The sequence below is a fragment of the Chryseobacterium herbae genome (assembly GCF_025154075.1).
In the GTDB taxonomy this organism is placed as follows: domain Bacteria; phylum Bacteroidota; class Bacteroidia; order Flavobacteriales; family Weeksellaceae; genus Chryseobacterium; species Chryseobacterium herbae.
In genome coordinates this window covers 1-57,671 of record NZ_JAOAMU010000007.1, presented here as the reverse complement: position 1 = coordinate 57,671, position 57,671 = coordinate 1, and the positions used below count along the sequence as shown (strand labels likewise).

Sequence of the window (57,671 nt, the reverse complement as noted above, 5' to 3'; positions counted from 1 at the left end):
TTTTCGAATTTGATTTCGGAAATGATGGTGGAACGACAAGCTGGCCCCACATCCAGGTCAATACACTTCGTAAATTAGAAGATATCCCTGAAGACCAAAGACGTGTGATAGAAGAGCAGTTCTTTGACTGTAAACCTACCACTGCAGGCGACGCTGTTGAAACAGCCAATGCGGCTTCGGGATGTCCTTATCATAAAGGATAGAATTACTTTAAAAATGAGGAGCAGATAGCTGCTTATCGTTTTATTAAAAAATTTCCACGGTGTTTTTAAATGCCGTGGATTTATATTTTGTAGCTATATTTATAAAAAATAGAATGCTTAATATGAAGCTATTATACGCTCAAATAGCTCCATATGACCAGCTTAAAATTTAACCTTTAGTGATGAAAGAAAAAGTATATAGCATTGATAATTACTGGGACATGACTGTTATTGAAGGCATGGCAGACTTTAATGGGAAACCCTGTTATTTTGTAAATATTTTCTCAGAAGATCAAAACGATTGGACAGATGAGTATCTTCTCACCTTATTACCTGAAAATATTTTGCTACTGGGTCAAGAAATCTGGATGTACTGGCTTTACTGGCTAGCAACAGCTAAAGAGACAAAAATCACCCACCCCTCTGAATATGCAGACCAGAGAAAAAATAAATCTTTTGAAAATTTATCAAGTATAGACCTAAATTCTGAAGAATGTACCAAAGCCGAACAGAATTACCAAAATCAGCTTGTTTTTAATGATTACTTAAGTGCTAATTCTCCAACGATGAAAGCAAAAGGTTCATTCAGAGGAAAAATCGATGGAACTGAAACATTTGTGGAATGGCTCTACGAATCACCATTGCTTTAAACAAATATTACAGATTCTCATACGTCTGATCCACCAAGAAAGATACCGCTTTCTTAATTTTCTCGCGACCCTCATCCGTACTGAGGTCTATCCCACAAAAAACACTGCCATTTAAAGCAGAATACATATTAAGATAATAAAGTCCTGAAATGACAATAGCCGTTATGGCACGGAAATCCTGGGTCTTTTCTCCAAAATGAGGCTCGATAATGAATTTAAAAAGACTTTCTCCGTTTTCCTCCTGTGCATTGGTCATGTTGTGTAATGCTTTTCTGGGTTCAGATAAGCGCCAAATTAACAGTTTCTGCAGTTCCTTATTTTTAAATACATAATCATACTGTTCCAGTAACATGGCTTCCGTAAATAATCTCCCTCCGCTTTCTAAATCAGGCATCATTTTTTCAGTCGTCACATTACTCCAATAATCCTGGGATCTGATGTATTCGTCAATCAGACCATTCATTCCGCCAAAATAGGTATAGATCATTTTTTTATCTACTCCGGCAACGGTGGCGATATCATTAACCTTGAGTCCCGCGTATCCTTTTGTTTTCAGGATTTTTCCAACCGCATCCAAAAATTTCTTTTTACTGCGTTCCTTGTTTCGGATACTGCCTGCTGCTGATTTTCTTTCCATGATTAAACATTCGATGATACAAGTTTATGAAATTTTTTATTATTTTAGACACTACGTAGTGTCTTATTTTGTATATTTGCACAAACTAAGCCATTCTATATATATTTTAAACACTTATTAAGTTGAAAAAACTAAAGACAATTCCGATCGCATTATTTGCGTAGGTCAGTACGAAACAGCCTTCAGGTGCAAGGAGAGCAAGATCCTTACTCCTGTCATTTATCCCTGGATAAATGTTTATGGAAAGTATAGCGGTTTCTTTTAAAGATTCCATCTTTTATTCCGGTTCCGAAGGTTGTACCCATGCTGATTACTAAAAAAATAACGATCTGAATTCCAAATTTCGAGCAGGATCAGTCAGTATCACTTTTACAGCATCAATCCCAACTGCTGCAAAGTGAATCAAGTAAAACTGAATGATCCTATCGTTAAATGGCACTCTCAGTTTAAGAATGCTTCATCCATGACCATTGAATGAAGCCATTGAGAAATGAGATTTTGAAATAGCGAAAATGTGGTTGTACCCGTAACATAAAGACAATTTCGAACCAATTTACTAAGGTAAAAACACGCAATGTAAGCAGCAGCATTAGAACCCTAATGGTGCTGTTTTTATTTTCCGGAATCTTTCTTTTAATACATGATCATATTTTTGAGGCATACGAAACACTTTTTTTCTAAAACGATCCGTTTATCCGGGTGAATATTTAGGTAAAAAAAATAAAGATGTTATTTTCTACTGACACCCTCTTGTCACACCTCCACCCTATTTTTGTTGAATAATTTAAAATATTCAAAAAATGAATTTAGTATCCATACGAATTATCACGGCCAATACCGAAAGCCTTGTGAAATTTTACGAGCAGATCACTGGCATTACCGCCATACAGTACACCCCCGATTTTGCTGAACTGAAAACATCAACCACAACCCTTGCGATCGGAAGCACAAGGACACTGCAGTTTTTTGGTGGGGAAAGTGTGGCACAGGCTGCTCAAAACCGTAGTGCGATTATAGAATTTTTAGTAGATGACGTAGATCAGGAATTTGACCGCTTAAAAAACGTCCTGTCTCCTTATATCGTACAGGAACCGACAACCATGCCGTGGGGTAACAAATCGATGCTGTTCAGGGATCCTGATGGCAACCTGGTCAATTTCTTTGCTCCCATCACAAAAGAATCGGTAGAAAAATTTGCAACGAAGCAGGAATAACGCAATCGACAGAGCAAAAAGTATCGTTTAAATAGAAGGCTTAGATTTTATAATCTGAGTCTTTTTTTTATTAATCTGTTTTTTTGACTGGGTTTTAAGCCTTTGTAAATATTTATTTTAACGCAAAGAAAAACAAATAATTGATTTTGATCACTTTAAAATAAGATAAACAAAGGCGTTTCACTTATTTCCGAAATACGATTTTTAGAATAAATTAAAGCCCTAAAATTTCTGATGTTTTATTTTACGTCGTTAATGAAACTCACCGATAAAACGACCGCTTCATCAAATCAGTGTGATTGATTCTCTCTTTGCTTAACTTTAAATACGCAGCATTAAGATCGAACTTTGCGATAAAAAATAAAGATTCCATTTCTCCAGATATCCAGATCTTTCGCTTTTTAGTACCACATTTCAATTCCACTTTCATATACATAAAAAGTTTAATCGGCCGAATTTGTAAAATAATTTGAATTATAGTGTACATTGGAACAGGATTGGAAAGTAATTTAAGCTTAGCTTGGATTAAAGAATCAGGATCAAGGAACTTGAAGCAGGAATTGACCTCAATAAGTTCCCTCTAGCAGCTTCCGACTTCCTTGCCTAAGAAATAAACACCCATAAAAACAATACAATGGAAAAAAAAATAATTTCGAAAAAAACCGGAAGAAGAAAGAGAGTCGTATTAATCATCATTGGGGCTTTGCTTGTTTTAGGGCTTATTTTTCCATTTGCTCTGAATGTGTATCTCAAGAATAAATTGCCGGAACTGGTGAATGAAAAAACACCGTATCAAATCCGTCTTAAAGATTTCAATCTTAATCTTTTTAAAGGTGATATTTCGGCGAACTCCATAAACATTACCACTAAACAGACAAAAGATCCTACTGTCACTCAGATTAACGGAAATATTAAAAGTCTCCGCATACAGAATGTTGGGATCTGGAAGGCCCTATTCAACAAATCTTATCATATTAAAGAAGTGCAGCTGATTGATCCTGATGTAAAAGTCGTGCTGGGAAAATCAAAGGAGAAAAAAAAATCACCCCAAAAGAAGATCAATTTTGGAATTGAAAATATTCTGGTGACCAACGGAAATATTTCTGTGAAGGACAATAACAAAAAAGATCTCGCTACAGGAAAAAATATAAATATTAATCTTACGGAAATTAAACTGAGCGAAAATGCATCAAAAATCCCCGTTGAGTTTAAAAATTTTAAGGTTGATGCCCATGATGTACTGATCACCGTAAACGATTTTTATCAGATCTCTGCCACAAAAATTGATGCAAAAAATAAGCAGCTTCATATTTCCGAATTCCATCTGAAACCTATTGAAAGTCCCGCACTCTACAACGCTAAAAATGTATTTGACCTGAAAATCAATCAGCTAGCAGCAGACAATTTCACGGTTAATAAAGATTCTCTGATTATTGAAAATGCAAAATTTGTAAAACCTCAACTGACCGTTACTTCAACCCATAAAAAAGAGGTCAAAGAAAATCCTAAAGAAATCAACCTGAAGATCGGTATCAAAAATCTTGATTTTGGGCAAGGTTCCGTTCTTATTCAGCAAAGGGATAAAACAAAAGTCGCTTCTGTGGATAATTTCCATCTGAATCTGAAGGATATTGTTTTCGATAAAAAAACAGTGAAAGAGAAAATTCCTTTTGCTTTTTCCACCCACAATATTGAGTTTGAAAACATCTATTTCAAAACCGATCCTCTGCAGGCGGTGAACATTAAAAAAATCACCTCAAATGATTCTAATATTTTCATTAATGATATCGCGTTTACAGCCCTTGGAAAAAGCGCTGTGAAAGACGTTTTCAACATTAAAACCGAGAAAGTTGAAATCCTGAATAACACCTCAAAATTTGCAGGACAGCAGCTTCAGCTCCAACTTGGAAAAATTAATGTGTATCGGCCCCATGTAGAAATCATTGCTGCCACTCATAAACCGAAGGTTACTAAAAAAAGCAATACTGCCGCACCGGATCTGCTGGCCAATCTGGGAGCGCTTCATATCATAGACGGTACTTTTGTTCAGAAAAAAGCGGGTCAGGATAAAATGAAGGTTGAGAATTTTAATGTACAGCTTCAATCAGTCACGACCAATAAGGACATCCTGAAAGAATCCATCCCTTTTCATAGTAAAAGCCAGCTTATTACAGCCAGAAAAATCGATGTTGATGCCGGAAAATACTATCATCTGAAAGTGGATCAGATCAAAAATACAGGAAAAGAGACAATTCTTAACAACTTTGCGTTCCTTCCTAAATATTCAAGATCCCAATTTAACCGTTTAATCGCCGTTGAAGAGGATCTGTATACGATAAAGGCAAAATCTGTGATGATCACTGATAAAAATTCAAAACTAGGATCAAAAACTAGTATAGACCTGGATCAGATTATTTTTGACGGCATCGACTGTAATATCTATCATGATCTTGCGCCGCCTGATGATATCGGTGTAAGATATATGTTCAGCAAAAAGCTTCGGGATGTGAAATTCCCACTTTATATCAGACAGATTGATATCAAAAACTCACACCTTACCTATGAAGAGGTTGCAGAAAAAGCAAAAATCCCCGGCAAGCTTACTTTTGCCCATTTTAATGCGAAAATCAGAGATGTAAACAGTGCGAAAATGACAGGGAAACCGACACTGGTGAAAGTAGATTCAAATTTTGACTTTTTTGGTGATGCCCCTACAGATGTGCACTGGCAGTTTGATGTGGCCAACAAAAATGATGATTACGCCATCAATGGAACCATTCAAAATCTTTCTGTACAAAATGCCAACTTATTTGTAAGACCCTATCTTAATGTAAGCCTCGATGGGCAGATTCATTATCTGAAATTTGATTATAAAGGGAGCAGCAAGGAAATCGGAGGTAACTTTTATTTTAAATATACCAATATGGAAGTTAACTTTTTAAATAAAAATACGGGTAAGGAGAGAAAACTGCTTAGTGCTGTTGCCAATATTTTTGTTAAAAATGATTCAAAAGGTGAACCCAATCATGTGGAAGTGGATGTAAAACGCGATCCCAATAAAAGTTTCTTTAATACGCTTTGGCAGGGAATTATGGAGGGACTGAAGAAGTATCTGATTTAGTTTCGAGTTTGAGAGTTTGAGAGTCGGAGGGTTTGAGGGTTTGAGAGTTTAGGGATGCGGGTTCTGGAATGTCGGATGTCTGAAATCTTGCATCCTGGTTCTCACTCACCATTCACTTGCGAAGCAAAACTCACCATTGACTCTCTCAAACCCAGCTTCTCTATTTTTTTGCTATAAAACCGATCGCTTCCTGAATATTTTTATCTGCCAGCAGGTCATTGAAATTGTCCTGTTTTGAAACGGTGATATCAGGAACGATATGTTCATAGTAATTGCCATTTCGGTCGCTGTCATAAGCTACACTTAAAATTAACACGGTATCAAACGGCAATCCGATATCAACATTAGATGTGGTCATTCCAAAGGTGGGCTCTCCAATCAAAATGGTATTGGGTCTGCCTTTAAATGCCAATGCCGTTACTTCTCCGGAACTGGCGGTTAACGGGCCTGTAATGACAGCTACTTTCGCTTTGTCAAGCAGTTCTCCTTTAGGGTTTATATAAGACGATTTTTTAGAGTTACTTAAATAATTCCCTTTTTCCAGTTTTACTTTAGAATTCTGTTTTTTATTACGGTCTACGGTCCCCCAAATATCATTATCACCCAACAAATCATATAAAGCGAGCAACATTGCAGCAGAATTTCCACCTGTATTAAAGCGTAAATCAAGAATCCAGCCTTCTGTTTTATTTTTGGTTTTAAAATCAGCAATCTGATCATACATAGGCTGAGCTATTTTATGAACATTTTCAGGACTGAAATCTAAGAATGTGATATTCGGCATTAAGATATATCCAATATTTCCGCTCAGAGATTTCACTTCGAAGCCAGGTTTGGTCGCAAATTTTTCTTTCCATTGCGAGCTTAAATTATCCGTTGATGCTTTTACAGTTGTTCCGTAAGGCTTATTTTTATAAAAAACCTTGCAGTGTGTGGCCCCTATTTTACCAAATAACACTTCTGTTTCCTTTAATGAACTTTTAAAATCACTGTACTTCGTTAAATTCTGATTCGTTTCAGCTCCTACAGTTTTCCAGTCTACATCTTTCCTCAGAAGATAATCAGACTTTAGCATGATCAGTAGTTTGTCATAGAATACTTTTATACTATCCTGTGAGGTCATTACTTTTTGTGCATTCAAATGGAATGATAGCCCACAAATACAAAGCAGCACTAATATTTTTTTCATATTTTATCCCGATAACTATTAATTATGTTACGGATCTAATATAATTAATTAAAAAATATTCCTGACCATCTATTTTAAATTTGATGGTGAGAAAAAGCATCTGTTACCTCGGATTTTAAGAAGCTCAACACGAACTTTCGGCTTATAACTTCCGATTTCAGGTCTTTAATCTTAATTTTTTCATTCTTGAGCATAAATTATTTACATAAAATTACCATTAATTTATACCGTTTCATTTTTTACGGACAACACAGAAAGAATATCCATTTCTAGCTGATGATCAGGATATTCCAAATGTGAAATATGAATCAGGCATCGAAAAAATGATATAAGATTTCAAAAAAAATAATAATAAATCTGAACAAAATAATTTCTTTTGCGCTTTAATCTTTATTTTCCTTTGATTTATTTTAGCTTATGGGTAAATTTGTATAAAAATAAAATTCATGAACTATACACTTGAGCTCAATACACAGGAACGTGGTTCCAATATTGTATTTAACACAATCGTATTTGATCCGTTCAAGGTTAATATAATTGAAAGATATGTGGGAAAGATGAATTTCCATCCTAAATTATCTTACGTCTTATTTAAAATCAGAACTCTGGATAATGAAATCATTAAAACAAGAGAGGGCAATGGAAGGGTAAAAATTAAAGGAGATCATTTTGAAACGTACCAGAGGCTGGTAAGAGTCCTGAATTCATATGATTATAAAAACAAGCTGATCAACCGAAAAGAGGCCGATCAGGATTATGTTCACTTCATTCTGAGCCTGGTGCTTACCAATTATCAGCTGACCTAACCGTTTTATTGATCACCCAACTTGATATTCGAAAGAAGGAAGCTAAGAGTCATCTTTCGGCCCATAAACTTAGGTTAATTATTCATTTCAAACAGAAAACAACAGATACCTTATGGATCATAAAACAATTTTGGGAAAGGCCAATGCTGCCATCGCGGAAGGTGATCACGAAACCTTCCTCGCGTATTGCACCGGGGATATAAAATGGACATTCGTAGGCGACACAGTACTTTCAGGAAAAGACGAAATACGTGGCTATATGGCTAATACCTACAAAAAACCTCCCCGATTTTATGTAGAACATATGATGGGTGAAGGTGATTATGTAACGGCAGTAGGTACCATAAGTCTGATGGATAAAGACGAGCAATGGATCGACTATGACTATTGTGACATCTGGAGATTTGAAAACGGCCAAATGGCTGAACTGAAAGCTTTTGTCATAGAAAAAAAGTAGCCCCTGAATGAAAGAAGACTGGAATCATTTTATTGTCTAAATCATTCAAAGTATTTTATTTTTTACTGAAAGCAATAGCATCCACTTCGATCAGCATATGATCCAGTGCTAATTTAGGCACCGGAATCAGAGTACTTGCCGGGAAGGTATGGTTGCCCCATGTTTTATGCATTTCTTCGGTCCATATTTTAAGTTTTTCCTGATCATGATCAACAATGAGTATCGTGATTTTAAGAACATCCTTAACTCCTAATCCATATTCCGCCAGGACTGTCTCCAAATTCTTCAGAGAATAGCTCACCTGCGTTCTGAAATCTGCAGAAAGACTATGTTTCAAATCTTCTCCACCGCTTTGCCCGGATATAAATACATATTTGCCATCTCCTTCATGGCTGGTCGCATGAGAAAAAGCAAACGGAGTGGGATCAAAAAGAGTTTTGGGATTTTTGCTGATGACAGATAATGTACCCGTTTGCTCTATGATTTTGTTTTGAACTTTGTTTTGTGAAAAGACAAGGCATCCTATGCAGAATGCCGACAGACTGAATACTATACGCTTCATAATATTTTTATATTGAATTAATAGAACAAATGTAGATTTCAACATCTTTAAAACCTTCAACATATGTTGACGTTTTTACTTTTTATTGACCATATATTTGTTTAATTTTTTCATGGTGATTACAAAAACGGAAATGAAGACCGGCCGATCTGGATGATGAAAATAAAAAAACCTCCAAATCAATTCGAAGGTTTCATTTTTTAGCGGAGCATGAAGGATCAGCCAAAACTGATTCACCACATTCTTTATCCCGCATTCTAAAAATATTCAGGAAAATATAAACCGTTAAATAACAGTTCCTCCTTTTGCCTGAAAGTCTTTCTTCATGCGTGCATATCTTTCTAAATCTATGGGCTTGGAAGCGCTTTCTATAATACTTGACTTAAAGCCTAAATCTAAGGCATCATTGGCTGTATAATACACACAATAATCGGCCGCTACTCCACAAACCGCTACCTCAGTAACTCCCCGTCCCTTAAGATAATCGGCCATACCTGTAGATTTCTTTCTGCCATTATCAAAAAAACCGCTGTAGCTGTCAATTTCTTTATCCATTCCTTTTCTAAAAATAGCTTCAACAGCATCCGTTAAAAGTTCCGGAACCAGCTCTGCTCCTTTTGTTCCCTGTATGCAGTGCTCCGGCCACAGCACCTGATTGAGTCCGTTTAATGATATTTCTTCAAACGGTTCTTTTCCCGGGTGAGACGTAACGAAACTTTTGTGACCTCTCGGGTGCCAGTCTTGCGTGGCTACCACCAGATCATATTTTGATTGTAAGTCGTTGATTGTTTGTACAATTTCATCGCCCTGATTAACGGCTAAAGAGCCTCCCGGCAAAAAATCATACTGTACATCGATAATAATTAAAGCATTCATAATAAAGGTTATCTGTTATTAGTTTATTGTGGACTGGGTATTTTACCCCTATCTCTTTTAATTCAATTTCATATTATTTTTTAATTTCTTTATTTAAGTCTTAAATTTTCACACACTAGTGATATTTAAAAAAAATAAAATTGTTCATACCGTGATCCGAAAAGGAATAACAAATCTAAAACCGCGGCCTGTATGGAACAAATTTAATTATTATTTCAATATATGGTGATTTTTTTAATAATAAATTACAAATACACTTTAAATATATCGTACTATATTTAAAATGACTTATAATTTTCCGTTTCAATCTAAAAATAAGACCGCACCACTAGAAATCTAATGGTGCGGTCTTATTTAAAATGTATTTTTTTTAGCCTTTCGCTTTTTCATCGGTGAACAACTGAAGGCCTTCTTTTCTATCAATAAGCTGTAACGGATATAGTTTTGGATTGTATTCCCCGTTTAGTACTTCGTTCAGGGCATGTTTTTTCGATTCCCCGAATGCAATAACCAGTATATTTTCAGCTTTATTAATCAGTGGTGAAGTCAGAGTAATTCTGAACATTTCCTGAGGTTTCAGGTAATAAGCAGACACCCACTTTTCATTTTCATCTAAAACAGCCTCACCCGGAAACAGAGAAGCCGTATGGCCGTCGTCTCCCATTCCCAAAAGGATAAAATCAAAAATCCCTTTATTTCCGAGAATATTTTTAATCTGTTGTTCGTATTCAGCAGCATAATCTTCCGGAAGTATTCCGTCTTCATACATTGGGAAAATCTGATCTTTATTGACAGGAACCTTGTTCAGAAGCGTCTCGAAGGTCATTTTTGCATTGCTTTTATCATCATCTAAAGGAACCCATCGTTCATCTACCCAGAAAAAGTACACTTTGTTCCATTCAATTTTACCAGCATATTCCTCAGTCGCCAGCAAATTAAAAATAGCTTTAGGAGAAGAACCTCCACTTAATGCCACTACAAAACGGTCATTTTTCTGAATCGATTTTTTGGAAAGATCCACAAACGTATCCGCTGCTTTTTTATATAGTTTATCCAGATCGTCAAATACTGTGATATTCATTTTTTGTCTAATTTAAATTTATATTTTACACCCAATTATGTCCCTGTCTTTCAACCAATGCAATACTTTCTTTCGGGCCCCAACTTCCTGCTTCATAGTTTGGAAATGATGCATCTTTATTGCTTGCCCAAGCTTCCTGAATGGTTTTTACAACATCCCAGGCTTCTTCCACCTGATCGGAACGCATAAATAAAGTAAGGTCTCCTATAAGTGCATCCAGCAATAATGTTTCGTAGGCTTCAGGTGTATCTTCCTGACAGGCGAAATTGTCAAAGATCATTTCAACAGGCTTTAAAACCAATGAAAGTCCCGGTTTTTTTGCCATAAACTGCAGTCGGATATCCATCAATGGCTGAATATTGATAATCAACCTGTTGGCTGATAAATGCTGTGAGCTTTCTGAAAATGTGGAATGCGGAAGCGGTTTAAACTGAATCGTTATGTACGAATGTTTTTCCTTCATTTTTTTCCCTGTACGAACGTAGAAAGGAACATCCTGCCATCTTTCATTATCCAGATAGAATTTTACAGCGGCAAAAGTCTCTGTATTGGAATCTCTGGCAATGCCATCTTCCTGACGGTAGCCTTTAGCCTCTACTCCATTCACGACACCTTTCCCGTACTGGCCTCTTACGGCATAATGATCAACCTGATCAGCAGAAATTCTGCGAATCGACTTCAGGACATCTACTTTACGGTCTCTGATCTCACCTGATTCCAGTGAAGCCGGTGGTTCCATAGCGACCATACACAGAATCTGCAACAAATGATTCTGAATCATATCCTTAAGCGCTCCCGTCTGCTCATAGAAAGCACCTCTGGTTTCAACACCTACCTCTTCGGCAACCGTAATTTGCACTGATTCTATATGTTTACAATCCCATAACGGCTCAAAAATAGAATTTCCAAATCTGAACGCCAATATATTCTGTACGGTTTCTTTCCCCAGATAATGATCGATACGGTAGATCTGTTCTTCTTCAAAAGTCTCGGCCAACAAACTGTTCAGCTCGATCGCCGACTGTTTATCATGACCGAATGGCTTCTCGATAATGATGCGGTCTTTTTTAGCATCAGAAGCCAATGATGAATTTTTGATATGATTGGAAATGGTGGAAACAAAATCAGGTCCGATTGATAGATAAAACAATCTGTTCCCTCTCGTTCCGTAAACTGCATCAAAATCCGCTAATTTCTGGTGCAGATTTTTGTAAGAATTTTCCTCATCCAGCTGATGCTGAAAATAGGTAATATGAGCCTGAAAACCTGCCCAATCTTCTGTAGTTATCTTCTTTCTTGAGAAATTTTCAAGATTTTCTTTGATGTAATTTTTAAAATATTCGTTGGTATTATCTGCTCTTCCCAGTGCCAGAATATTAAAGCCTTTAGGCATTCTGCCATCGATGTAGAGATTATAAAACGCCGGAAAAAGTTTTCTTTTCGCCAGATCTCCTGTAGCACCAAAAATAATAATTGTAGTTGGTTTCAGGACTTTATTTTCATTCATTTTTCCCAATTTTAATCGTTTGCAGTTTGCCATGACGTGTGAAAAACACCTTCCCGGTCCGTACGCTGATACGTATGTGCTCCGAAATAATCACGCTGAGCCTGAATCAGGTTAACCGGCAGAGATTCTGTAGTGTATGCATCAAAATACCCTAGAGCAGTTTGAATTCCTAAACTTGAAATTCCGTTTGAAGCAGCATAAGCGGCCGTTTTTCGCAATGATTTAATTTTTTCTTTAACGATGACAGAAATATCCTGATCCAGTAAAATATTGGACAGAAGAGGATCTTTGGTATATGCAGAATAAAACTTTTCCAACAGCACCGAACGGATAATACATCCTCCTCTCCAGATTTTTACCACATCTTTCAATGGAATCTGGAAATTATATTCTTCAGAAGCTTTTACCAGTAAAGCCAAACCTTGTGCATAGCTGATCAATGTTGCTAAATATAAAGCATCACCCACTTCTTTAATGAATAATTCTGTATTTTCCGGGCTTGCAATTTCTTTTTCAGCGTACAGTTGAGAAGCCTGAACTCTCTCTTCTTTATAGGCTGATAAAATTCTTGAAGTCACTGCAATATCAATAGTTGGGATAGAAACCCCAATTTCCATGGCCTGCTCAGAAGTCCATTTTCCGGTTCCTTTGGCTCCGGCTTTATCTAAAATCTGATCAACAAGATAACCGTCTGTCAGTGAATCTTTCTGCTGAAAAATATCTCTGGTAATCTCGATCAGGAATGAATTCATTTCGCCATTATTCCATTCTTTGAAAACGTTGTATAGCTGATCGTTGTTTAAATTCGCTCCTCTTTTCAACAAATCGTAAGCTTCGCTGATGAGCTGCATAATGGCATATTCAATTCCGTTGTGAACCATTTTCACATAGTTTCCTGCGGAATCTTTTCCCATATAAGCTGTACATGCTTCATTACCTACTTTAGCTGAAATAGCTTCCAGCATAGGCTGAATCAGATGGAAAGCTTCCAGATCTCCACCCGGCATGATACTTGGTCCTGTTCTGGCTCCCTTTTCACCTCCGGAAACTCCCATTCCCATAAAGTGAAGATTTTTTGAGGCTAGATCAGCAACCCGTCTGTTGGTATCTTTGAAATAAGAATTACCGGCATCAATGACGATATCTCCCTTGCTTAAAAGTGGCGTAATGCTTTCCAGAACCGCATCAACGGGTTTTCCTGCAGGAACCATAAGAATGATTTTCCTGGGAGTTTCCAATGCAGATACAAAATCTTCCATGGTACCCGTTCCTTTTACTTTCATTTCTGAAGTGGCGCCGTCCTGTAATTCTTTTACTTTCTCTCCATCAAGATCAAATCCGGCGATTGAAAAGCCGTTATCGGCAATATTATAAAGAAGATTGCGCCCCATTACTCCAAGGCCAATCATTCCGTAATCGTATCTTTCCATTTACTTTTTAATATGAATTCTGTTATACAGAGAATAAAATTACGTAAATGCCTATCAGGAAAAAAATAAAAGGGTAGAAAAAAGTTTCTCAAAATACAATAACGAAAATTCATGAATTAAAATCGCACTCTTTAAAGCTTGCAAAGCACTAAATATCAAATATTTAAAATAAAATAAACCTACACAAGTCACTATATGAGGATTTATAATTAATATCCTCTAAATTATCAAAAATCACTATTCATTCAACCCAAAAAACAGTAATGAAAGCTTCTTCATCAAAATCATGAGTAAAACAAAAGCCAAACAATGTGTTGTTTAGCTTTTTTATCTTTATAAATCGTTTTTTATTAGGATCGGAAAACATAAACCGATATATCAGTCATCATTTTTCTTAGCTGCATTCAGATTAAATACAATTTCAAAGAACTGATGATCAGTTTCCAAAATTGACGAAGTGCGGAATATCTGTTGTAAAACCGTTCATCGGCAGAATATTATTCCGGTTGCTGTTAAAATCAAAAACAGAGTTATTATCGAAAGGAACACGTGGATAATACGTAAAAGAAATCTGAATTCTGTTGAAAACCAAAAACGGATTATTGATCAATACACCCACGCCTATTTTTGTATTGGCTGTAGTTTTAAGCAGTCTGTCATCCGGCATTCCCAACCAGCCGACTGCGGCAGTTAAGTACGGGCTGAAGTGGAAGTTCTTCCATGTTTTATTGACAAAAAGCTGAAGCTGATATCTTAAAACCAATTTTTTAGTTCCGATAAAATCCGAATTGTAAACAGGAAATTCGTCAGCAGCAGAAATATTAATCCTGTCTTTGTAAGAATAATTATGCTGAGGATTTCCCAATGCTAAAGTCGGGGAAAAGAAATGTCTTGCTTTGGCAAATTTCCAGTCCATGAGATTGGTAAAATAGGTTCCATCCAAACGGAAAGATTCGCGATTTTGACTGTTTTCATTAAAAAACCGTCCAAACTCAGCTTTCACATTGAAATAACCGATTTTTATAAAATTACCATAAGATGCAGAAACGCCTACATAAGGCATCACGTCTTTACTTCTTGATAAAGCTCCGGCAGTCAAATTAACGGTATTTCCATACGCAATATCCTCCGGCAAATCATATTGAAAAATATTCTTCTGAACCGAGAAATTTCGGCGAATAAACCCTAAAGACATCAGAAAACTGCTGTACGAGCTGAAATACTGATACTGATCGATTCCGGGACTGTCTTTGTATTGATAATTCTGGAATCTTCCTATTAAGGCAATATTACTGTTGACTCTTTCCTTAGAATCAGCTGAAACTGGAATCTGATAACCACCCCACAAATCCTGACTGTACACCTTGATTTGAACTTCCGGAAATTTAGTATCCGTAGCGGTCGGAAGTGCTACATTTCGCATAAAATACTCGAAAGTAAAACCACCGGCCCATTTTGTCAGCGGTGAGAAGAAATCCCTTCTGACATTGAAATTGATTCTTTCATTTCTCAAAAAATCTCTTTCTCCCAGGACCTGAGCGTTGATATAAGACCCCCAAAGGTTATATGCAGTGTAACTTCCTAAAAGATAATCCTGCTTTTCTTTGGAATCGTTTCTATACAGCAAATTCAATTCGTGTCCTAATCCCAGCATATTTTCTTCGGTAACTCCCAAACCAATTTTACTTCCTGAATAACTAACTCTTGGCTTTAAACTCCAGGAGTCAAGGACTTTTACCACAACATCGATAGAATCCTTGCCGGATGTGCTGTCGGAAACACTGATATTTACTCTGTTAATAAAAGGCATTGTTCTCAGTAAACGCTCGGATTCGTAAAGTTTCTGGGCATTATATTCCTCACCTTCCTTAAAAAGCAAATAGTTATTAATGGTATTATCTCTTGTATTGGCATGAAGATGATTGGTAAACCAGTCGTACCATTTGGTTTTTTCTTTTTTCTCTTTCGAGCCGTATCCAAAGGGGTCAATGGTTTCTATCCGGATATTTCTGATGTATTTCCCGTTATGAGTTTCCTGCAACAATTTCTCAGTTGTTGTTCTAACAGATGCCGAATCCGCCTGTCTGCGAAATATGAACCGGTGAATGAACTTGGTGACTTTTGTTTTATCTGAAAAGTTCTCTATTTTATAATAAAGCGAATCCTTTTTCTCCTGCGCGTTCAGAAGGGAAAAGCCACTTAAAAAGAAAATTAAAATTACAGGCAGTTTATTTATCATAATCAAAGAATTCGATAAAGCTTGTGATATCAATTTACAAGCCAATAGAGGCGAAAAATGAGGTTTTAACGTAAAAAATAAACGAGGTACCACAAAAGAAATGATATTTTACTTAATTGAATTTTGAGTAAGGTGCTAAATATGAAAAAGGGAAAAGAAATCTAACTTTAAAAAGTATGACAAAATTTGCTGTAGCATTACAAATTCATCCAAAAGAGCTTTTTGATTTTGACGTAGAAAAATATAAAATTGATGAGTAAATCCTGACGAGAGTTGGTTTTTTTTTGTTTTAATGAGATTCCCGAAGCTTCAAATGAACTTCTTCAAAATGAGAGTCTTTGATAATACTTCCATCGCCTGCCCTCTTCAATCTCCTTTTCATTTGATAGTCAAATAATTTTAAAACAACCAACTTTGACATGATATTATTTTTGCGCAATATTAAAAATAAAGTTAATAAACAATGTTTATATTTCGATTATATACATTATCTTCACTTTATTAACACCAAATTATATATTTTTATGAAAAAATCACTTTTTACATTAATTTGTGCAATTACACTAGTTTTTACTAGTTGCTCAGACGATTCTCATCAAGAAAAGGAAGTTCAAGACCAGAATCAGGTGGTAACAGCGAAAAAGTCTGTAAGCAAAACTCAGCAAGAAATCGATAATCTTCTCAAACATTTTACAACAAACGATTATCATTCCTCTGTTTCCGGCTTAACTAAGGAGGAAGTGCAAAAAGATATGGCAATGAAATTACTGCCAAAATGCAAACAACTTCTTATAGAAAATGGATATACGGAAGATGCCATTAATAAATTTGGCGACGATTACAAAACTATTATACTTACAGCATTTAACTTAAAAAAATAATCATGAAAAAGATCCTTTTATCACTTGCGCTTGTATTTGGCGCAGTTAATTTTGCAACGGCAGTCCCAACCTTTTATTATAATTTTGGAAGTTACAACGTAGAAGGTTTATATGTTTATTATTCAAGTCCAGCTAATGGAATGGGTTGTTACGATGGAGACATGATTCCGTTGAAACTGACAAGTTCAAATGTTCTTACAATTATGAATACCGGCGTTGTAGTTCCAGCTAACCAACTTACACACGCCTATGTATGTGGTGCATCTCCAACTCCGGTATGCAGTACTACAACGGATGTAATATTTAGAGGCATGAGATTTTATACTACAGTAAGTAATTTTGCCGGGATGGCAGGAACAAGTTGTACAAATTTTACTCAGGTTCCAACACCTAACGGATGGAAAATAACAATGCCAGGTTTACAAAGTCTAACATTTATAGACATGGGGTTCATGACACAATATATTTACCAATAAGAAAAACTTAAATTTTTAATAAAACAAATCCCCGAATAATATCGGGGATTTTTACTCTACTTACTTTTTATTTTCCTCTAAGAAATAAGGCTTACTTTTTCGTTTCTCCAAACTCTCACGATTTTTCTGAAAGCCATGAAGACCAGTTAAAGTCCTTTGGATAACTGTTGCAAAAACAATAAGTGTAACCAACAAAACAATTACCACAACCCACAACAAATCGCTACCCGGAAGTGAGGGGGAATGTTTAATATTTGTGTTTGTCAATTATTTTCACTATATTGATGTATGAAAAAAAGTGAAAATCAAGGCAGTATAACACATGCCGGTAAAATGAACGAACGAACAAGAGCTATGGAAGTTCTTGAAAAAGCTAAGCAAACACAAGGAAAAATCACATTCCTAAGACAAGGCGCCGGAAGAAACTTTAAGCCAAAAAATGAAGAGTCCTAAGTTGAAATTGATTTAATTTACATATTCAACGGGTAGGAGCTTTATACCATGGACAGAGAAGAACTGGAAAACCGGATACAGCCTCTAACAGCAAAACTTATGAAACATAATCCTTCAGGATTATGGAATTTGTAATTGACGACCCATCAATTATTCTTTGAGAAAGATAACCCTTTGACATAATTGTGCAGTAGTGAGGGGCATCGCTGTATAGAAGAGAAGGCAAAAAACAAAACAACCTGCTGTAAAAAACAGCAGGTTATTTATTTAAAACTGTGACCGCAGAGGTACATTTTTCGAACACTTTTGTAGAAGATTTGAATAAGCTTGCGTCACTACACATCTTATAGATTATGATTTTTATTTTAAAAACCTTGTAATTTTAGATATTTAGAATATTTTTTACAAAATCGATAACACAGCCTTTACAATATCATCATAAACTTGTTTATCATTTTCCCCACTGCGAGCCAAAACTCTGATTCCGGAATAATTAACTACTATTGTGACAAATTTTTTTTACTACCATATCATTGGACAGCATGAAACACTGTGTATAATAATATTCTGAGAGCTATTATAGGCGATATATTAATTTTTTGAACATATCAAAATAATGATCTGTAAAAAAACGTATCGCTACAGACTTTACCTACTTAAATTGCGTGGGTATTGTTATGAGTTGTCACGGATTACAAATCCGCGACATCGGGATTTCTCCAAAAGTAGCAAAGCTTTTTATTGATGATTACAAAAAAACTTTCAAAGACATCTTAAAAACTAGGTATTTTAGATTTTTCTTTCAAGAGTTCCGAGGAAAACCAATGAAAAAATTTCCCTATATTGTTTTCTATACCATAGATGAAAACTTGAAAATCATCTTTATTAAAGCGGTTTTCAACACTTCGCAAGACGACCAAAAATACAATGATATATAAAAAGCCAACTCCTAAAAAGTTGGCTTTTGTGTTGTTCTTCTTCTAAATTTCATGAGAAAAAAGAAAAGAGCCAGAAATTAGGAAGTTGACACTAACATAGAATCTTCTATTTCCCAATAATTATCATGCAATATTAGTTCAAATACAAAGGCTCTATGCAGATAATTTTTTAAATAATGTTCAACAAATACTAATGCTCTTTTTTTAGAAGGATCAAATACAATCTCTGAAAAATATACTACTCCTATCTCACATTCATTTGTATGTTTATCATACTCTGCCAGATCTAGGACTTTTGCGGTACACAAATTAAATTGATTTGCTTTTATAGAACTTCGTATGCTTAAATTTTTAATATCTGGACTATTAGAAAAGTCTTTAAAAGAATCCTTCGTTCTTTTTATGCGTTTTAAATAAACTTCGGTATTATCTGTCCAGAAATATATATTTTTATTTTTAGTAGAATCTATATACAAATTGCAAAATTTTTCAGGATTATTAAAAAGGTTGTTATGAGCTTTTGTCCTCTCTTCGCCATATTTATCATCACTATTTTTAAGCCAAGCTACTCTTAAACTATCAAAATATTTTTTTTCACCTAAATAATTATCTCCAAAATAATAAAATATCAACTGATCTGTTAAATCATTATATAGTTTTACATTAGTATCGGTAGATTGGCTTACACATTTTTTCAATTCCTCCTTACAATTCGTAAGTAATAAAGAGGATAATAAAATCATAACTATTTTAGTTTTAAAATTCATATTATTTAGGGATTTTGGGTTAATAACATGGTCTTACTCGCAAATTATCTTTTGGTTTTTTATAAATATCTAAAATAGATGGCTTTTTTTGTGATTTCAAGTCCCCGATTTCACGTTGTTGCCTAAAATCTTTTGCAGCATTATTCCTCCTAATTCCATCAAACTTTTCACTAATTATATCACGATCAGAAGCAGAAAATTGAGTATCTGTTCCAAAATAAACAGCTTCCCAATTATCTCCTGCATCTCCAATACCACTTTTTGATTTAAAACTCGTCTTAAAAAGTGGTTCAGATTCCTTGGAAGCATGGTCAATTGTATAGTCTGCCCAATGACCACCTTCATGAATTATTATTTCTGCTAAATTATCAATATACTTTTTATTTCCTATATTTTTTGAAACCGTATTTACTACGCCAGAATCTATTGTAATAACATCGGGATTCTCTCGATCAAATTGCGCCAAATGTTGTATACTTTTATTCATTATAACAGTGGGCCCATCTCCATCTCTGAGCATTTTCCGTATCATTTTATCATCGGCAACAATACATTTTAATGTTCCAAGAGAATCTTAGTAATTTGTAAGAGGTATCATTACTAAAAATTATTAGTTTTTATTTCGAACCTAAATTTACTAAAAAACTAAAAAAGATTAATCTGGATTATTCTGGAATCAAAAACAAAAAAAATGGCTCAATTTGGATTAAATTAGAGCCATTTGGGCGTTTGTGACCACGGAGGGATTCGAACCCCCAACCCTCAGAGCCGAAATCTGATATTCTATCCAGTTGAACTACGCAGCCTTTTGTATGAGTAATTGGTAATCAATTGTGTAAACATTACCGATTACCAATCACTCATTACTTGTATTAGAATGTAATTTTCACTCCTCCCACAACCTGCGCGCCTAAGACTTTATAGCCTTTATACGTTTGGTAGTTTGAGTTCAGAAGATTATTTCCGAGTGCGAAAATACTGAAATTTTTGTAAAATTTGTACTCTGCGGAAAGATTTAAATCTGCATAGCCCCCAACTTTATCATTTTTGTTCTCTGTAGACTGGTAAACCATGTTCGGATTGGCCACTCCTTCGATCGCGAAAGAGTTTGTGGTTCTGTCACTTGCGAAGATTCCTTTGAATCCTAACAATAGCTTTTTATCAAGCATGGTATATTTTGCTCCGATGCTTGCATTCACTAAAGGAACGTTATAAATATCTGCATAATTCTTCAGATCATACTTTGTAAACCTTACTTCTCCGTCTAAAATCAGATTTTCAAGTGGGAAATACTGTACACTCCCCTTGATATCACTTACATTTCCGTCATCATATACGGCCGAGAATGTGTTCGCAAAATTGTAGGCAGAACGGTTCAGGCTATAGGCATTATCCAAAATACTATTCCCCTGGAAGAACATAATATTCCTCATTTTTCCGTACCCTGCAGAGAAGTCATATTTAAATGTTTCGTCGATGTCTCCACGTAAACCTACATAAAAATGATATTGTGTCTCTGTTGGCTTCAAAAACTGGTCAGAAAGCACGAATGGATTCGCTTGCAGAAGATCCCCGTAGGTATTCAGCTTCAATCCGCCGTCTACCCCACCGTAGAATTTAAATTCTTTAGCAGCAGCCACCTGGAACTCAGCCTGTGGAAACCAGTACGTTTTATTATTTTTCACTTCTCCTCCAAGGGCATCATTTGAATTCTTAGCATTCAGGAAAGAGAATCCGGAACCTAGCATTAAGTAGGAATCTCCTTTTCTGAAGGTTACTTTCGGGGTAAGGCTTGTTTTAAAGAAATTGGATGAATTTTTGTTGACAATCCCAAAATCTGCTTTCACAGCTTCTAGCCCAACGCCTAAGTCAGCATTTAAAACAATTCCCGACTTACCGATCTCCACCGCATGCTTGGAAAGATTCGCCAAAATGGAAACCTGGTTTTCCTGTGCATCAAAATGATCTTTCAGGAAAGAAGATTTTACCCTTACATCATTTAAGATTTCATTAGAATAAAAATCATAATATCCGTTCACCTTAAACTGACTTACCCTTTGCTTCAGATCAACGTCTGCAGAAGGCTCCATGGCATAAATTCCGTAATATCTGTTATTATCCAGTCCATACTCAGCATTCAGATTGAATTTTCCTTTTTCACCGTATGAATTTAAATACGCCCCAATCGCCGTAGAACTCTGCTTGGAATCCCAGGCATATTCTTTTTTCAGACCCAAAGTGGAAAGAAAATGGAAATCCGCCCCTACTTCCAGTTTATTGTCAAGGGTTTTGGAAATATTGGCATCACCCAAAATCTTCCCAAAATTCCCCATTCCAAACTGCACATAGTTGTTCTGAGCTGTTCCTTCAAATTTCGGAGTGACATCCTGCCCCTGAATGGTAGATGTTTTAAAATCCGAAACCGCAGGCACATCTGTGATGGTATATTTCACAGGGTTTTGGGATTTCTCTTCCGGCGGATAATTTTTGATGGTCTCCACAGAGGTTTTCTTCTTCTCGATCTTCTTCACCTCCGGCTCCCGCTTCTTATTAAGAATCAGTTTTTCCTCCTTGATCTGGGAAAACGCAAACTGCGAAAACCCTAAAAATAATATGGATAATAATTGAATTTTTCTGTTCATTGCTCAATATTTGTATTAATGTATAATGTCGGATGTATAATGTATCTATCGAATTGTACTTTGTACATTTTACTTTTTACATTATACTTTATACACTTTACTTTTTAATCTGCTTTTTAACCTCTTTTGCTTCTGCTACGATCTCCGGGAAATCTTTATAATTCTCGATGATCTGGTCGCAGGTATAACTTGCCTGGTAATTGTCTTTCAGTCCTACATAGTTTTTAGCCATCAGGACCAAAGCTTTTGCACCCCAATAATCTTCTGATGCATAATTGTTGGCCAGTTTAAAGATCGTCTCATTGGAAGATTTGAATGCCTTTCCTTTATTCTGATAGTAAGCTTTTGCATAAATAGCTTCCGCCGCCACCGATGTATTGGATGATTTTTCAAGAGAAGTGTACGCTGACTGTGCATCTTTATCTTTCCCTGAATTCATAAGGCTTCTCGCTTTGATCACTTTCGCTGTTTCAATAACCGCTGCCGAGTTTTTCGTATTCGCGATCACTGCATCAGCCAGTTTTTCCGCCTGAGAGAAGTTTTTCTCGCTGGCATATACCTTCATCAACTCAACATTCGCATAGTTTTTAATACTGATGTCTGAAGAGTTTTTGATATTCTCAAGATATTTTTTGGCTTCTGCCGTATTCCCCTGAGCCACAAAAATCTGTGCCAGACGGGTCTGTGCATCATCCTGATAGTCGTTCTGTACCGAGGCTACTTCCTGAAGAACAAGAAGCGCTTTCGTCGCGTTATTAGTTTGATAGTAGCTTTCTCCCAGCTCGTATTTAGCCTGATAAAGGCCTTCTCCGGTAGGATTCTGTGTTAAATATTTTTCGTAGTAAGAAATAGCATTTTTATAGTCTTTCTTGGTGAAATACTGTTTCCCGGTAGAAAGGTTGATCTCATCGATCTCAGAAGCATCTACATTTACCCCGATATTTTTCGCAAAAGTTTCATATCCGGAAACGTCACCGTTTTTCGTGAAAATAGGTTTTGCTGCCTGAACGATCTTCTCAGCGTACGCCGTATTTTTATACTGCTCGCCTAAAGATTTAAGTTCAGAAAGTGCTTTATCGCTCTGGTTCTGGTCAATATAATTCTGTGCTCTGTAAATAGATGCATTGGCAATAAGATCTTTATCCGAAGAGGTCTTGATCACTTTCGCAAAATAATCATTGGAATTCGCAAAATCATCCTGTGCGGAATACGCTGTTCCCATTTCATACTGGGCATCGTCATAATATTCAGAATCCGGGTATTTGGATAGAAGATTTTTCAGATTGGTGATCTTCGCCTGTGTATCACCTTTAAATCCTAAAGCCATCGCTTTCTGGTATAAAGTATAGTCGGTGGCATCTTCATTTTTATCATAAATCGCAATCGCCTCATTCAGATCATTGTTGGCATAATGAATATCTGCCAAACGAAGTTCTGCATCATTTTTAAATTCAGGCTTCGGATTGCTCAGATACTGTTTGAAATAGGTCTGTGCCTGATCGAATTTTTTAGCTTTAAAATAAGCATATCCTAAGTCATATGGCAGCTGTTGCTTTTCAGGGAAGGTTTCAGTAAGAAGCTTCTCGTAACGGGCAATGGCAGACGGATAATTCCCTTTCTGGTAATACACCTGTCCCAACCAATACAATGCTCTGTTGTAAAATTCTTTATTGATATTGAATCCTAAGCTTCTCAGGAAATACCTTTCTGCTTCGTCATAATTTCCTTTGTTGAATTCCTCTGTTCCCAATAAATAAGAAACCTCCTGGTCTACTTTATTGATCTCTGGTGTAGAATTCTGAAGTCTGTCAATCGCGTTCAGCGTTTCTTTATAGTTTCCGGAATACAGATATGATTTCACAAGAAGTGATCTCATTTCAGGCGCATTCGCATCATTCTGATTATCGTTGATATAGCTTTGGATCACCGCAGAAGGGCTTTCAAACGGATTTCCGATATCGTAACTTAATTTCGCGTACTGCTCGTGGGCTAATTTTTTAACCTTAGCATCGTAATTCATCTGATAAGAAGAACGGAATGCCGAAAGGGCTTCCTGCTTTTTATCTACTGCCAGATAGGCATTTCCTAACTGATAGTAAGCATTCTGTGCCAATGCTGAATTGCTGTTGACAAGCTGGTTGTAATAAGAAACCGCTTCATCATATTTTTTAAGCTGAGCGGCCACAAATCCCATTTCATAAAGGTCATTTTCAGACGGATTCTGCTGTACACTCAGATAATCTTTAAGGTGCGGATACGCCGAAGTATAATCATTTTTCATGAAATAACTCTCCCCGATGATCTTATGAACCTCTGCTTTATAAGCATCCGAAATACTTTCGCTCAATAAAGCTGTTCCTTCAGAAATTGCCTGATCATAGTTCTTATCATTGTAGTACATCTGTACATAATAAGGACGAACCAGCTTAGAGAATTTAGGCTGATCTTTTACAGAATCGAAGTACTGGAAAGCTTTATCATTCTGTCCACCCGAATAATACAGGTGTCCCAGCATATAAGCGATATCTCCTTTTTGAGATTCATCAGCTGTTTTATAGGCTTCTTCCAATGCATCGGTGGCTCCTTTGGTATCACCAGTCATGAATTTAGCATAGCCCAGTTTCAGAATATACTGTGTATTTTCTTCTTTTGAAAGCTGATACTGGTTTACTTTTTTCAGGGTCTCCAGGGCTTTGTCAAAATCTTTTTTAGCCAGATAATAATCTGCCAGCGGAAGATTGGCCTGAGCAAAATACGCAGAATTCGGATATTCTTTCATAAAGGCGGTCAGTCCTTCCTCTGCATGGTTTTTCTGTAGGATCACGCCGATCACATTATCAAAAAACTGCGCTGCTTCTTTTCTCGATCTGGACAAATTCTGATTATAGAAATATTGCCTAGCATATTCGAATTGAGAAGCATTGTATATTTTGGTCTGATAAAGATTTTCTGCGAGATTGAACCTGTAATTTTCTTTCTGGGTAAAGTACTGTGACTGTTGTGCTCCGGAAATTCCGAAATAAAACACGGCAGCTGAGAGAAGTATTTTTTTTGAATTCATTCTTTTTCTGAATAAAAAGATTAGCTATATAAGTTAACGAAAATATTAAAAACTTATTGTTTAAGCAAGTTTTAAAGGTTTTATAACATAAATTAACAATTGATTACATTTCACTATTTGATGATAAAAAATGATTACTTTAGTATCGTAAAAACAAAATGGATATCAATTCGGAACCTTCAAAAAAAATTTCTGATGGAATCCTCAATCTACACCAGCTAAAAACATACCATTACATGAAAATTAAAATACTTTTAGCATTAATATTTGTCAACCTTCTGCAGGCTCAAAAATTTTATTTTCCGAAAACAGCCATCACTGACAGTGTTATTTTGGAAAAACAAATGCCCCAGTTGGCATCAAAACTAATGACTCAGGCTCCACTTCTGAAGCTTAAACAAACCAATAAACTGGCTTATCTGGATATTCTCCTGCGTTTAGAATTGCTTGCTAAAGATTACAAAAAATCCAATGCCACTTTAGCAGATTACCGCAAGGAATTTGCAGATCATGACATGGTAGGGAATAAATATATTGCCTACGAATTTTACAGCATGGCAAAAATAATCGAGGCAAAAGAAAAAATTTCTTTCCCGAATGCCTTCCAAAAAGCATTCGACACAAAATATGCAAGCCTCCCTGATAAACTGATCACGAAACTAAGTATTGCAGTAGATGGTGATGTCATGGTCGCACGAAAAGTCCTCAAAGAAACGCTGGACAAACAAAAAGATAAAGACAGTATAGATTACGGATCGGCTGTGGCTTTATGCAGAAGTTATCTGAATTATAAAACTTTCTCCATCACTAAACCTCAGATCATGCAATTGGTTACCTCAAAAGACGAGGAAAAGTTCATTACCGAAACTAAGGATATTAAAACAAAAAACGGAAGTACCCTGACGATCACGATTGTCAGAAAAAAAACAAATACCTCGCCTCTTCCTGTTGTTCTCAGCAATAATATTTATGCAGGACCGATCGATGCTTATTTCGGAAAAAGAGCTGCCGTTTATGACTATGTAGGTGCTGTTGTGAATACCCGTGGCAAAAGAAACAGCAATGACGTGAACAATCCTTTCGAACACGAATCTCAGGATATTTACGAAGTGATCGACTGGATCAGCAAGCAGCCCTGGTGTAACGGTAAAGTCGGAATGATCGGTGGAAGTTATCTGGGCTTCAGCCAATGGGCCGCTGTTAAAAAATTACACCCTGCATTAAAAACAATTGTTCCACAGGTTGCGGTAGGAATCGGAATAGACTATCCTGCCCAAAATAATATTTTCATGAGTTATATGCTGCAATGGATCCAGTATGTGACGAATAATAAGCTTACGGATGAAGCAGATTTCAACAATGCTAAAAAATGGGATTCTATTAATACGGCCTGGTACAAAAGCGGAAAATCATTCAGAGCTCTGGATACAATCAGCGGTAAGCCAAGCAAGATATTTCAAAGATGGCTGGATCATCCCGGTTACGACCAATATTATCAGAAAATGGTGCCTTACAAAGAGGATTTCGCCAAAATCAATATTCCTATTCTGACGACGACAGGCTATTATGACGATGATCAGATCGGAGCGCTATACTATTTTAAAGAACATCATCAGTATAACAAAAATGCTAATCATTATATCGTGATTGGTCCTTATGATCATGGCGGAGCACAAAGCTTTGGATATACTCACGTCGGCGGAAATCCGATAGATCCTGTAGCCAGAATAAGTATTGACGACCTTGCTTTTTCCTGGTTTGATTATATCATGAAAGACGGTAAAAAACCAGAGATTCTAAAAGACAGGATTAATTTTCAGGTGATGAATACCAATACATGGAAACACGCTCCTACTCTGGATAAGATGCATACTTCAACGCTTAAATTTTATCTTCAGGATCGTAAAGGTACCGCATCGGTTTTCACTCAGCCCGCAGAGAAAAGCTTCGTTAAACAAACGGTTGATTTCAAGAATCGGGATCAAAAGGACACTTATCACGCGGTAAGTAAGATTGACAGTGTGAAAACTACGAACTCCGTGTATTTCGAGAGTGAAGTTTTAGACAAAGACCTTATCTTCAGTGGAAATCCGGCTGGATTCTTCAATGTTTCCATTAATAAAAAAGATTTTGATACGGATATGTACCTGTATCAGATCAAGCCTGATGGAAAGACCTTTTTATTATCCACTCATATGGTAAGAGCGAGCTATGCAAAAAACAATGCTATGCGTCAGCTCCTTAAACCGGGTAAAGAAGAACAGATCCCTATAAAAAACTCAATATTTATGAGTAAAAAATTAGAAAAGGGAAGCAAATTGGTTCTACTGGTGGGCGTCAATAAAAACCCAAGCTGGCAGATTAATTACGGATCCGGAAAAGATGTAAGTGATGAAACGATCAAAGATTCCGGCGAACCGCTGGAAATAAAGTGGTATAACGACAGCTATGTGGAAATACCTATTTACCAAGAATAAAGGAGTTTAGCCGTGAGAACCTCAGCCTTTTTAACGAAATATTATGATTACAGCCAACACCAAAATAAAAAATGATTACATTTGCTTTTTTTCAAACTCAAATATAAATATTGAATGAATCAACTTTTCAGAAGGAAAAACTATTCAGAAACAGATACATCTACCAGTCTTTTAAGGGTTTTAGGTGTTTGGGATATCGTTTTTTTTGGTATTGCGGCCATTATAGGAGCAGGAAGTTTCAGCAGCTTAGGTGAAGCAGTTTTCAGAGGTGGCCCCGGAGTTATTCTACTATATTTAATTTGTGGTTTTGCCTGTGGATTTACTGCCTTGTGTTATGCTGAATTTGCCAGCAGAATTCCTACAGCCGGTTCCGCATATACTTATGCTTACGCCAGTTTTGGGGAATTGATTGCCTGGGTGATCGGATGGGCATTGATCATGGAATATTCTTTCGGGAATATTTATGTGGCTTTTTCCTGGTCCGACTATTTCACCAGCTTCTTAGAGCGTCTGGGCATGCATATTCCCGACTACCTTACCTGCAGCTACACCGAAGCCCGAAAAGCTTTCCAGAACGGTTCTGAGAATAAGGAGCTGTTAAGTGCATGGAATACAGCCCCGCTGATCGGTAATTTAAAATTCATTCTAGACCTTCCTGCACTGGTCATCAATGGCCTTATCACATGGCTTTGTTATGTAGGAGTGAAAGAAAGTAAGAACTTTAATAATTCTCTGGTTATTTTAAAACTGGCTGTCATTGTTTTAGTAATTTTGGTAGGCTTTTCTTACATCAATACAGAAAACTGGACCCCTGTCAATCCGGAAACACACGTCGCTTCCTTCATGCCCAACGGTTTTGCCGGAGTCATGAGTGCGGTGTCGGGCGTTTTCTTTGCCTATATCGGTTTTGATGCATTAAGCGTTCTTTCCGAAGAGACCAAAGATCCTCAGAAAACACTTCCGAAAGGGATGATCATCTCTCTGGTGCTTTGTACAGTAATTTATATTGCTTTAACACTAGTACTGACAGGAATGGTTGATTACAGGAAGTTCGACGGTATCGGAGATCCGCTTTCATTCATATTCGAAAAATCTAACGCCAATGTAGCCTGGATGGAACTTGTGGTTTCTTTCGTAGCTATTGTCGCCATCACCACGGTATTATTGGTATTCCAAATGGGACAACCGAGAATCTGGTATGCGATGAGCCGTGACGGACTGATGCCTGAAAAATTCAAGACGGTACATCCAAAATATAAAACCCCTTCATTTGCTACCATTATTACAGGTATTGCCGTAGGAATTCCTATCCTGTTTACGGATAAAACATTCATCCTGGATTTTACAAGTATTGGGACCATTTTCGCTTTCGTACTGGTATGCGCCGGAGTTTTAATGCTTCCAGCGAAAGAAAAGATCAAAGGCAGATTCCACCTTCCTTATATTAATGGTAAGATCATATTCCCGGTTATCATTATCGGAGGATTAATAGGTTTCTATATCTGGCAACCGGAATTTTTCACTGATTTGATGGACTGGAGTGATCCTAAAGAAGGGGAATTCAGAGCATCCATTTTCGTTTTCATTCTGATCAATCTGGTACTTTGTGTTTTTACCTTTATTAAGAATTTCTCTTTAATTCCTTTGATCGGTTTAAGCTCATGTTTATACCTTCTTACGGGAATGAGCCATGAGAACTGGTTCTGGTTCGGCCTTTGGTTTGCGCTGGGTCTGGTGATCTATTTCTGCTACGGTTATAAACACAGTAAGCTTAGAAAAGAAACAGTTTAAAATACTGATTTACAAATTATAAAATATAATAAAAGGCAAATTTGCATACCAGCAGATTTGCCTTTTTTCTTTTTTCACATTTGGTCTTTTTCATTAAATCGGCAGAATTATTGCATAGATTCCCACACAAACTATAAACTAATTGGCCATGTCAGACAGAATAAAAACGTACGGAGAATTTTATCAGTTCTATCTTACCGAGCACAGTAAAACGGGAACCAGAATCTTTCATTTTATCGGAACACTTCTGGTATTTCTTGTGATCTGGTATGTCATCAGTTCAGGGAAAGAAAGGTTTCTATGGTACATTCCGATCTTTGGATATGGCTTCGCATGGTTCAGCCATGCCGTTATTGAGAGAAATAAACCTGCTACTTTTAAATATCCTATCTGGTCACTGGTCTCGGATTTCAGGTTGTTTTTTGAGCTGCTGATCGGTAAGCAGAAATTCAGAGGGATAGCTCCCAAACCGAAGAACACTGATACTTCTGAGGATTTGCATTAATTTTTTTTACCACAAAAGACACAAAAGTTTTTTAAACACTTTAGTTTTAAAATCTTGCTATGCTGAAAACAAATAGACCACATAAGCAGAAAATCCAAGATTTTCATAAAACTTAAGTGTACTTTATATATGCAGTATACTTAACTCTAAAATAACTTAAGTGTTTAAAAGAATTTTATGACTTCATATGCTTGTACTTTTGTTTCCTAGAGATTATCATTGTGTGCTTTTTAAAACATTAAGATCAATGAAGACGATAAGATGAGTTAAGAAAAAATCATTTGATTTTTTTAGCAGCGTTTCTTAGAGGGAAAATTGGCTTACTATTCTTAAACACTTAATGCTCTTAATGGTTCAAATATTCTCGTCTAATCATAATCATAGACAAAGATTTTTTTAAACACTTAAGTTTTATAAGCTTACTGTTTGGGGATCAGAAATGCACTTAAGTTTTTAAAAATCTAAGATTTTTATGGTTTGTTTTTATAGAAAGTGAATTCTTTTGAAGGTTCTATTCATCTTAATATGGAGGATATAGAGTTTTAGATTTCGGCGGCCTCCGGCCGCCGAAATCTAAAACCCCCATCTTGAATTTAAACTTTAAATATTTTACACAAAAAACTGAATATCAGATTAATTTAAATACTTTATTAAAGTTAAACTTAATCATATTCATTAAACCCAATTCTATTATATCAATACCTAATCTGAAGTTGCTATCGGCTAAAGTATAATGATCTTCTCTGAAGTCTGCGAACTGATCTTATGAAATTTCCAGATTCATGAGAGGATTGTATTCTATGGGATACAGTCCTCTTTATTTTCCTCCAAGACAATCTGGAAAGCGGAAGCCCACTCCAGATTTCCCGGCTCACTCAGATTGTGGTCATACGGACATATTCGCTGTTTTCTTTATTCCTGGTATAATATTTTTGTCCAGATAATATCGGTAATCTCTTCCTTCATCAATCTGTTTTGTGGCCAATTCAGAATTTTTTATTTTGTTACTCAGCTATTCATACGTGATATTTCCTGTCTACGTTTCATACTTTTGAATTTTGTAATTTTCAATCTGAATCGGATTATTCATAGTATAATGTGGTATTTGTGTTCTTTGGTTAAATTTTTATAAGCGCTCAAATTAAATAATTATAAACTAAAAAAAAATAGAAAAACTGCGGCAAAAACTTCGGCACAGTAATTGCCAACTAAGGTTTAAAATAAAGTTTATGAAAATTATAGCAACCATTCTAAAAGGAGCTCTTCCTGCAGCAGCACTATTCGCAATGACACAATGTACCACTACGGCCAATACTGCCGGAGCTAACGAAAAAACGTTCATCGTAGGACCTGAAACTGCAGACTGTACCGGAGTAGCGCCTATGAAGTGTTTGCAGGTAAAAGAAAAAGCTTCAGAAAGCTGGACCAATTTCTATACAAACATTGAAGGATTTACGTATGAGCCAGGGTATGAATATGTTTTGAAAGTAAAAACGGAAAAGATTGCCAATCCGCCAGCTGACGGATCATCTATAAAATACACACTGATCAAAGAGGTTTCCAAAACCAAAAAATAAGACCAAAAACTCCCGAAAATTTCGGGAGTTTTTATTTTCTACTCCTTCATATCTACAGAGTCTGTGTTCTTAAAGATATTTCATGCCTTTCAAATCAGACGCAAAATTTGAACTGAGCAAAAATAATATGCTCTCGCAGATAGTACGGATAAAGCAGATTAAAAAAAGGGAAAATCTGCATCATCTGATTAATTCGCGAGAAATATTTAACTCATTACATATCTATTCCCTTCATCAGAATCAATGAAATTGATTCCATCTTTGCTTCCCTTTGTAAATAGTATAATTATTTTCTTTGCGTTAGAAAAGTAAACCTGATCAGCTCCGCAAGTTTACCACGTGATCCAATCTTTCGAAATTTCTCATTCCTGACACTCGCAATTTTCTTCCTTCAAAATTCCACTCAAACTTATTCTTTTAAAGCTTTTTAAATAAAGTTCAACATCCAATTACCCACAATCTTCAGATTTAATTGAAGAAATAAACGCTGTGTACTGTTATTTTTTATAAATTGCAACACAATTGCATTAGTAACATTGTTGCGATTTAAAAATTTATACTAAACCACAACCCAACGTAGGATGAATGACAATGGAGAATAAAGTACTGAGACTAATTTCCTCTTATTTTAAAGGAAAACATTACCCTTTTTTCCGGCAGCTGGACACTATGGACTGCGGACCGACCTGCCTAAAAATGATTACCTCCTATCACGGAAAAGAACTGTCACTAAATCATCTGCGGGATCTTTGCGATGTACGAAGCCAGGGAACTTCCGTCTCCGGGATCACCCATGCGACAGAACAGCTTGGACTCAAAACATTAGCTGCTGAACTCAATCTGGAGATCTTATCTGAAAAAGCACCTTTGCCCTGCATTCTGCACTGGGATCATAATCATTTCGTAGTGCTGTGGTATCTTACTGAGAAATATGCTTACGTCGGAAATCCTGCACTGGGAAAGAATATGCGTTACACCATCCATGATTTTATGGAGCACTGGATTGGTCCCGGACAGGAAAATAAAGGCATCGCTATCTTTGTGGAACAGACAGAAGCCTTTAACCAAATTAAAGAACAGCCGGATCCATCGGTCAGCCTGTTTTCACTTTTGAAAAAGATAGATGACCACAGGAGCATTTCTTATGTGATCGCCGCACTTTTGGCAGCTACTCTTTTGACACTCGCGATTCCATTGTTAACCCAGGCTGTGGTAGATCAGGCTGTTTCTAAAAAAGACATCGGAATATTATCTCTGATCTGTGCAGGACAGCTTCTCTTGTTTACTGGAAGAATTTTAACTGATTTCTTTCGGAGCCGGATTCTTTTTAAGTTGGGCATGAATATCAGTATCAAACTTATCTATGAATTCGTAGACAAATTGATGCAGCTTAAGCTTTCTTTCTTTGAATACAGAAGCAGCGGAGATAATTTGCAGCGGATCTACGATAACCAGCGTGTAGAGGAATTTCTGACCAAAAACTGTGTCAGTGCAGGACTTTCCATTATCATTCTTATCGTGAATGGCGCTTTGCTGTGTTATTATAACTATAAACTTTTCATCCTTTTTCTGGTGGCCAGTACGATAAGCGTGCTTTGGACGAATCTCTTTGAAGAAAAAAGAAGACGTCTGGATCAGCGGACTTTCAGCCTTCTTGCCAACGCTCAGCGCCATCAGATAGAAACCTTCGAAGCAATGACAGAAATAAGGCTAACCGGAGCAGAGCAGGAAAAAAACCAGTTATGGAAAACCATGCAGGAAGAAACCTACAAAGTCAAAATGGAAAACCTTAAACTGGATCAGCGGATACAGGGTGTAGCTCTTTTCATCAACGAAACTACAGGTGTATTAACCACTTTTTTAACCGCTTCCCTGGTCATTAATGGAAGTCTGACGCTGGGAGCCATGCTTGCCATCACCTATATGTACGGTTCATTGAATGGTACGGTCAATCAGCTTTCAGATTTTATACGTTCCATGCAAACCGCAAAATTCAGTCTGCAGCGTATTTCAGAAGTGGAATATGAAGAGACCGAAGATGCCCATTCTACCTTGGATTTACCTAAAGGAAATTCAGGCTCCATTGAGTTAATGGATGTCAGTTTCCGATATGGGAAATTATCCCCCGATGTACTGCAAAACGTATCATTAACGATTCCTGCCGGAAAGGTAACCGCTATTGTAGGAATGAGCGGAAGTGGAAAAACAACCTTGTTGAAACTGCTTCTTAAATTTTTTCATACCACACAGGGAATCATCACTTTCTGTGGACAGGATCTCAAAATCATTAATGCCAGAAGTTTGCGGAGGCAATGTGGAGCCGTCATGCAGGATTCTTTCCTCTTTACAGATACCATAGCCGGAAATATCTGGGTGGGAAGTCCGGAAAAAGATTTGATCAAGGTAAAAAATGCTTGTAAAATGGTCAATATGCAAGAATTTATTGAAAGCCTTCCCTTTTCCTACGAAACCCAGATCGGAAGTGAAGGAACCGGACTTAGTGAAGGCCAGAAACAGCGGCTCCTTATCGCACGCCTCATTTATCGCCAGCCGGACTATATATTCATGGATGAAGCCACCAATTCTCTTGATGCCAATAATGAAAGACTGATTGTTGAAAACCTGAACCTTTTTTTTCAGGGCAAAACAGTCGTGATTGTTGCCCACAGACTAAGTACGGTAGTTCATGCAGACAATATCATCGTGCTGGATAAAGGACATATTGTTGAGCAGGGCACGCATGAAACCTTAACAAAATCAAAAGGAGCTTACTATCATTTAGTTAAAAATCAACTTGAACTCGGAAAATAAATTTTGAACATGAGCCTGACTATTTTACCCCATATTTTTACACGGTATGCCGCTTTACCCGTACAAAGCTTGAATGCACTGAAAATCCCGGAAATCAAAGATCAATGGCAGCAATGGCAAACGGCTCTTGAGCATGATCAACATTACAATGAAAAGCTGTGTGACGAAATGTATACGATTATTCAACAGTCATATGATGATCAGGAACGAAAGCTGCTCCTCAATCTGAAACGGTCGGTGTACAACAGACGGTCCAATGCAAATGCTTTACTACAGAAAATACCAACAGAAACTTTTAACGCTTTCAAAGGGAGCTGGGAAGAATGGCTGAATGCAGGTGAAAAAATCAGAGAATTCGAACAATATTGGGATAAAAGGTTCAATAATTATCGATGGACTCACAGGCAAAATATTCAAAAGCTGACTGAAGAATGTGCGTTCAGAAACGGAGTTTTGCTTTCGAGCAAAGATCTGTATGAGCAGCTGGATAGTTTTACCAATGCAGATGTAAAATCACTCAATAAAGATACTGAACGCATTGAATTCAGTGTGCTGCGTTATCTTACCCGGATGGCCTATAAAACGTCTCCATTCAGCACATTTACGTATTTAGGCCTTACCAAAATGGTTCCGGATGATCAAACACCTATTTCATCAGCTCCGGACATTGTAAATTGTAAAATAAGACTGAACAATAAACTGTTAAAACGCATCAAAAAGCTCATGGAAAGACATCCCGATCTTCAGGACTTATTGTTTGTGAATACCAACAGCAGCATTACAGAACATGACGGCCGTTTCAGCTTTCTGATGAATTGTGCTAATATTGAGGTTTTCCAGGAAATTCAGGCGACACCTGTCAATCAGTATATCAAAGATCTGATCCATCATTCAGAAGAAAATATCTCTCTGTCGTCATTCATCGAACTTCTTTCCAATCAAATTGAAGCGGATGTTTCAGAACTACGGCATTATATCTTAAAACTGATTGATTCAGGATTTCTGGAACTGACTTTGGAATGTTCCGAGATTGATCCGGACTGGGATAATCATCTTTTAACATTTCTTAAGCAGCACAAAAAAACAAATGAAGCAGCAGCACAGGTTTACGAGCTTGTCAGCACTCTTCAACAGGCAAAAAATAAATTTGAGACCGCGGATCTTTTTTTGCGTGAGATCCTTTTGAACAATACCTCAAATATTTTTGAACGGACCATTTCAGAGCTTGAAACTCAGGCCGGAATTGTCAAACTTCCAAAAGAGGAAATCAAAAATGTACTTGACGATATTCTTGAAAAATACAGAAACGGAGAAGGTTTTGAAAAGCTTCCCTACATCCCGGTCGATTATCGGCAGGAAGGTTTTATTTACGAAGACGCTTACACAGATCAAATCAACACGGTCGATGAAAGTACAGTCCATGAATTGGGCCAATTATTATCTGATCTGACCAGCCGTTTAACTGCTTTCGACATCCGGGGTACGGAAAAAAAGAACGTTAAAGAATTCTTTCTCTCAACCTACAGCAAAGATCAGCAGGTTCCTCTGGTGACTTTTTATCATGAATATTATCGCTATAAAAATGAATATGAAACGGAAGACAGCCCAAAGCAGGAAAACATATGGTCTGAACTTTTCTGCAAAGATCTCCGATTGGAAGAACAGCAGTCTGACGAAATACAGATTAAAAGGAAAAATTTAGAACAGCTTTCTTTATCCAACAACTCTGCTCCGACAGGCTCAGGATTTCTTCAGTTTTTTGATCAACAGTCTGAAACAGGAACTAAAGCTGTAGTGAACGGACTGATGCAGGGAATGGGCAAGATGAGTGGTCGTTTTCTTCATTTATTTGATTCTGAAATTTCCGAAACACATAGAAATTACAACAATCAATCATTTCCAGATCAGTTGCTTATCGAACTGAATGATGATTCCAGTTTTAATGCCAATATCCATCCGTCGTTACTTGATCATGAAGTGAAAATGCCGGCTTCCAATACACAGATGAAAAAGTCTCAGCAGATTCCTTTGGACAGGATAACTGTTGGGTATAATGCAGATCATGATTCGATTTTTCTGATGGATACTGTTCTAAAAAAAGAAATCTACGCATTTGATCTGTGCCTGGAAACCATCACCAACAGATCCAATCTTTATCAGCTGATGTCTCTGTTCAATCCCTGTACCTATGTGAGCTTTTTTCCATTGATCAAAACAATTGATAATCATTATTCCAAACAGTTTAAAAGTCAGGATATTCAGATATTTCCGCGAATTGTCTTTGAGGAGAAGCTTATACTCCGGCGTAAGGGATGGCTGATCAATCTCAATAGCATTCCCCATCAAAGCAAAGATGAACCTCATAGCATCTATTTTTTACGTTTTCATCAATGGCTTTCGCAAAACAATCTGCCTTCCTCTGTATTTCTTTATTTGCAGTCCTCCTACATCCCTGAAGATCAATCACCGGAAAAAGCTACGGGAACAAGAGATGATTACAAACCTCAGTGTATCGATTTTGAACAGCCTTTGCTGTTTCATCTGTTCATCAAGCTTCTAAACAGAGCCGGATCCCATATTTATATGGAAGAATCCCTGCCCTCTGTCAATGGGTCCCAGGAAAGAGTCGCTGAACATTTAATCCAATGGTATAATTTTTAGAATAATGCAAAAACACTGGAATACCTATTACATCTATCATACCGGTAATGCAGATGATCTCCTGAAGGATATCGTACACCTGTCTGTTTTGGATATCAACAAAAAAGTAGGTAAAGGAGTCAAGTTTTTCTTTATCCGATATTTTGAAAACGGGTATCATATCCGCTTACGATTGCTTTTAAATACTGAAGAATCAACGATGTTTTTTCCGGTTTTAAAGAAACACATTTCAGTCTATGAACATCTTAACCAAGTACATCTGAAATTGAAACAGGCAGAATATATTCCGGAAACAGAAAGATATGGCAATTCCAATACCATCACACATGCTGAAGATCAGTTCTGGGCGTCATCAAGGTTTGTTCTGCATCATTTGGTACAAAACGATCCATTAACAGTCTCAGAAAGATATCTTCTCGCCCTGAAAACGCACTTCGCATTTTTTAAAGGCATGGGATTGTCGCGAAACGATAGCCAACAGCTCTGTGACAAATTTGTTCAAAGCTGGCTTCCAGTACCTTTTTCCGACGATCCGGATGAACAGAAGCAAAACCGAAAGACGGTGTTATCTGCTTTTCAACAACAGTTTGAATCTTACCAAACTCTATTACAGGATAGTATTGAGGAATTCTGGAATTCTCTGAATACCACCACCGATCCTTTTCTACAGCAGTTTCTGGAAATGAATGAAAAGGTTTGGAAAAACTATACTGAGGCTCAATTATCTTCTGAAGCCTTAGATGAAGCGCTTCTCAGTTTTATTCATATGACCAATAACCGGTTGGGGATTGTCAATGCTGAAGAATCCTATCTACTTTTTTTAATCTTGCAAACCATCCCTCTAATAAAAGACTATGATCAGCAACCAAGAACTTAATGACCTGCAATCCGGACTGGATGAAATCAGTGAATTCCTTCTGTCAAAAATGAAACAGGACAAAGAGGGCTTCTATTGGGAAACAATCTCCCGAGATTCTAAAACAGCGGCACTTTCTTTCACTTTCAATCCCTCTTTATGGAATGGAACCGGTGGTATTGCCTGGTTTTTTCTGGCACTTTATGAACATACCAAAAATGAAAACCATCTGGAAACGGCAGAAAAAGCTTTTTCAAAAGTATACAGTTGTTCTACGCATCAAGTTTTGTTAAACCCCAGTCTTTACGATGGAATAAGCGGGATTATTTACTTAGGTTTAGAACTATTCAGAGTGACTGGAAAAGAACTGTATCTCCAGCAAACTTTGAATCTGTATGAAATGTACAGACAGAAAATACTGACAGAACAGTCTGAAGATATGCTGATTGGGATTTCAGGGATCTTAATGATGATGGTTAGTCTTTATCATTATACAAAGGATCAGAAATTAGTTAACGATATTGAAGCATTGATCACTACCCTTTTGGAAAAATCACTTGTTGCAGAAGCTGGAATTAAATGGGGAAACAATCTTCTTTCAATGGATTCTCTGTGCGGTTTTTCGCATGGTAATTCAGGGATCGCATTCTGTCTGCTCCAGCTTGGAAAATATTTCAATAATGAGGAATTCATTTGGCTGGCCAAACAGGCATTTCATTACGAAGACTTGTACTATAATCCTTCCCAAAACAACTGGATGGATTTAAGGTGGGAAGAATCCAAAAATCATCTTCCCGATCTGTTTGATTGGAATAAAAACACTTTTCTTCAGGAAGATTTTGATCTCAATGCATGGGCGCACGGGGCGTGTGGAATTGGAAACGCGAGGATTCGGGCATTCACAATTACTGCTGATCCTGTATACAAAGAAGACTGTAAAAAAGTATTTGAACGATGTAAGCATGACATAAGGACAAGATCTAAACGGAATCATATCCTGTTCAGTGGCTATGGCGGACTTTCCGATTTTCTGCTACAGTATAACGAAGTATTTGACTACAAAGAAGCTTCGGAACTTGCTACAGAAATTGTTCTGGAAGGGTTACAGAAAAGCAGATTGCACAATCATTCCGAATGGGGAATTCAAAACAGTGAAGACCTCGGACTGATGACCGGTACAGCAGGAATCGGACTTTCTGTATTGGCAATCATTAAGGGTAAATCTTTGAATTCTATTCTTCATCCTGAACTTCCTGTCAATGAAACTAAGAATAATACGGTTCTGAAAAATTTTAAACTTAAAAAAGCATTTTTTGAACGGTTTTATCCTAAAACACTTGAGATTTTAAAGGCTTTTGTTCCACTTAATGAATCCCTCCATCATTCTCAGACCATTGAAGAATTTGGAAATAACTTAACAAATATCATCGGCCGCTTACCGGAAGAAGATATTATTTATATTTCAGACATCCATCAATTGGAAACCAAACAAATCAACATCCGGAAAAGGCAGAAAGGAGCTTTGTGTTTTCAAACCCGACTGATGATTCTAAAAGAAGAATTGGCAGAATTTCTGAAAAATGATGAAACAGAACTTCCGAAAAAACGTTTCGTTCATAATCCTTTTATCGATGTGCATGAAACCCAATGGAACTGGAAGGAAGATAATAACAAAACGTCCAAAGCTGGAAAATATAACAATGTTTTCTACAGTACGGATCAGGAAATGTTTCATCTTTTGGTAGAACCTTTTCCTGCTGTGGTTCTTCAGCTATTGGAAAACCCATTAAGTATTGATGAATTGGTGGAATGTTTTCAGTATTCAGAGGGTGAAAAGGAGGTGATGAAGAAAAAGTTATCGGAGCAGATTGTGGAGTTGCTGAAGAGCTTTTTTATAAGAATAGTTTAAACACGAATAGCACGAATATTTTACACTAATGACACGAATTTTCATGCTATGATAGTGATATTTGTGAATGTATTAGTAGCATTTGTGGTTAAAAATCTAAACACGGAATTTCACAAGCACAAAGTTTTTTTTTCTAAATGTCCTTTTGTCTTGAAACAAAAGAACGAAAAGTTCAAGGCTGGAATCTTCCGCTAAAAATAAATTTTGTTCTCTAAAAATTCTAAACTTGCGCGAATTCAATATGAGTTATTCGATTCGAGGATAGTCTCGCGCTTCAAACAGAAGAATTTTTTTAACGTTCACAATATTTATTTTTTTAACGCTACAGCTTCCGAGGCCGGACACCCCCACCCAACTAGCCCGGCACGCATTTATCCGGCAGCTTCATCGAATCAATCAAAGATTGATTCTCTCCTTTGCATTCCTTAGACTATCCGCTATGAAAATAAATCTTTGCGTTTTAAAAAACGAATAGCTCCAATTTTTTGCACTAATGACACGAATATCTTTGTCATTATAGTGATATTCGTGAATCTATTTGTGGCATTTGTGTTTAAAAAAAAATTTAAACATTCAAAGATTTAAGCATTTAAAGATTCCTGTAAAATAAAAAAGGGCTGCTTTACGGATAAAGCAGCCCTGAAATTGTTTTTCGCTCAAATTAGCACTGAACAGTTCCACAAACGTGAAGTCTGTCCTGAGTTTTAATCGTATGAGTCGGGTGATCATGATCTCCTGCAGGAGCAATTCCTAAACCACCTTGTAATTTTTTAGACAGATCTTTGTCCAAAGCTGTTACGAAGCTTTCGATCTTAAGATCGTCGATGTTTAGCTTCATCTTTTTGTTGTTTTCCATAATAAAACATTTTTTTAATTTGGCCTACTCTTTAAAGGGTTTCGGCTTTCCCTTGTTGTAAAGATACTCATTTTATTGCAACATAGTTGCGTTTAAATGTTAAAATTTCACCCCAAACTGTAATTTAAAATTGAACGGATTACTTTCCTTATACATCCATGCCTCTCCTACCACAGCAGTCCAGTCGGAATTGTATCTTGGCTGTACATTTCCGTCGGTGATGTATCTTTTATTCAGTAGGTTATCCAATATTCCGCGGACAAACCATTTTTTATACTGATACATAATACTGGCATCCAGTTTTATAAAATCAGGAATACGGACTCCCGGTACATCGGTTTCACGAACCAATGCAGCGGTTTCACCCAACGCTAAAGAAAGCCCGTGAAGTTTTCCTTTCTGGAATTTGTACATCACCCAGGTATTGATCTGATGTCTCGGTACACTTGAAAATCTCTTTCCAACCAGTTCTGAAGCATACGGATCTTTTGAATACACGGAATTAATGTATGAGTAGTTCGCTGTCAGCGTAATATTGGGATAAATGGAACCGATCACATCGATCTCGATTCCTTTATTCCTTACCTGATTAAGCTGAGTCATGATTCCGGTAGCCGGATTTTGAGAGAATGAATTGTTCCTGATAATTCTGTAAGCACTCACAGAAGTGGACAAGAGACCATCAAACCAATCCTTTTTTAATCCGATTTCAGTATTATAACTTTCCAGAGGTTTCCACTCTTTTCCCTGTGGATCTGTCCCTGCCATCGGGTCAAAACTCTGATCATAAGAGAAGAAAGCGGCAAAATTCTTTTGAATCATATACGTCACGCCAACTCGTGGATTGAATGCATGATGTCTAAAGGTTTTGCTTTCCCCATCCAAAGTATAAGGCCCTTTAATATAGCGGTCCCTTGTATTTTTACTGTATCGGAATCCTGCATCTACAAATAACTTATCCCAGAATTTAAAAGTATTGTACACATAACCACCCACTGTTTTGTCTTTGGATGTGGTGTAATCAATCTGATCATCTGCTTCAGGCTGTGTCAGCAGATCACGGTCTATCCCATAATTCAGAAGGTTTCGGTTAAAAATAAATTCATTAGCGCCCTGAATATGTTCCGTATTGCTTTTACTGCTGTTAAAATCAACACCGGCAAGTACGGTATGAACGATATTCGGACTGATATTGTAGCTGCCGCTTACAAATAGCTGCGTATTATAAGTCAGGTATTTCTGTTTATTTCTGAAGCTGGAACGAAGTGCATTTCCTTCATCATCAAACATCGGCGGCGTGTAGCTGGCTGTTCCTCCCAGAAGGCTCCACTGATCCAACGGTGTACTTTTAATAGAAGATTGAGAAACTATTTTCCACTTATCACTAAAATTATGATTGAATACCAATCTTCCGTAATGTTCATCAAGTTTTGAGGTTGGTAAATTCGGATCACCCTGATAATTGGCTTTCCATGGATGCTTTTGAACCGTTTTCTCTGTTTCATACTGAATAAAATTGCTCGATTCCAAAGCTCTTCCCTGAATCATATTCCATTCGGCAATAAAGAATGTATTTTTACTGATATTGTACTGAACGACAGGTGCCACAACGAATTTTCGTCGTTTTGCATATTCTGCATAATAGCCCTGAGACTCATAAGCCGCATTAAACCGAAAAGAAAATCCTTTTTCCTTTACAGCACTTCCCAGATCCACTGCAGCCCGGTAGAAGCCAAAACTGCCGGCAGCGATATTGGCCTCCCCGATCCTGTTCGCTCGCGGAGCTTTGGTATTGATATTTAAAGAACCTCCTCCGGTCCCCATTGAATTGACAAAACCGGCAGGTCCTTTAATCACATCCACCTGCTCTATTAAGGACACATCTTCCTGCGAAAGCCCTCCAGCGAAAGAAGGAAGTCCGTTCCTGAAAGTGCTCACAGGACTGAAACCCCGTAACTGGGCATTGTACGTTCCGGCAAAAACATTTCCCGCTCCGGTAGCATCACCAATATAGATTCCGCTCACATTTCTAAGCGCGTCCTGCACATCAAAGGCGCCCTGAAGATTCAACAGGTTGCTTTTGATACTCACAATATTCTGTGGGATTTCCAGCAGCCTGTCATTTCGTTTCAGAGTTCCTGAAAGACTGTCTGTTTTAATCTGCTTCATAGCCGTTAATACTACTTCATCGATGTTCTTTGCAGACAGGGAATCTTTCTTTTCCTGCGCACATACTAAAGAAAACGTCCCCAAAAGGGCAGCTGTCAATAGGACGTTATTTTTCTTCATTTCGTCAATATTTATTGTTTAAATTTTCTGATCATGATCAATCCTCCGATAAAGCAAACCAGACTTATGATCCATAAAAACAGTGTTCCTGATATGAATTCTGATATGCTTACCTCGTGATGTTTTATTTTAAAAGTGGGTAGCTTCTTAAGTTCTTCAGGTGTGAACTTAGATATGGTCCGTATTCCGTCTTTCATGGAGAAAACCCTGTCATAGAAGTAGGTTTGCCATTCATGTTGGAAGTCTTTGACATCCTGTTTATATCCCTGATAATCTGCCCGGCTTGTTCTGGCTAAAAGGGTAAAAAGATGCTCCGTACTCTGAACAGGATTATATCTGATTAATTTATAGGCGGTCTGATTCGCCTTTTGATCTCCTTCCCATAAAGAATCAATGATTGCCTTCATACGGTTTTGCTTGATATAATAATAGCCTGCGAAAAAGGCATCATTTTGATTGTCAATAGTATCCGAAGGAATATAAGCCGAAGCATACCTCGGAAAGTTTTTGTAAAAGCTATCGACCACCATCTTAGGCTTCATGGCCCAGACTTCATCACTGATCTGCCTGTCTTTCTCTTCAAGATCAAGAAGTTTCAGATCGGAAGGATGTTGCATTTGTGCGGTCTTATTGATCGCCAGAGGCAGCAAAAACATCAGGAAAACCCAGAGTGCAATACAGGTGAACAGGTTGAACACACTGTTTCCATCCAGAGCAATAATGACAAAACATAGGGATATCCAGAGTACACAATAGGAAAACAGTAAAAAGATCCAGAGAAAAGCATCCTTAACCGACGGAAACCCCGATGGTGAGAGCAACATTCCTAAAATATTCACCATGAAAGCAGCTAAAAAAACAATGATGAAACGGGTCAGAAGTTTCCCGAATAATACCCTTTTTAAGGTTCCACCCTGAACAATCAGAAGATTACTGATTCCCTTTTCTTTTTCGGAAGAGATGACATTGTACACCAAGACAATGATCAGAAGCGGAATTAAATACAGATTGACATACAAAAGATCCAGTCGTCCTTCGAAAAGTATAGAAGGATTGATCATTTCCCGGTCAACAGCAGCATAATCCGTGTAATAATTCACCTTTTCAGTAACCGGAGTAATATCTTTTATTCCCGAAGCTAAACCCGCCAGCGGATAAGGTTGATCAAAAGTAATACGTGGATATCTGTAATCGATCACATAAGGATTTCCAGCATTTTCCGCCTGTTGTTTTTTCTCAATGCTGGCTGTATCTGTAAAGGCCAGGAGTGTATTATGATAGTCTTTAACAGATTCTTTTTTCGCTTCTTCAATGGCTGACAATTTGTTTTTGGTCAAAATATTCCCTGAATAAATCGCATAACCAGCAATGACAAAGAAGAAAAAGAACAGTATCCATACAGCAGACTGTCGGGCAATGTGTTTCCACTCGTATAACAGCAACATGATCTTATCCTTCATAGTTTACAAAATAATTTAGTTTAATAATGAGTCCGAAGGAAACGATCAATACTAAGCTCCAAAACAGCAAGGACCAAACCGCCGTCATATGATGTGAGATCACAGACCCGACAGACGGATATTCATATTGAAAATCCGGAAGACTGCTGTAGAAATCCCTGTTATTTTTTTGATTTTTCTCAGAGATGGCAAGCTGCAGCTCTCTTCTGTTGAGCCTGTCCATCATGTCATTTCTGTAATGTTCAGCTTTATTGAAAAAATCAATGTGATGGTAGACATCTGTTCCGGCAAGGCCCATGGATAATTGGCGTACCGCAATAAAGGGATTGATGAGTCCCATATTGTCCATAAAATTTTGTTGCTGTTCAAATTGATCTTCCACCTTTTTTGAATAAAACCTGTTCACTTTATTTTCATAGGCTTCGGCCTGTATAAGATCGAGGGCAAAACGAATTTTCTCCGGTAATTGACTGATATTATTTACATTAAACTGATTGAGATGTTGTTTCAGATTAGCTTCAGATCTTTCGGTATAAGGACCATCTTGACCAAGCCCTTTATCAAATCCTGTTTTTATATTATGCTCAAATTCGTGGTAAGAAGGAAGCGGATATTGACCGTCAGCTGCCGAACTGCTGAATTTTGGAATAAGCAGAACACAAAGGATCCAAAGCGTAATACTGGTCATCAATGAAGACCATGAAGACCGGCTGAATGCGGAGATCAGCAGAACAACACCGGAAATCAGAAAGAAATAAACCGTATATAAACCGAACCAGCAAAACGCTCTTACCAAATGACTGAAAGGTTCGTTTTCAAAAAACAGGCCTGCTACAATGACGGCAAACGGAGGAACGGTAAATAACAGAACTGCCAGATAAAGGGCCATGAATTTTCCGGTAGCCAGATGTCCAAACGTAGCGCCCTGCACAGACAGAAGTTTTAAAAAACCTTTCTCACGTTCGGAGGAGATGCACGAAAATCCCAAACCAATAACAAATAACGGCATCAGCCACTGAAAAAAAAACGCAGAATTAAGATCCGGTATTCTCATAAAGGCCTCCAGATCCGGCAGTCTGTTAGAATGTATCTGTGGGCGTTTGTGCGCCTCAACTCTATAATAATTTTCAGAATAAACAGCCGTCCCCGATTCCAAAAGGGACAAATAACTTACAGGCTTAAAAAGGAAAGTTCCCCAATGCGCCGCGCTGTGATTGCTGCGGTCCTGATCCTTCCATTCGCTGTCTATAACTTCTTTAGCTTCCTTATTTTTAAGAGAAGTGGCACTGAGTTGCGTATAATTGCTTCCCCAAACCCCAAGCAAAATCAAAATATAAAACAATACAAATATTTTCAGTCCATTTTCCTGAAATACCCTAAACTCATGTTTAGCCACTAAAAATGTTATCTTTAAATCCGTCATTCATTTATATTTGACTGTTTCACCTTTGAGTAATCTCTGATATGAAACTTCTGAAACAATTTCATTTGCAATACCTAATTAGAATCAATCGGTTTCACTAAACCACTATTGCAACATTGTAGCAAAAGTAACAATTAATTTCAATAATGCACTATTGTTGCAATAAATTATTCGGCAAAATTTTTAATCCTTAATTTAAATATGGAATTTGCCTGTGAATCTGGCAGAAGTATTAATTACGATCAATCTGAATTATCTCTGCATATAATCCATGTATATTTCCTCCAGTCCATTGGCGGTGACTCCTGAGGTTTTCATTTCTTTAACCAGTACTCCACTTTTAAGAATTCCAATACGGCTGCATGTTTCTCTTACCCGGAAAATATCATGAGAAGCCATGAGTATCGCAGCTCCTTCATCAGCCAGTTTTTTAAGCAAAGCAGAAAGTTCATTACTAGCCAGCGGATCCAGACCACTAGCCGGTTCATCCAGTAAATAAACCTTAGCTTTTTTCGCATAAGCAATGGCAATACCTACTTTCTGCCTCATCCCTTTGGAATAGGCTCCTGTTTTTTTGTTGTGCGAATCCCTTTGCAGTCCACATGATGTCAAAATACCGGAAAGTTCTTCCGTACTGTAATTCTTTCCAGCCAGTTTGCAGAAATAGTACAGATTTTCAATACCTGTTAAATACGGATAGAGATTGACATTTTCAGGAATATACCCAATGATTGCTCTCGCCTCTTTTGCAGATGTACTTGTGTCAATCCCATTAAGAAGTGTAGTCCCGGAATCGGGTTTTAAAAATCCCAACAACATATTCAAGGTGGTAGATTTTCCGGCACCATTCGGACCCAGTAAACCATAGATTTCTCCTTCTGCTACGGATAAAGAAAGTCCTTTTACCGCTTCTTTTCCATTGTATGATTTCCTTGTATTTTCAATCCTGATCATAATCTATATTGTGTTTGATTTAAATGCTCTATCGTCATCTTTAATGCAATAATGTTTCAAAAATAAAGATTATATTTGTTACTGCAACAATATGGCATTAATTATATTGAAATTTATTCAGAAATCATGAAACAGTCTAGAAATACAATAGCAAGAAAAGAAATCACAAGGCTCATCCACGAATCCGGAGTCGCTTTGTCCCATGCGGAATTGCAGGGTCTATTGGATGGACTCTGCGATCGTGTAACTACTTACAGAGTACTGGAAAGATTAATGGATGAAGGCATCATCCATAAAGTGGTGGATATTGACGGTACCATCAAGTACGCGGAATGTCATACCTGTACAACGGAAATTCATCATCACGATCATCTGCATTTCAGTTGTGAGCAGTGCAAAACAGTGACGTGTGTAGAAGATGTGGAGCCAAAAATTAAATTACCGGTAAGCTACAAGGTTCATAAAATAAATCTGACGGTATCGGGAATCTGTCCGAACTGCCAGTAATTATCAGTATTTTACTTTGAATTATTAAAACACGAATTGCACAAATAGTTTTCACAAATGACACAAATATACAAGACGTAATAGTGTTATTCGTGAAAACTATTTGTGGTATTTGTGGTTAAAAAAAAGTATTTAAAATCTTATAATTTATTTGACGCAAAGCTTTATCTAAAAAGCTTTTGACTTCAAGGGGAGCAAAGGGTTATGGCTTCGCCATTGACTAAGCAGACGTTTTATCCAAGCGCTTCATCGAATCAATTGCAAATTGATTTTTCTCTTTGCTTTGCTGAAACTATACGATGTTATGCTAAAACTTTGCGTTTATTAAAACACGAATTACACTAATATTTTTCACTAATAACACCAAATATACTGGCCGTAAATTAGTGGTATTTGTGAAACACATTTGTGGTATTTGTGGTTAAAAAAATCGAAAATCACACCGTCATTCCAATATCAATTCCTTTGATTTTTCTGTAAAGATCGGTGGCGAAATTATCCGTCATTCCTGAAACAAAATCGACTACACCCAGCACTTTCTGATAGTCTGTCCCTTCTTCATAAACGAACTGTCTCGGAAGAAGTTTCAATGCTTTTTTATCATAAGATTTTCGCTCATCTTCAGGCTTCAGAATAGAAGGAATGAAGTGATCAAGAAGTTCATACATAACGTTGTACCCTGCATTCTCAATCTCTACGACAGCTTTATGGTTGTAGATTTTTTCTATAGAGAATGCTTCGATGTCCTGTAGCGCACGGTTTTCAGATTTATAAATATCAAGAAGTCCGTTGTCCAGATTTCCCTGGAGAATAGTTTCAAAATTATGTTTATAGATCTCAAGCGATTTATTGATTAAAGCATTGATGGCTTTAGCACGCAGATAAGAGATCTTCTCGTTTTCATTGGAAATGGAGGCCAGCTTATTTTTTACTTTGTCCATATCGCTGCTTTCAGATTTGATCAGCTCAAAAAACAGGTTTTCACAGTCTGACGTGGATACAATTCCCAGTCTGTGAGCATCTTCCATATCAATGATATTGTAGCAGATATCATCCGCAGCTTCTACCAACCATACGAAAGGATGTCTTTTGAAAATATAAGGTTCTTCGTTTTCTAAAATTAAATTCGTTGCCTTGGCGATTTCAAGGAAAATATCTTTCTCATTCTGGAAAAACCCGAATTTTTTTCTGTGAATAATTCCTTTTTTCTTGGCAACGGCTTCACAAGGATATTTGGCAATACTGGCGAGTGTAGAAAAAGTCAGCTGAATTCCACCATCATCTTTCCCCTGCTGACGCTGTGCCAGAACTCTTATCGCATTGGCATTTCCTTCAAAGTTCACCAGATCTGCCCATTCCTTTTTATTAAACTTTTGCTTCAGATCTTTTTCATTTCTTTCAAAATAACTTGCAATGGCATCTTCTCCAGAATGTCCGAATGCCGGGTTTCCTACATCATGACATAAACAGGCAGCGGCAATCACGTTTCCTAAATTATGAAGATAAAAGTTTTTTGAGTCTTCGGTAAGCTCATTTTTATAGGCATCAAAGATAAATTCTCCGATAATACTTCCCAAACTACGGCCTACAGACGAGACTTCCAGCGAGTGCGTCAGCCTGTTGTGTACAAAAACACTTCCGGGAAGAGGAAAAACCTGGGTCTTATTTTGCAGTCTTCTGAACGCAGAAGAGAAGATAATTCTGTCGAAATCTCTCTGAAAATCAGTTCTTGAAGCTTTAGTATGCGGGTTGTTTCCTGTACGCTGATTCGTGAAAATCTGGTTTAAATTCATCATTTTTCAAAATTACTCCAAATTTTATTTTTACGGAATAGTATTTGAACTTTTCTTGAAAACCAAAGCTATGCCTGAAGGTCCATCCATACTTTTAATGAAAGAAAACCTGCTGCCTTTTGTCGGAAACACCGTGACAGAAGCTTCGGGTAATGCTCAATTTGATAAAGAACCGCTGATCGGACAAACGCTTAAGGAGATCCGTACTTTCGGAAAACAGACCTATCTTGTTTTTGATACGATGGCGGTTCGGATTCATCTATTGATGTTCGGATCATACAGTGTGGATGAACAAACGAAACCGGATAAAAGTCTTCGTCTGTCTCTTCATTTAAAAAAAGGCAGTCTGTATTTCTACACCTGCTCCGTAAAGGCGGTAGATCTGGAATTTCTGTCAACGATTGACTGGGAAGCTGACATTATGAGTGAGGCCTGGAGTCCTGAAAAAGCGGAAAAGAAACTGAAATCCAAACCTGAGATGATGGTCTGTGACGCGTTGATGAATCAGGATATCTTTTCAGGTGTTGGAAATATCATTAAGAATGAAGTGCTTTTTAGAATCGGAGTTCAGCCTGAAAGTCTGGTGGGAAATCTTCCTTCCAAAAAATTAAAGGAACTGATTGCTGAAGCCAGAAATTACAGCTTTGATTTTCTTAAATGGAAACGGGAATTTACTTTAAAACAACACTGGCTCGTTCATACAAAAACCATTTGCCCGATATGCGGTCAGAAGCTTGTAAAAAAGCAGACAGGACTTGGGAAAAGACGGAGTTTTTACTGTGAAAAAGATCAGAAATTGTATTAAACTGTCTTTTATCTCCAATTCATTCAGATCCTTATTTACAAAATCTATTTTGAAGAATGCTTTTTCCATTTACGGAAAAGGCTGGAAACATCCTATATTTGGGAAAATTCTAAACATTCTGATTCAATGAGCAACAATAACCTTAAAAACTTAAATTCTTAAACAATGACCGACAACACATGGCTAGACCGATGGAATGACCGATACAGCAGCGAAGAATTCGCTTATGGAACCGAACCTAACACATATTTAAAAGAACAGCTTGAAAAACTGGAACCGGGCTCTATCCTGTTTCCCGCCGAAGGAGAAGGACGGAATGCGGTTTTTGCGGCTATAAAAGGATGGAAAGTCTCAGCTTTTGATATCAGCAGTGAAGGAAAAACTAAAGCTTTACAGCTTGCTAAAAATAATAATGTGAGCATTGATTATCAAGTCGGAGAACTTCAGACTTTGAATTTTAGAGAGGAACAGTTTGATGTGATTGCGCTTATCTATGCTCATTTTCCAGCGGATATCAAATCCTCTATTCATAAAGCACTTGACCAATATCTTCGTAAAGGAGGCCTGATTATTTTTGAAGCTTTCAGTAAAAGCCATCTGGATTATGTTTTGAAAAACGAAAAAGTGGGTGGACCAAAAGATATCGGATCTTTATTCTCCATTGATGAAATCAAAGCTGATTTTCCTAATTACGATAGTATTGAACTGGTGGAAAAAGAAATTGAACTTAATGAAGGTTTATTTCACAACGGAACTGGTTCGGTGATCCGTTTTACAGGGAGAAAACGCTAAGTTTACGCTTCAGGATTAAGGAACCCGCCGGCATATTTTGCAAAAAAGTCAGATCTATATACTTCACCCAGAGGAATTTCTGATTCGTCTATATAGATATTATGATTGTCAAATGAATCGATGAAATCCATATTGACCACATAGGATTTACTTACACGCAGAAACAGTTCCACTGGAATTTTCTGGTGAATAGTTTTCAGGTTCATGGCTGTAATAAGCTTCTGCTGGCGGGTATGAATAACTACATAGTCTTTTAAAGCTTCAATAAATTTTATATCTGAAATGTTGACTTTATAAAATCTACGGTCTGCCTTAATGAATAAAAATTCAAGAGTATTGGATTCTACCGTATTTTTCACGGTATTCTTAGACAGTAGTTCTTTATACAAAACGGCTTTATTGATCGCTTTTTCTAACCGTTGTTTGTCAATGGGTTTCAATAAATAATCTATAGCATCAAGCTCATAGCTTTTCAAGGCATACTGCGAATACGCTGTTGTGAAAATGATCAGGCTCTGTTCCGGCAGCATTTCTGCGAATTCCAGCCCCGTGACCATGGGCATTTCAATATCCAGGAAAATAAGGTCTACGTCATTGGTTTTAAGGAAATCAAGGGCGGAAGGTGCATTGGAAAACTCTCCAAGAATTTCAGTCTTTGAAGTTTCATTGATCAGCGAGCGCATTTCTGCTCTTGCCAGAGGTTCATCATCTACAATTATACAATTCATACAGGTGTTTTTAAATTGACGGTATATTCTTTGTCTCCGGAAATAATATCCAGCTCGAATGCGTTACCATACAGCAGTTCAAGTCTTCTTTTGATATTGGCTAGCCCCAGTCCGCCATAATTGGCATTAGAGATGGTCAGACCCGGGTTCATAGAATTGGTGCAGATAAAGTGAAGGGTTTTATTTTCTACTCTAATATCTATTTTTACATAAGATTCTATACTGCTAATATCTACACTATGCTTCACTGCATTCTCAACGAAGGTGGTGAATAAATTCGGGGGAATAAAAGTCGTCTTGATAGTTCTGTCATTCAGATTTGCATTGATTGTAAAGTAGAAATTATCCCTTCTTATTTTTTCAAGGTTAAGAAAATTAGACAGAAAATCTATTTCTGAAACGAGCAGTGTTTTCTCCTCACCGTTCTCATACAGCTGATATCTTAAGAATTCCGAAAGCTTGACGATAACCACAGATGCTTTTTCCGGATCTGTTCTGGTGAGCGCTTTGACATTATTCAGCATATTAAACAGAAAATGCGGATTGATCTGATTACGAAGCTCATTCAGTTCCATCTGCAACGTCAGATTTTTAAGTTCCGTGATTCTTTTGGTATCACTGATCCATTTCTGTAGCAGTTTCACAGTAGTGGTAGTCAGAATAATAGGAACACACATCAATATTCCCTCATAGATGCTGCCTCTATCCCCTTCCTTTTTTATATTTTCCACCCTGAAATCTTCAAAGAAAAATTTAAAACTATAGCCTATCATATTCAGTCCGGCAACTCCCATCATGATCAACAGGACCAGATACGTTACATATTTTGTTTTAAAGAAAAACCTGGGTACGAGAACATAAATATTGATATACACCATTCCAATCAGTACACTATACACAAAGAATAGGACGTAATACTGATAGATCCCGGAATACCAATGCCAGAATCTTGCGCTGTACAGCAGAAAGAAAAAGAAAATAAGGAACAGCACATGCCTGCGAAGCCTGAAGCGGTCTTCCACCAAAAAGTCCATGACAAGCGTTTCCTTAAATTTTGGCGTACCGTTCATAATATTCTGTCAGTTTTAATACAAAACAAAAATAGAGAATAACGTAAAGAATATCTATAATATTATACAAACCCTGCTTTTTTTTATACGAATTTTAAAAGAGGTGGATTTCGTATAAATTAGAAGTGGTTTGGTATAAAAACAAATTTCCGCAACTTAATTCTCTTTTCCTTTGTCCTGTCCAATTTTTTTATGCTTATGGAATTAGCCGTTTTTCAGGAACTTACAGAAGAAATAACCTTAGAATGTTTTTATATGACAGAATCCCAGCAAGAGGAGAAAGTAATACAGCTGATTGACCTGCACCATTTTGTGGAATGCTACCATTCGGAGATCAGGATTTTAAGCTACATCCAACATCCTATTAATATTGTAGAAGAAAATGGGGTTAAAAAAGGAATTTTATTTTTTGATATTAAACATTTTGCTCCCTTCGACTGGAATGCTTTTGAAGAGTTTAAAAGACGAAATCATATCAAGGAGCTCTGGTTTGTCTTTGTAGAAGAAGATCCGATTCCTGATACCCTCCGTCATACCGATTTTATCATCGAAAACAGTTTAGAAATCTTTTATGATAAAATATTTGTGTTCAATTTTTTTCAATCTGCCATTCAATCTTTAAAATAAAACCATGAAAACACTGAGAAGAGCTCTTATTCCCCTTGCCATGTTCCCGTTAAAGAATATTGTCTATGCCCAAAAAAGAGACAGTATTCCACTGAAAGTAAGAGCTTATTTTGCAGATAAATTTCCCCAGAACCGGGATCTGAATATTGAGTTTACCCAAACGGCGCCTTTTCAGTTTTCATCAAAGCTTGATGGAAAAGACCTGCCTGACAACAAAGTGAAAAGTTTTCAGCAACTGAATGCCGGTGCCAATATTTATCTGGTGAAAAAGAAAACCTGGCTTCTCAGCACTTCTTTAAATTATCGCTATATAGCCTTCAATACCGAAGAACCTATTATCCCGGAAACAGATAAAAAGAATGATTTTCATTACCATTCTGAGGCGATTAATTTCAGTTATTTTTCAAAGCTATTCAATAAAGTCGCGATATATACAGCCTCTGCATCTGTAGACGGAAGTAATCAACATTTTGAAAGAATAAGAGGAATGGTGACGGCTTCCGTTGTTTTGAAGGCTACTCCAAAAACAAAAATGCTCATCGGTATTGCCGGTTTTATTGATCCGAGTGCACAGGTTCCCATCCTCCCAATCTTTACGTATGAAAACAGGTTCAATAACGGCTGGATGCTGGATATTCTTCTTCCTAAAAAGATATTGGTAAGAAAGGATATTTTCGCCAACGGCAGAATTTCCCTGGGAACGGAGATGGATAATACTTCCTTTTATATGTACAAGAATAACAGAACATTTGAATTCCGGCAACTGGAGATCAATTCCGGAGCTATTTATGAACACAATTTAGGCAGTAATTTTATTGGAACTTTAAAAACAGGAATCAGAGCGGTGCCGCGCGCCAGGGTTTTTGATAAGGAGGAATCTTTTAGAGACTATATTTTTGAAGCCAGTTATAAACCCTCATTCTATTTCAATGTCGGAATATCTTATAATCCTTTTGGAAAGCCTCGAGCAAAATGATTTCAATTTTCTGGAAACCTTTAAAGAGCTTTGGAAAAACCAAGACCGGAATTTTTGAAGGTTTTTAGGATGATTTTAGATTTTGGCTAAAGCCGTTGGTTGTGTTTATTTTTTTAAGTGGGCTAAAGCCCACTCCTATTGAATTTTAATATGTTTGGACTAAAGCCTGTGGCTGTTATCTATTTTCCGGGTGAGCGGGCTAAAGCCCACCATTGAATTTTAGTAAGGTAGATTTAATCATTTTAATCTTTAAATCAAACCACCTCAATGCGTCCCCATTTTTGAAAACACATTAATGACGATTACCCCAATAACAATCAGTGCAATTCCTATGATGGCCGGCAGATCCGGAACCTGCTTAAAAGCAATGATTCCAATCATCGTGATAAAGACAATTCCTACACCCGACCATATCGCATAGGTGATTCCTACAGGAATGTGACGCAATGTAATGCTTAGAAAGTAAAATGCTGCGGCATATCCTATTACGGTCACTACAGATGGCAAGAGTTTTGAAAATTCTTCAGATTTTTTCAGAAAAGTAGTCGCGATGATCTCGAATATGATCGCCAATGCAAGAAAAATATAACTGCGTCCCATATGACTCGTTTTCTACAAAAATAGGGAAAAGCGGTCTCTTTTCACGGAAAAATCTCTATTAAAATCTCCGGAAACAGCAAATTCTTAGATTCAAAACAGGTACCTAATTCGCTTTATGTACCAATCCTTTCCTGGGCATTTTAATATGAAAATCAGGGTGTTAAAAAGATCCACATCAATACACTAACTGGTGATATTTATCCAGTCAATTTATTATAAAACATTTACATGGAATAAAATAATCTGTCACAAAAAAGTCTGACAGTGAGAGTTTCAACCTGTCAGTATTTCATATAGATGTGACAAATGTTTCCAATTGATGTCACATAATCTGACGGCTTTTAAAAATTTCATGATAAAAATGAGTTGCAAATAATAAGTTTACTTAACATAATATTTCTTCCACTTCCCAAAATCTGACGTTCAAAAACAAAGTTAAAAGTGAATATTATGCATCGCATTTCTTATTTTTTGTTTTATCAAGTCCAATATAGAAGTGTTCAAACCATTGTCAACTTTTTATTTTTTTACAGATAAGACAATAAATATATTAATAATTTCTTAAAAACATATTAATTTTTTGTAAACAAAAATTCAATATAAATTAAGTTTACAAACATATAACACACTGATATACATCATGATTATTTGCTTTGGCACGTGATTTGAAAGTTGTAATATTGCAATTAGAAAATTGATAAAATAAAGTCAAATAATTAAATAAAACAAAAATGGTAACTTACATCGGTATCGCAACATGTTTAGTAGTGTTCACTTCTTATTTCATGACAGTAAAAAGAGAACAAAGAAACTAAGTTCTATTAAAAGAAATTTTATAGAACATCTATATTAATTGTATTGTTTATGTTTTTCAATCTGAATACTCAGATTCTGCTCTTTTACTCACTGGAGTAAAAGGGCCCAAAAACATAACCCCTTAACTGAATTTCATAGCAAATTTTATATATCCAAATAGTCAAGCCGAACAGATTGTTCGGCTTTTCTTGTCAATATCATCTTGCAATTTAAATTTTGGCTAAAGCCTGATGAATCATGGTTATTTTATAAACGGGCTAAAGCCCGTTCCTATTGAATATGATTTGATGAATCATTTAACTTTATTGATGATTTATATTTCATTCTGTTCTTTTGTCTTGAAACAAAATGAACCAAAAATTCAAGGCTGGAATCCTTCGCTAAAAATAAATGGTGTTCTCTAAAAATTCTAAACTTGCGCGAATTCAATATGGGTTATTCTATTAGAAAACAGTTTCACGCTTCGAACAGAAGATTTTTTTAACATTTACAATATTTATTTTTTTAACGCTCCAGCTTCCCAGGCCGCGATTTCCGCCTTAACATTCAATGAAAGCGTTTTTGTTCAATGTTCCTTCACTGGCCTACCCGCTTATTCTATTTCAGGTCCCTGAAAATAATTCCATAAAACTTTATCTTTGTACGGATAAGAATCATTTTTTAGTTTTTAGCATGAATCTGTACAATCTCATCATTCAGGATAAAGAGGAAGTAACCCTCAACGACGTATTTCTCGGCAGCAATAACCGGGACCAACTGGTGCAGCTTATTAAGGAACACAACTATGTCAAAGAACTGCAGGAATACGGACTTCCTGTGAACAATAAGATTCTTCTCCAGGGAAATTCCGGTTGTGGGAAGACCATGACTGCAAAAGCCGTCGCTAACGCTTTAGGTAAGAGTATCCTGATCTTAAATCTCAGCAATATTGTTTCTTCGCGGATTGGGGAAACTTCACAGAATATTAAAATGATTTTTGATAAAGCTGCCAGGGAAAGGTCTGTCCTTTTTCTGGATGAACTCGATCAGATCGGAAAAGCGCGTGGAAGCGACGATAAGGATGTAGGTGAAATGAGAAGGCTCGTCAATACACTGATTCAGCTGATTGACTATTATCCCGAAAATGCCTTGCTGCTATGCGCCACCAATCATGCGGAGATCATAGACACGGCCCTATTGAGACGCTTCCAGCTGAAGATTAACTACGAGATGCCATCTGCTGAATTCCTGGACACCTTTTACGATAATCTACTGTCTAAATTCCCGGAAGATCTGAGAAATATAGACAGAAAGCACAACATTTCTTTTGCTGAGGCGAAAGACCATGCATTGACCTCCGTAAAATCGGCACTGATCAAAAAACTGGAATCCCGGGAAATCACACAGCCATGAAAGAAGACATCATCCACAACCTTGAGATCATCAATGACAGAATAAAGAAAGCCTGCGAAAAATCAGGCAGAAATCCTGATGAAGTCAGATTGCTGCTGGCAACGAAAACGGTTTCTGCAACACATATTAAAACAGCTTTAGAAAACGGCCAGACCTTAATTGCTGAAAATAAAGTTCAGGAGTTAAAAGAGAAATATGAAGACCTGAAAAATACGACCCATGAAAATCATTTTATAGGACACTTGCAAACCAATAAGATCAAGGATATTTTAAAATATGAGGTGGTTTGTGTACAGTCTCTGGACCGCCTGGATCTTGCAGAGAAACTTCACCAAAGGCTTTTATCGGAAGGAAAAACAATAGATGTTCTGATCCAGGTGAATACATCCGCTGAGGAAAGTAAATTTGGAGTCCATCCTGATAAAGCTATTGAACTGACCAGAAAAGTTTCCGAATTCGGCACATTGAAGATTAAAGGACTTATGACGATCGGTCTTTTCAGTGCAGAAACAGAAAAAGTAAGACCTTGCTTTAAAATCCTGAAAAACCTGCAACAGGAAATCATCAGTCAGAATATTCCCAATGTAGAAATGAAGGAGCTTTCTATGGGCATGAGCGGCGATCTGGAAACGGCGATTGAGGAAGGTTCTACTATCGTACGGGTTGGAACAGCGGTATTTGGAGCTAGGGTGTATCCGGATAGTTTTTATTGGAATGAGGGCGGAGTTTGAGTTTTAGAGTTTTAGAGTTTTAGAGTTTTAGAGTTTTAGAGTTTTAGAGTTTTAGAGTTTTAGAGTTTTAGAGTT

General features: G+C 36.9%; 45 protein-coding genes and 1 tRNA gene (1 of these 46 running past the window's edge). 24 read left to right on the top strand and 22 right to left on the bottom strand.

What is annotated here, in order from left to right:
• Both N0B48_RS19385 and N0B48_RS19380 read left to right on the top strand, forming a co-directional pair.
• Positions 1-203, top strand: partial view of a peroxidase, FMP-type gene (locus N0B48_RS19385; protein WP_259840664.1) — the 3' end only. Its footprint begins 1,333 nt before the window's first position; only the last 203 of its 1,536 coding nucleotides appear in the window; the start codon falls outside the window, past its left edge; it ends in the stop codon at positions 201-203.
• Between the two features lie 182 nt (positions 204-385).
• On the top strand, positions 386-853 hold the full coding sequence (locus N0B48_RS19380) for a hypothetical protein (RefSeq protein ID WP_259840662.1): 468 nt from the start codon (positions 386-388) through the stop codon (positions 851-853).
• A gap of 7 nt (positions 854-860) precedes the next feature.
• Here N0B48_RS19380 and N0B48_RS19375 read toward each other — a convergent pair whose 3' ends face one another.
• The gene (locus N0B48_RS19375; protein ID WP_259840661.1) at positions 861-1,490 is read right to left on the bottom strand and encodes a TetR/AcrR family transcriptional regulator; all 630 of its coding nucleotides are present in this window, start codon (positions 1,488-1,490) and stop codon (positions 861-863) included.
• 800 nt (positions 1,491-2,290) lie between these two features.
• Here N0B48_RS19375 and N0B48_RS19370 point away from each other — a divergent pair.
• The gene (locus N0B48_RS19370) at positions 2,291-2,704 is read left to right on the top strand and encodes a VOC family protein (protein ID WP_259840659.1); all 414 of its coding nucleotides are present in this window, start codon (positions 2,291-2,293) and stop codon (positions 2,702-2,704) included.
• 634 nt (positions 2,705-3,338) lie between these two features.
• On the top strand, positions 3,339-5,825 hold the full coding sequence (locus N0B48_RS19365; RefSeq protein ID WP_259840657.1) for a DUF748 domain-containing protein: 2,487 nt from the start codon (positions 3,339-3,341) through the stop codon (positions 5,823-5,825).
• A gap of 160 nt (positions 5,826-5,985) precedes the next feature.
• Here N0B48_RS19365 and N0B48_RS19360 read toward each other — a convergent pair whose 3' ends face one another.
• A complete protein-coding gene (locus N0B48_RS19360) occupies positions 5,986-7,014 on the bottom strand; it encodes a S41 family peptidase (protein WP_259840655.1) in 1,029 nt (342 codons plus the stop codon).
• A 446-nt stretch (positions 7,015-7,460) separates the two neighbouring features.
• On the opposite strand from N0B48_RS19360, the gene N0B48_RS19355 reads away from it, so the two are divergent.
• Together N0B48_RS19355 and N0B48_RS19350 are read left to right on the top strand one after the other, a co-directional pair.
• Entirely contained in the window at positions 7,461-7,820 is a 360-nt protein-coding gene (locus tag N0B48_RS19355; RefSeq protein WP_259840654.1) for a prevent-host-death protein, read from the top strand.
• Between the two features lie 112 nt (positions 7,821-7,932).
• Positions 7,933-8,277: a nuclear transport factor 2 family protein gene (locus N0B48_RS19350; protein WP_259840652.1), complete on the top strand. Its 345-nt coding sequence runs from the start codon at positions 7,933-7,935 to the stop codon at positions 8,275-8,277.
• A gap of 55 nt (positions 8,278-8,332) precedes the next feature.
• On the opposite strand, the gene N0B48_RS19345 is transcribed toward N0B48_RS19350, so the two are convergent.
• The 6 genes from N0B48_RS19345 to N0B48_RS19320 form a co-directional block, all read right to left on the bottom strand.
• Positions 8,333-8,839, bottom strand: a complete 507-nt coding sequence (locus tag N0B48_RS19345; RefSeq protein ID WP_259840650.1) for a RidA family protein — start codon at positions 8,837-8,839, stop codon at positions 8,333-8,335.
• A 285-nt stretch (positions 8,840-9,124) separates the two neighbouring features.
• Positions 9,125-9,715 (bottom strand): bifunctional nicotinamidase/pyrazinamidase, encoded by a 591-nt coding sequence (gene pncA, locus N0B48_RS19340; RefSeq protein ID WP_259840648.1) that lies wholly within the window; start codon positions 9,713-9,715, stop codon positions 9,125-9,127.
• 370 nt (positions 9,716-10,085) lie between these two features.
• Positions 10,086-10,796 carry a 6-phosphogluconolactonase gene (gene pgl / locus N0B48_RS19335; RefSeq protein WP_259840646.1) on the bottom strand — a complete coding sequence of 237 codons (711 nt, stop codon included), beginning with the start codon at positions 10,794-10,796 and terminating at the stop codon, positions 10,086-10,088.
• 25 nt (positions 10,797-10,821) lie between these two features.
• Positions 10,822-12,303, bottom strand: a complete 1,482-nt coding sequence (gene zwf, locus N0B48_RS19330; RefSeq protein WP_259840644.1) for a glucose-6-phosphate dehydrogenase — start codon at positions 12,301-12,303, stop codon at positions 10,822-10,824.
• 11 nt (positions 12,304-12,314) lie between these two features.
• Positions 12,315-13,733 (bottom strand): NADP-dependent phosphogluconate dehydrogenase, encoded by a 1,419-nt coding sequence (gene gnd / locus N0B48_RS19325; RefSeq protein ID WP_259840642.1) that lies wholly within the window; start codon positions 13,731-13,733, stop codon positions 12,315-12,317.
• Between the two features lie 436 nt (positions 13,734-14,169).
• Entirely contained in the window at positions 14,170-15,972 is a 1,803-nt protein-coding gene (locus tag N0B48_RS19320) for a POTRA domain-containing protein (RefSeq protein ID WP_259840640.1), read from the bottom strand.
• 524 nt (positions 15,973-16,496) lie between these two features.
• Between N0B48_RS19320 and N0B48_RS19315 the strand changes: the two genes are divergently transcribed.
• The 3 genes from N0B48_RS19315 to N0B48_RS19305 all read left to right on the top strand — a co-directional run bounded on the left by N0B48_RS19315 (position 16,497) and on the right by N0B48_RS19305 (position 17,782).
• Positions 16,497-16,853, top strand: coding sequence for a hypothetical protein (locus tag N0B48_RS19315; RefSeq protein WP_259840638.1), 357 nt, complete (start codon positions 16,497-16,499; stop codon positions 16,851-16,853).
• Positions 16,854-16,855: 2 nt separating this feature from the next.
• Positions 16,856-17,329 carry a hypothetical protein gene (locus N0B48_RS19310; RefSeq protein WP_259840636.1) on the top strand — a complete coding sequence of 158 codons (474 nt, stop codon included), beginning with the start codon at positions 16,856-16,858 and terminating at the stop codon, positions 17,327-17,329.
• A gap of 288 nt (positions 17,330-17,617) precedes the next feature.
• The gene (locus N0B48_RS19305) at positions 17,618-17,782 is read left to right on the top strand and encodes a hypothetical protein (protein WP_223609287.1); all 165 of its coding nucleotides are present in this window, start codon (positions 17,618-17,620) and stop codon (positions 17,780-17,782) included.
• A 1,015-nt stretch (positions 17,783-18,797) separates the two neighbouring features.
• Here the strand turns inward: N0B48_RS19305 and N0B48_RS19300 are convergent.
• From N0B48_RS19300 to N0B48_RS19280, 5 genes are all read right to left on the bottom strand, one after another.
• Positions 18,798-19,487 (bottom strand): hypothetical protein, encoded by a 690-nt coding sequence (locus N0B48_RS19300; RefSeq protein WP_259840631.1) that lies wholly within the window; start codon positions 19,485-19,487, stop codon positions 18,798-18,800.
• 19 nt (positions 19,488-19,506) lie between these two features.
• On the bottom strand, positions 19,507-20,019 hold the full coding sequence (locus N0B48_RS19295) for a hypothetical protein (protein WP_503592705.1): 513 nt from the start codon (positions 20,017-20,019) through the stop codon (positions 19,507-19,509).
• A 200-nt stretch (positions 20,020-20,219) separates the two neighbouring features.
• Positions 20,220-20,293 (bottom strand) — tRNA-Arg (locus tag N0B48_RS19290).
• Positions 20,294-20,359: 66 nt separating this feature from the next.
• Positions 20,360-22,129, bottom strand: a complete 1,770-nt coding sequence (locus N0B48_RS19285; RefSeq protein ID WP_259840627.1) for a TonB-dependent receptor — start codon at positions 22,127-22,129, stop codon at positions 20,360-20,362.
• Positions 22,130-22,226: 97 nt separating this feature from the next.
• Entirely contained in the window at positions 22,227-25,190 is a 2,964-nt protein-coding gene (locus tag N0B48_RS19280; RefSeq protein WP_259840626.1) for a tetratricopeptide repeat protein, read from the bottom strand.
• Between the two features lie 236 nt (positions 25,191-25,426).
• On the opposite strand from N0B48_RS19280, the gene N0B48_RS19275 reads away from it, so the two are divergent.
• The 8 genes from N0B48_RS19275 to N0B48_RS19240 all read left to right on the top strand — a co-directional run bounded on the left by N0B48_RS19275 (position 25,427) and on the right by N0B48_RS19240 (position 39,777).
• Entirely contained in the window at positions 25,427-27,667 is a 2,241-nt protein-coding gene (locus tag N0B48_RS19275; protein ID WP_259840623.1) for a CocE/NonD family hydrolase, read from the top strand.
• Positions 27,668-27,781: 114 nt separating this feature from the next.
• Positions 27,782-29,458 carry an APC family permease gene (locus N0B48_RS19270; RefSeq protein WP_259840621.1) on the top strand — a complete coding sequence of 559 codons (1,677 nt, stop codon included), beginning with the start codon at positions 27,782-27,784 and terminating at the stop codon, positions 29,456-29,458.
• 148 nt (positions 29,459-29,606) lie between these two features.
• Positions 29,607-29,963, top strand: coding sequence for an Mpo1-like protein (locus tag N0B48_RS19265; protein WP_259840619.1), 357 nt, complete (start codon positions 29,607-29,609; stop codon positions 29,961-29,963).
• A gap of 1,229 nt (positions 29,964-31,192) precedes the next feature.
• Positions 31,193-31,540: a DUF4377 domain-containing protein gene (locus N0B48_RS19260; protein WP_259840617.1), complete on the top strand. Its 348-nt coding sequence runs from the start codon at positions 31,193-31,195 to the stop codon at positions 31,538-31,540.
• 585 nt (positions 31,541-32,125) lie between these two features.
• A complete protein-coding gene (locus N0B48_RS19255; protein WP_349644560.1) occupies positions 32,126-34,351 on the top strand; it encodes a peptidase domain-containing ABC transporter in 2,226 nt (741 codons plus the stop codon).
• 9 nt (positions 34,352-34,360) lie between these two features.
• A complete protein-coding gene (locus tag N0B48_RS19250; RefSeq protein WP_259840614.1) occupies positions 34,361-37,012 on the top strand; it encodes a lantibiotic dehydratase in 2,652 nt (883 codons plus the stop codon).
• Between the two features lie 4 nt (positions 37,013-37,016).
• Positions 37,017-37,889 carry a thiopeptide-type bacteriocin biosynthesis protein gene (locus tag N0B48_RS19245; protein WP_259840612.1) on the top strand — a complete coding sequence of 291 codons (873 nt, stop codon included), beginning with the start codon at positions 37,017-37,019 and terminating at the stop codon, positions 37,887-37,889.
• Positions 37,867-39,777: a lanthionine synthetase LanC family protein gene (locus N0B48_RS19240; RefSeq protein ID WP_259840610.1), complete on the top strand. Its 1,911-nt coding sequence runs from the start codon at positions 37,867-37,869 to the stop codon at positions 39,775-39,777. Before N0B48_RS19245 ends, N0B48_RS19240 begins: the two co-directional genes overlap by 23 nt.
• Before the next feature lie 661 nt (positions 39,778-40,438).
• Here N0B48_RS19240 and N0B48_RS19235 read toward each other — a convergent pair.
• The 5 genes from N0B48_RS19235 to N0B48_RS19215 all read right to left on the bottom strand — a co-directional run bounded on the left by N0B48_RS19235 (position 40,439) and on the right by N0B48_RS19215 (position 46,759).
• Complete coding sequence (locus tag N0B48_RS19235; RefSeq protein WP_034725104.1) at positions 40,439-40,633, bottom strand: pinensin family lanthipeptide; 195 nt, start codon at positions 40,631-40,633, stop codon at positions 40,439-40,441.
• 99 nt (positions 40,634-40,732) lie between these two features.
• A complete protein-coding gene (locus N0B48_RS19230; protein WP_259840607.1) occupies positions 40,733-42,922 on the bottom strand; it encodes a TonB-dependent siderophore receptor in 2,190 nt (729 codons plus the stop codon).
• An 11-nt stretch (positions 42,923-42,933) separates the two neighbouring features.
• A complete protein-coding gene (locus N0B48_RS19225) occupies positions 42,934-44,382 on the bottom strand; it encodes an ABC transporter permease (RefSeq protein ID WP_259840605.1) in 1,449 nt (482 codons plus the stop codon).
• Positions 44,372-45,805 (bottom strand): DUF3526 domain-containing protein, encoded by a 1,434-nt coding sequence (locus tag N0B48_RS19220; protein WP_259840603.1) that lies wholly within the window; start codon positions 45,803-45,805, stop codon positions 44,372-44,374. Before N0B48_RS19220 ends, N0B48_RS19225 begins: the two co-directional genes overlap by 11 nt.
• Before the next feature lie 252 nt (positions 45,806-46,057).
• Entirely contained in the window at positions 46,058-46,759 is a 702-nt protein-coding gene (locus N0B48_RS19215; protein WP_259840601.1) for an ABC transporter ATP-binding protein, read from the bottom strand.
• A 126-nt stretch (positions 46,760-46,885) separates the two neighbouring features.
• On the opposite strand from N0B48_RS19215, the gene N0B48_RS19210 reads away from it, so the two are divergent.
• Entirely contained in the window at positions 46,886-47,266 is a 381-nt protein-coding gene (locus N0B48_RS19210) for a Fur family transcriptional regulator (RefSeq protein WP_034725096.1), read from the top strand.
• Positions 47,267-47,703: 437 nt separating this feature from the next.
• Here N0B48_RS19210 and N0B48_RS19205 read toward each other — a convergent pair whose 3' ends face one another.
• The gene (locus tag N0B48_RS19205; protein WP_259841172.1) at positions 47,704-49,059 is read right to left on the bottom strand and encodes a deoxyguanosinetriphosphate triphosphohydrolase; all 1,356 of its coding nucleotides are present in this window, start codon (positions 49,057-49,059) and stop codon (positions 47,704-47,706) included.
• A gap of 70 nt (positions 49,060-49,129) precedes the next feature.
• Between N0B48_RS19205 and N0B48_RS19200 the strand changes: the two genes are divergently transcribed.
• Together N0B48_RS19200 and N0B48_RS19195 are read left to right on the top strand one after the other, a co-directional pair.
• Positions 49,130-49,864, top strand: a complete 735-nt coding sequence (locus tag N0B48_RS19200; protein WP_259840598.1) for a DNA-formamidopyrimidine glycosylase family protein — start codon at positions 49,130-49,132, stop codon at positions 49,862-49,864.
• Positions 49,865-50,029: 165 nt separating this feature from the next.
• Positions 50,030-50,656, top strand: a complete 627-nt coding sequence (locus tag N0B48_RS19195) for a class I SAM-dependent methyltransferase (RefSeq protein WP_259840596.1) — start codon at positions 50,030-50,032, stop codon at positions 50,654-50,656.
• Between the two features lie 2 nt (positions 50,657-50,658).
• Here the strand turns inward: N0B48_RS19195 and N0B48_RS19190 are convergent, their stop codons facing one another.
• Positions 50,659-51,384 carry a LytR/AlgR family response regulator transcription factor gene (locus tag N0B48_RS19190; protein WP_259840594.1) on the bottom strand — a complete coding sequence of 242 codons (726 nt, stop codon included), beginning with the start codon at positions 51,382-51,384 and terminating at the stop codon, positions 50,659-50,661.
• On the bottom strand, positions 51,381-52,454 hold the full coding sequence (locus tag N0B48_RS19185) for a sensor histidine kinase (RefSeq protein ID WP_259840591.1): 1,074 nt from the start codon (positions 52,452-52,454) through the stop codon (positions 51,381-51,383). Before N0B48_RS19185 ends, N0B48_RS19190 begins: the two co-directional genes overlap by 4 nt.
• Before the next feature lie 198 nt (positions 52,455-52,652).
• On the opposite strand from N0B48_RS19185, the gene N0B48_RS19180 reads away from it, so the two are divergent.
• Positions 52,653-53,081, top strand: coding sequence for a hypothetical protein (locus tag N0B48_RS19180; RefSeq protein ID WP_259840589.1), 429 nt, complete (start codon positions 52,653-52,655; stop codon positions 53,079-53,081).
• A 4-nt stretch (positions 53,082-53,085) separates the two neighbouring features.
• The gene (locus tag N0B48_RS19175; protein ID WP_259840587.1) at positions 53,086-54,057 is read left to right on the top strand and encodes a DUF6268 family outer membrane beta-barrel protein; all 972 of its coding nucleotides are present in this window, start codon (positions 53,086-53,088) and stop codon (positions 54,055-54,057) included.
• A gap of 264 nt (positions 54,058-54,321) precedes the next feature.
• On the opposite strand, the gene N0B48_RS19170 is transcribed toward N0B48_RS19175, so the two are convergent.
• Positions 54,322-54,657: a DMT family transporter gene (locus N0B48_RS19170; protein WP_259840585.1), complete on the bottom strand. Its 336-nt coding sequence runs from the start codon at positions 54,655-54,657 to the stop codon at positions 54,322-54,324.
• A gap of 1,488 nt (positions 54,658-56,145) precedes the next feature.
• Between N0B48_RS19170 and N0B48_RS19165 the strand changes: the two genes are divergently transcribed.
• Together N0B48_RS19165 and N0B48_RS19160 are read left to right on the top strand one after the other, a co-directional pair.
• Positions 56,146-56,865 (top strand): AAA family ATPase, encoded by a 720-nt coding sequence (locus tag N0B48_RS19165; protein WP_259841170.1) that lies wholly within the window; start codon positions 56,146-56,148, stop codon positions 56,863-56,865.
• A complete protein-coding gene (locus N0B48_RS19160) occupies positions 56,862-57,596 on the top strand; it encodes a YggS family pyridoxal phosphate-dependent enzyme (RefSeq protein WP_259840583.1) in 735 nt (244 codons plus the stop codon). The genes N0B48_RS19165 and N0B48_RS19160 overlap by 4 nt, the downstream gene beginning before the upstream one ends.
• Positions 57,597-57,671: the final 75 nt, after the last annotated feature.

What these genes read in the sequence shown, in the direction of transcription:
- N0B48_RS19380 (WP_259840662.1), top strand. Translation starts at nt 386, where the DNA reads ATGAAAGAAAAAGTATATAGCATTGATAATTACTGGGACATGACTGTT.
- N0B48_RS19375 (WP_259840661.1), bottom strand. Translation starts at nt 1,490, where the DNA reads ATGGAAAGAAAATCAGCAGCAGGCAGTATCCGAAACAAGGAACGCAGT.
- N0B48_RS19370 (WP_259840659.1), top strand. Translation starts at nt 2,291, where the DNA reads ATGAATTTAGTATCCATACGAATTATCACGGCCAATACCGAAAGCCTT.
- N0B48_RS19365 (WP_259840657.1), top strand. Translation starts at nt 3,339, where the DNA reads ATGGAAAAAAAAATAATTTCGAAAAAAACCGGAAGAAGAAAGAGAGTC.
- N0B48_RS19360 (WP_259840655.1), bottom strand. Translation starts at nt 7,014, where the DNA reads ATGAAAAAAATATTAGTGCTGCTTTGTATTTGTGGGCTATCATTCCAT.
- N0B48_RS19355 (WP_259840654.1), top strand. Translation starts at nt 7,461, where the DNA reads ATGAACTATACACTTGAGCTCAATACACAGGAACGTGGTTCCAATATT.
- N0B48_RS19350 (WP_259840652.1), top strand. Translation starts at nt 7,933, where the DNA reads ATGGATCATAAAACAATTTTGGGAAAGGCCAATGCTGCCATCGCGGAA.
- N0B48_RS19345 (WP_259840650.1), bottom strand. Translation starts at nt 8,839, where the DNA reads ATGAAGCGTATAGTATTCAGTCTGTCGGCATTCTGCATAGGATGCCTT.
- pncA (WP_259840648.1), bottom strand. Translation starts at nt 9,715, where the DNA reads ATGAATGCTTTAATTATTATCGATGTACAGTATGATTTTTTGCCGGGA.
- pgl (WP_259840646.1), bottom strand. Translation starts at nt 10,796, where the DNA reads ATGAATATCACAGTATTTGACGATCTGGATAAACTATATAAAAAAGCA.
- zwf (WP_259840644.1), bottom strand. Translation starts at nt 12,303, where the DNA reads ATGAATGAAAATAAAGTCCTGAAACCAACTACAATTATTATTTTTGGT.
- gnd (WP_259840642.1), bottom strand. Translation starts at nt 13,733, where the DNA reads ATGGAAAGATACGATTACGGAATGATTGGCCTTGGAGTAATGGGGCGC.
- N0B48_RS19320 (WP_259840640.1), bottom strand. Translation starts at nt 15,972, where the DNA reads ATGATAAATAAACTGCCTGTAATTTTAATTTTCTTTTTAAGTGGCTTT.
- N0B48_RS19315 (WP_259840638.1), top strand. Translation starts at nt 16,497, where the DNA reads ATGAAAAAATCACTTTTTACATTAATTTGTGCAATTACACTAGTTTTT.
- N0B48_RS19310 (WP_259840636.1), top strand. Translation starts at nt 16,856, where the DNA reads ATGAAAAAGATCCTTTTATCACTTGCGCTTGTATTTGGCGCAGTTAAT.
- N0B48_RS19305 (WP_223609287.1), top strand. Translation starts at nt 17,618, where the DNA reads ATGAAAAAAAGTGAAAATCAAGGCAGTATAACACATGCCGGTAAAATG.
- N0B48_RS19300 (WP_259840631.1), bottom strand. Translation starts at nt 19,487, where the DNA reads ATGAATTTTAAAACTAAAATAGTTATGATTTTATTATCCTCTTTATTA.
- N0B48_RS19295 (WP_503592705.1), bottom strand. Translation starts at nt 20,019, where the DNA reads ATGATACGGAAAATGCTCAGAGATGGAGATGGGCCCACTGTTATAATG.
- N0B48_RS19285 (WP_259840627.1), bottom strand. Translation starts at nt 22,129, where the DNA reads ATGAACAGAAAAATTCAATTATTATCCATATTATTTTTAGGGTTTTCG.
- N0B48_RS19280 (WP_259840626.1), bottom strand. Translation starts at nt 25,190, where the DNA reads ATGAATTCAAAAAAAATACTTCTCTCAGCTGCCGTGTTTTATTTCGGA.
- N0B48_RS19275 (WP_259840623.1), top strand. Translation starts at nt 25,427, where the DNA reads ATGAAAATTAAAATACTTTTAGCATTAATATTTGTCAACCTTCTGCAG.
- N0B48_RS19270 (WP_259840621.1), top strand. Translation starts at nt 27,782, where the DNA reads ATGAATCAACTTTTCAGAAGGAAAAACTATTCAGAAACAGATACATCT.
- N0B48_RS19265 (WP_259840619.1), top strand. Translation starts at nt 29,607, where the DNA reads ATGTCAGACAGAATAAAAACGTACGGAGAATTTTATCAGTTCTATCTT.
- N0B48_RS19260 (WP_259840617.1), top strand. Translation starts at nt 31,193, where the DNA reads ATGAAAATTATAGCAACCATTCTAAAAGGAGCTCTTCCTGCAGCAGCA.
- N0B48_RS19255 (WP_349644560.1), top strand. Translation starts at nt 32,126, where the DNA reads ATGACAATGGAGAATAAAGTACTGAGACTAATTTCCTCTTATTTTAAA.
- N0B48_RS19250 (WP_259840614.1), top strand. Translation starts at nt 34,361, where the DNA reads ATGAGCCTGACTATTTTACCCCATATTTTTACACGGTATGCCGCTTTA.
- N0B48_RS19245 (WP_259840612.1), top strand. Translation starts at nt 37,017, where the DNA reads ATGCAAAAACACTGGAATACCTATTACATCTATCATACCGGTAATGCA.
- N0B48_RS19240 (WP_259840610.1), top strand. Translation starts at nt 37,867, where the DNA reads ATGATCAGCAACCAAGAACTTAATGACCTGCAATCCGGACTGGATGAA.
- N0B48_RS19235 (WP_034725104.1), bottom strand. Translation starts at nt 40,633, where the DNA reads ATGGAAAACAACAAAAAGATGAAGCTAAACATCGACGATCTTAAGATC.
- N0B48_RS19230 (WP_259840607.1), bottom strand. Translation starts at nt 42,922, where the DNA reads ATGAAGAAAAATAACGTCCTATTGACAGCTGCCCTTTTGGGGACGTTT.
- N0B48_RS19225 (WP_259840605.1), bottom strand. Translation starts at nt 44,382, where the DNA reads ATGAAGGATAAGATCATGTTGCTGTTATACGAGTGGAAACACATTGCC.
- N0B48_RS19220 (WP_259840603.1), bottom strand. Translation starts at nt 45,805, where the DNA reads ATGACGGATTTAAAGATAACATTTTTAGTGGCTAAACATGAGTTTAGG.
- N0B48_RS19215 (WP_259840601.1), bottom strand. Translation starts at nt 46,759, where the DNA reads ATGATCAGGATTGAAAATACAAGGAAATCATACAATGGAAAAGAAGCG.
- N0B48_RS19210 (WP_034725096.1), top strand. Translation starts at nt 46,886, where the DNA reads ATGAAACAGTCTAGAAATACAATAGCAAGAAAAGAAATCACAAGGCTC.
- N0B48_RS19205 (WP_259841172.1), bottom strand. Translation starts at nt 49,059, where the DNA reads ATGAATTTAAACCAGATTTTCACGAATCAGCGTACAGGAAACAACCCG.
- N0B48_RS19200 (WP_259840598.1), top strand. Translation starts at nt 49,130, where the DNA reads ATGCCTGAAGGTCCATCCATACTTTTAATGAAAGAAAACCTGCTGCCT.
- N0B48_RS19195 (WP_259840596.1), top strand. Translation starts at nt 50,030, where the DNA reads ATGACCGACAACACATGGCTAGACCGATGGAATGACCGATACAGCAGC.
- N0B48_RS19190 (WP_259840594.1), bottom strand. Translation starts at nt 51,384, where the DNA reads ATGAATTGTATAATTGTAGATGATGAACCTCTGGCAAGAGCAGAAATG.
- N0B48_RS19185 (WP_259840591.1), bottom strand. Translation starts at nt 52,454, where the DNA reads ATGAACGGTACGCCAAAATTTAAGGAAACGCTTGTCATGGACTTTTTG.
- N0B48_RS19180 (WP_259840589.1), top strand. Translation starts at nt 52,653, where the DNA reads ATGGAATTAGCCGTTTTTCAGGAACTTACAGAAGAAATAACCTTAGAA.
- N0B48_RS19175 (WP_259840587.1), top strand. Translation starts at nt 53,086, where the DNA reads ATGAAAACACTGAGAAGAGCTCTTATTCCCCTTGCCATGTTCCCGTTA.
- N0B48_RS19170 (WP_259840585.1), bottom strand. Translation starts at nt 54,657, where the DNA reads ATGGGACGCAGTTATATTTTTCTTGCATTGGCGATCATATTCGAGATC.
- N0B48_RS19165 (WP_259841170.1), top strand. Translation starts at nt 56,146, where the DNA reads ATGAATCTGTACAATCTCATCATTCAGGATAAAGAGGAAGTAACCCTC.
- N0B48_RS19160 (WP_259840583.1), top strand. Translation starts at nt 56,862, where the DNA reads ATGAAAGAAGACATCATCCACAACCTTGAGATCATCAATGACAGAATA.